The following is a 57,671-nucleotide window of genomic DNA, read 5'->3' on the forward strand; positions in this document are numbered from 1 at the left end:
AAAGACAAACGTCAGTATCTAATGTATTCGGCTATCAATGACTCACGTGTGCGTCCTGCACATTTAGCATTGAATCGAATTGTACTGCCGATTGATCATCCCTTTTGGCTAACGCACTATCCTCCATTGGGTTTTCGTTGTCGTTGTACTGTCATCGCGCTTACGGAGAAGCAGGCGATTAAATATGGCATTACACCTGATGATAAGTTGCCTCAGGTTGCCGAAGCTTTGGACTGGAGTTCACATCCTCTGCAATTTGGAGAATTGGAGGTATTGGTGGATCAGAAGATTTCTAAGTCATTACTTGATAAGGAGTATCTACTGGAGCAGAAAGAGGCAATTAAGGCTGAATGGACTGCATCTAAAAAGCTCACCAGTCTTTTAGCCCCGATGAATGATAGATCGAGAGATTTATTTAACACAGTGGCCAATACGGTTATTCCTTTAGATCCATCCATTAGACCAAGTGCGATTAAAACTTTCTTGGATTACGTGCAGGGAAATGATGCTGCAATCACGAACTACCTAAATGCGTCTGTGAGCTCGAAAGCGGACGATGTTTTAAAACATTGGCTCACACAGGACATGCAAGCCTTAAACGCCGTGGCGAGTAATTCAGCTGCAATCGTGACAGGTGGTGTGACCTTGCAGCATGTAGTCGCTTATGAAGTTGGGCAAACGATTCAATTTAATTCGCCATTACTGTTAGCTGAAAATGCTTCCGATGTGGTGTTGCAGGTTGAGAATTCGAAAGGCTTAGGCATTGATCTAAACGAATTGAATGTTGGTCATGGCGTATTAATGCCAATGGGTTTGTCATTTGAAGTGATTTCGATTGAAGCGCTGAATGGCAAGATGATTTACACACTTAAAGCATTGGTGAATTAATGACTGAAAAATGTGAATCGTGTCGACGTGGATTGAATGGAAGAAATGGTAATGGTTATTCGCCATGTAGCTGCGAGAAAAAAGTAGTTGTGATTGGTAGTCCATCGAGAGTGAATAATCTTGTACGAGCCATGTGTTGCGTTCTATCGCGACCACCTAAGAAACCATGATTAAAAATTAACTGAAGCCGCCTAAAGGGCGGTTTTTTAATGGAGCATGAAAAATGCCTGAACTTAATGAAGAGCAGGGCAAGTATCTATTCTCACTATCCGCCGTGGACATTGTTCCCCAGGTTGAAGGGGATAAGAAGCGAACCTTTAAAGGCACAGCTTACGGTGGTGGTCGTGTTGATGGTCACTGGTTTTGGGGTCGAAATGGTGTTGTTTTCGATCTTGAAGGAATTGAGATTCCAACGCCAACACCTTTACTAGAAGAGCACTTCAGTACCAGTCGTGTCGGTGTAGTGAAGGAAGTTGGTATCAATCAAAACATCACTGTGACTGGTGACTTTCTCCGCAATGCAAAAGCACGTGAAGTCGTGGATGACGCAGATGATGGTTATCCGTTTCAAATGTCCATGTTCATTGATCCTGGTTCTGTTGAGGAAGTGGGGCAAGGGGTAAACGTTGTTGTAAATGGACAAACCTTCACTGGACCAGTCGCAGTATTTCGAAATAACCGCATCCGCGAATTTACGATCTGTTCAACAGGTGCGGATCGAACAACCTCGGTAAATGCATTTTCAGCAAAACCCGGTACAACAAATCAACCTACAGAGGACACAGACGTGACCGAATTAGAAAAGGCGCAAGCCCGTATCCAAGAGCTTGAGACTAAAAACTCTGAGCTTGAAGCCCAAAACAAGCAGTTTGCTGCAGCCAAGCGTGAAGCAGAAATTACTGCTTTAGGTAAAGATCTGGGCAAAGAATTTAGTGCGGAAGATATTACCGAAATGAAAGCATTAGATGACTCTGCATTTGCATTCTCAGCTAAACAACTTCGTCAATTCTCAGCAGGTACTCAACCACCAGCTGGTCAACAACTGCAGCAACAAATTCCATCACACCTTACTCACTTGTTCAGTCACCAAGCTACAGGTGGTCAGGGTGGGCAAGGGCAAGATATCAATCAAGGCGCTGGTGATAAACACAAATTCACAGCTGGTGCACAAGCATTCGCAGAACAAAAGGGGAAATAATTCATGGTTACTCACTATGTACCGCCTATCTCGGTCACGTCAAAACGACTGATTCTGGATAATGAAAAGTTACGTCGTGCTAATGCAAAAGTGACGACTGCCACAGCATATAAATATGGCGACCTGTTAACGCTATCAGATACCAATGTACTGACTCATGCCACTGATGAAAAAACATGGGATGTGATTTGTGGTCAGGATGTATCTGCTGCAGAAGCCACCATCAAGGCTGCTGATGGAATCGAAATTCCAGTGTATTACGGTGGTGTATTTAGCGTTGAGGCTGTATCACTTGGTGGCACTTTACTTACCACAGCTCAATACGATGCAGCACGCGCCAAAGCAACCAAAAACAAAATCGAACTTTCTAAGGTGTAAATGAAATGCCACAAGCTTTTAATATTGAAGGTACCCCACTAGAACTGCTTGATGTGGGTGAGTTAGCACTAATCCACTCAAACTATCGCCCGATGGATACTTGGCTATTAGACCAACTATTTCCAAATCGTCCATTATTTACACGTGATGATGTACCTTTGGCTGAATTGTCAGCTGAACATGATCTAGCACCACTGGTTTCACCACAACAACCCGGTAAGCCATTTGACACCACTCAATCAGGTGAAGTACGCCATGTGAAACCGGCCTACTACAAGCCAAAAAATCAGGTTAGTCCGGCCGATACATTTGAAATCTCATTACTTGAGCGTTTACGCACTGCTGGTATTATCTCAACTGGCAATCAGCAGTTGTCTCTACAAGAGCAGATGGTTATTTCCCAGATTGCGGTGATGAAGCGCAACCATGATGCGATTGATAACTCAGTCCTAATGATGGCGATTGATCTTCTGAAAAATGGTAAATATGTCCTTCATTCAGATGACTATGAGTACAACCTAGTTGATTATCGCCGTGATGCCTCTCTGACATATACGCCGTTGACTAAGTGGAACGAAGCGGGTGCTAAACCGGTTTTAGATATCCGCACTATGCTTGAGCGTCAATTGGCAGCTGATGGCGGTGAAGCCAAAAAAGCAATCATGTCTGGCTTGGTATGGGCTGCATTATGGAATAACGAAGAATTCAAGAAAGAATTCATCACGCCGTACGCTGGTATTTCTGTTCCTGTTACACCAAGCTTTGGTGTCAAAGAGTCTGCGACCCTTAAGGGGACATTTGATGGAATCGAATTCTGGGTATATGACGCAACTTACCGCAATAAAGGTCAGGTGAAGCGCTTTATTCCAAAAGATTACTTCTCTTTGATTTCTGATACCAACGGCTCAGTGGCACATTGTAAGATCAAAAATATGTTGGCCAACGGTGTTGCTCAGCAATACTTTGACCGTCAATGGTATTGTGAAGATCCAAGCGGCATCATGTTGATGACAGAATCTGCTCCATTGGTCGTGCCTTCTAACAAAAATGGTGTAGTCGGTGGTACCGGCTTTATCACCCTATAAGGAGTAAGACATGCCGAAATACATCGCAAAACAATCCATCGGGCATTTTATGCCAGGTGATGAAATCAAAGGGCTTGAAGATAAACAACTTCAGGCCCTTTTAGTATCTGGAGCTATTGAAGAAGAAAAAGCTCCAGACCAACCTAAGGCTGATGGTACTGCTGAACGTTTAGCTGAACTTGAAAAGGAAAATGCTGAACAAGCAAGAACTATCAAGCTCATGACTGAAGAGAAAGCGAAGTCTGATCAGGAAAAAGATGGGCTTAAAACGAAAGTTGCTGAACTTGAAAAGGCTTTAGCCACAACTGAAGCTGCTTTAAAGAAAGCCACCACCGAAGCCAAGAAGGCTACTACTGATAAGTAAGGTGACCCATGTACGCGACTGAAGCAAATCTAGTTGCGCGGTTTGGTGGTGAGATTGATGAATTGAAGTTGATGCATGCAAGTGCATCAACTGCTGTTCAGGATGCCTTACAAGACGCATCAGAAGAAATTAATGGGTACATCGGTGGTCGCTATCCTTTACCTCTGCCAAATGTGCCGAGTAATTTAGAGCGAATGGCGTGTGACATTGCACGCTATCGTCTTTATTTCCAACAACCCACTGAAGAAGTGCGTAGGCGTTATGAGGAAGCAGTCAGCTTTTTAAAGCTGGTTGCAACTAATAAAGCACATTTGCAAATTCAGAATGTGGAAACCAGCCAGATCGTGGATGACCAACCCAAAAACAAACCATCTACAGCACCTATAGGCACGACTTATACAGGTGGTGTCTTTGGTGACGATGTCCTTGGAAAAATGCCGAGCATTAAGTGAGGTGACGCATGCCAGGCGCATTAATTGAAATTCGTGCCGATGGTGAATCAGCGGTCTCAAAAGCTCTAAGTTTGTATGCTGACGTTGAAGAGCGTCAGTCCAGACTTTATGAGCGCATGGGTGCAGCCTTGGTGGAGAATATCCGCGAACGCTGGTCTCGTGGAGAGGGTTTATACGGCAAGTGGCCATTATCCGTAAGGGTGATGCGCCAAGGCGGTACCACGCTTCGTGACACATCGCGACTAATGAACTCTATCACCAACAACAACATCAGCAATGGTTTTGAGGTTGGTACAGACGTTGAGTATGGTGCGATCCATCACTTTGGCGGTGAAGTCAAACATGAGGCACGTCAAAGCACGGTTTACTTCCGACAGAACCAAAAGACCGGTGTTGTCGGTAATCGTTTTGTACGTCAAACAAGATCTAACTTTGCTCAAGACGTGACCGTTGGTGCTTATACCGTGAAAATGCCTGCACGGGCTTGGTTGGGTTTAACTGTAGATGACGAGCAGGAACTCTTAAACATTGTTGAGGATGTTTTACTAGATGAGTGATGAAAATCTATATGCGGTACGAGATGAAATAGTAGCGCGCCTCGAGCAATTCATGGATGAGTGGGGTGTAAAGAAAATCTATACCCCTAAAAATCTAGGTGCGACGACTGAACTGTCTCAAATCACCCCCAACATCCAAGTCAATTTTCGCCGTACCAAAAGTGCAGGAGTGGTAAGCAAAGGCGATGCGCTAAAGCTGAAAGTGGTTTGGGAAGTGACAGCTTGTTGTAAGCATGCCGCATCACAGGTGACAGATGGTTCTAAAGCTTTTGATATGGCTGGTGATCTAACCATTAAGATCATCAAGAAATTGAGTGGCTGGGAACCTGAATCCAGTGCAGAACCACTGATTTATATCAATACAGAGGAAGACATTTCTAAAAGCTGTGTCTACTCAACAGTGGTTCTAGAGTCCGAGCTATTCATTCAAACCGAACCTGATTAAGGAACCTTATGAAAACGCAATACAAAGCCTTAAAGCCGATTGGCCCATGGGTGAAAGGTCAAATTGTGGGTGATCTACCACAAGAAAAAATTAAACAGCTTTTAGAAGATGGCGTGATTGAAGCAATCAAGCCTGAGGTAAAAGCAGAAGCTAAACCAAAAACAAAAGAGGTGCCTGCGAATGGCTAAGAAGTACATTTCATTGCGCGGTAAGTTCTCCCTTGCCCCGATTGTTGAAGGCGTTGTTGGTGCCATGCGTGAACTTGGCAACATTCCTGACTTTACGCTTGAAATCACGGCTGACAAGATCGAACATACCGAGTCAATGTCAGGTGATGATACGACCGATTTGGTGCTATACAACACCACTGCGGTTTCATTCAGTGGAACACTTGAGCAGGTTGATGCTGATAACCTGGCATATATCCTGTCGGGTAAAAATGTAGCTGTAGCGACCAAAACCGTAGCTGACCATGATTTAGGTGCAGTCACCAAAGGGCAAAAGATCAAACTAGATGGTTTTAATCTAACTGTACCAACAGTGACTGATGGAGCATCAACACCAGCTCCTATTGAATCAACGAAATATAAGCTAGATGCGGTTTATGGCACCATCGAGTTTCTTGATGATCTGCCAAAAGTTGTAATTGGTTATAAAACTGGCGCCGTGACACACACTACGATCGCATCTGATTTTGGTGCTGAATATGCATTGTTCTTTGAAGGCATTGATAAGATCAGCAAAGACAAAGTGTTCTTAGCTTTGCACCGTACAATTAAATCGCCAGATTCGAGCTTTGGCCTAATTCATGAAGAATTTGGTTCATACGAAATCAGCGGTGATGCCTTGGGTGATCTGACCAAAGATAAAGATGGTGCGCTTGGTTTGTATGGTTATTACACCCAAATCCCTAAAGCTGCATAAACACATACAGGCACTTAAACAGGATGCATTAAGCATCTTTTTTTTGTGCCTGTACTTTTTGAGATTTCATCATGAATGATTTTTTTATAGCTTCAAATCGGCCTGTCAAAGTTGGAGAGCTATCGGTGCACCAGCTGCAGATGCATAACTTTGATGAGTGGTCGGGTGCAGCGCAGGTCATTAAAGACTTTTTGAATAATCATCCAGATGGAACCACACAAATGATCTTTGATGCTCATTCGTTTGAATCGACTCAATTGATAGCCCATTGTTTGCAATACAGTATTGAACAGGTCATCGATCTATTTAAGAAAGAGGGCTCACTCAATGTCTTGTTATTGGATGCTGTCATTAAAGTGAATGACGAATTTTTTTCCGAGCCGAAACCTAAACACCGGGATGATGTAGATCCGCGTAAAAAGAGTAGTTGGTTTGATGTATTTCAGCTTCTCGTATCCAATGGCCACTCACATGAAAGCATCATGCAAATGAGCTACGGTTCATTCCGACAGTATCTTAAAGCGGCTCAAAAAGCTGAGCGTATGAAGATGCGTAATTTAGCGATTGCAACTCGGGCGCAGAACGCAATCAATAAGAAGTTCAATGAATTCATCAAGAGTCTTGAGAAAGAATAGTAACTTTCACATTGTGATGTGAATTTTAGCAGGTTATGATTTATCCAATTATAACGAGGGGTAAATTCATGAAAAAATTAATAATTACAGCTGCTTTGATGTCTGTTTTTACATTAGCAAATGCGAATTTAGCAGGGGCAAGCATTAACGGTAAACAAGTTCGCAAAGGTCAAAGCTATGGTGAAGTGGTTGCAGCTGCAGGCCAGCCAACATCGCATTATGACTACGTTAAAAACGTGGGTGGTAAAGACGTTTCAGTGCGTGAACTAAACTATGTAGATGGCAGCAAAACTTTCACTGTTGTAATTGAAGATGGCAAAGTAACTACTATTCGTAGTGGGCGTTGATAAGAACACTTAGATTTATATTGGTTGATAAAAAAGTTCGTCAAAAGTACTATGTCCAAGATTTTTAAAAACAAATAAGAGGGTGCAATGGGTAGCTATATTGAAGAGAATTTAGCAAGAGATGAAAAAATAATCATTAAGGCGCAAGTTACCTGGCTATCACAGTTTTGGTATCTATTATTTGGTGGGCTACTTATCCTATCTGCACTTGGTTCTAAAAGCGGGGTTCCTGTTTTTATTGGGTTAATCTTGATTGGAATTGCTGCGGTTCATGTTTTAACAACAGAATTAGCGCTTACTAATCGTCGAATCATTGCAAAATCAGGTTTGATTCGCAGAAACACAATTGAGCTAAAGGTAAATCGCGTTGAAAGTTTGGGTGTAAGTCAAGGCGTGCTTGGGCGAATTTTCAATTTCGGCTCTATTGTTGTGAAAGGCACTGGTGGATCTCATGCGCCAATCCCATACATTGCTCGCCCAATGGAGTTTAGACAACAGGTGAATAATTTCCTTGATGAGCTGGATGATAAAGATAAGCAAACTTCTTAAGTAAAAAGCACCTTAGGGTGCTTTTTAATGCCTAAATTTAACCACCTTCAGGTGGTTTTTTTATACCTGAAATTTGAGGTCTCAATGTCAAAGAATCTAACTTTCAAACTCATCATGGATGGTGATAACAAGGGGCTTGTTGCGGCTGCCAAGCAATCTGAACAAGTTGTATCTAAAGTTTTTGAGGCTATTAAACAAGAAGCAAACCAAACTCGATTGGCAACTAATAATGCTACACAGGGTATTGACCAGCTTGGCAAAGAATCTACCACAGCAGCGGTGGAGGTTAAAAAGCTTGATTCAGAGCTTGCAAATACCAATGTTGAATTAAGCAAAACAAATGCTGTGTCTAATGAAGCAACTAAGGGTATTAAGGGTCTAAAAACTGGATTTAGCTCGCTAGCAGGGGCAATGGCTGCATTAGGTATTGGCGTAAGTGCTTCAGAGCTTGCCAATCAAGCGGATGCTTATAAAAACTTAACGGCACGAATTCAAATTGCAGTTGGTGAGCATGGAAATATTCAAAAAGCCATGGATGATGTGATTGCTGTTTCACTTAAAACTAATGCAAATTTAGAGGCGACTGGTGGTCTATATGCTCGATTAACAAAAATTGGGCAGGAGATGAAGTGGCCGCAAGAGCAAGCTCTCGCACTAACCGAAGCAATTAATAAAGCTGTTGCTATTGGTGGTGGATCGGCAGCATCAAATGAGGCTGCAATTACACAGCTTAACCAAGCTTTAGGCTCAGGCGTTTTGCGCGGTGATGAATTCAACTCAATCATGGAGCAATCACCACGCTTAGCACAGGCAATGGCGGATGGTCTTGGTGTCACCACTGGTAAACTAAGGGAGATGGCTGGTGAGGGTAAACTAACTTCGGATATTGTAACCAAGGCGATTTTAAGCCAATCCAGCGCAATCACAAAAGAGTTTGATAAATTTCCAACAACTATTGGAAATTCTATAGAAAACCTTAAAACATCTTGGATGGTGTATTTAGGCGAGTTGGACAAAACTCATGGAATAAGCGAAAAAGCGGCAAACGCAATCAAATATTTGGCTGAAAACCTAGACCAAGTAGTGGGCACGCTAACACTTGCTGGGCAAGCATTTATTGCATATAAAGCATTAAATATAGCAAATGTATTCTTTGATAAAGCCGCAGGGGTTCGATCTGCATCGGCTGCTTTAACACAAGAAACCGCTGTGGTTATTGCCAACACGCAAGCTCAACTTGCAAATGCAGCCGCAACACGTGGCGCAGCAGCAGCCAAGACGCAACTTGCAACCAATTCGGCAACAGCGACCACATCAATAGCAACAACAAGTAGTTCAATTATGACGCTCGTGGGGCGTTTGGGTGCATTAGGTGTTGCGGTTACTGCGCTTGGTATTTTGGTGCCAACCGTAATTGAGCCTTTAGGCACAGCGATAGGTGAGGGCGCAGCCAATTTAATGGGTTATGGCGATGCTATTGAAAAGCTTGATCGCCAACTCGCAAATGAAGCTGCTCGGGCAAAAGTAGCCGCCGAAGTTAAAGCATCATTCGCAAAAGCCTCGGAAGATGCAGCGGCTAAAACTTATGGCTTAACAGTGGAGTCTAAAAAACTTGTCACAAATTTTGATGCTTTAATTAAAAAAGGTGAAGAGGCAATAGGCGCACTTGAGAAAGTTGCTGCCGCAATGCAGTTTAATTCAACTAAGGGGATCAATGATTCTGTAACAGCTTTAAACCTACTTAAAGAGCAGGGGAAAATAACTGCTGATGAGTTACAAGCGGCTTTAGGGCAAGCACTTACCGGCAAAGATTTACTGGTATTTCAAACCAATGCTAAGGCTGCCTTTGCTGGAACTGCACAAGAAGCCGCTAAATCCGCCGCAGTCATAGAAGCGGTTATGAAAGCTGCATTAGGGCGAACAGGTTTAGAAACTCAGCAACTCAAAGGCTCGTTTTCAAGCACTTTCCAATCTGCGAGCAATGACGTTCAAATAATTATTGATAACTTGGACACCTATAAGGCTCAGGGCGTTGATACAGGGCTGGCGTTGAGCGCAAATCTCAACAATGCAATCGACACAGCTCAGACGGGTGCTGAGCTTGATTATGCTAAAGGCAAACTTGTTGAATATGGGAAGCAGGGCTTAATTACTGGTGAGCAGGTAGCACTCGGTTTAAGCAAAATTGAACAAAAGATTGGTCAACTATCTGAAATTCTAAACCCAACACAAGCTGCTTTTAATGCCATGGGTGTTAAAACTCAAGAACAGTTAGATTCAGCAGCACATTCAGCACAGGCTAATTTTGAAGTGATTAGCAAAAGTGGTCAGGCAACTGCTGATGGCATTCAGCAAGCTTACAAGCTGATGCTTGATTCAACCATAGCGACTGGTGATAAGGCTAAAATTGCTGTTGCTCAGGCAAAAGCAGCAAGTCTTGGTCTACAAGTCCAACTCGACGCCACAGGCAAAGCCACCGTTACTAAACTGGGTGAGATCCAGCAAGCAGCAATCGAGACTCAGCGTACTGTCAGTCAAGTGAGCCAATCTACGGCACGAGAGCAACCTGAGATAAGCCCTGAGCAGCAGGCTACCAATGACCATTGGGATGATTTCAAGGCCAAGATGAAAGCGCGTACTGATGAGCTGAATGCCAAATCACAAGCACGTAGTTCAGGTGGTGGTAATGCTTCATTACTGTCGAATGGTGGTGATTCAACTCAGCAAATTCCATCAATGCCTGATGCCCCACTTATTGCGACTTCATTCGATATACAGGGAATTGAAAACATGCAACCGACTGAAAAGAAAGTGCTTGAATTGCAATCTGGTGGTAAAGCAGCAGAGCTACAAGGTACGCCTGAAGCCGTAGATAGTGTTGAAGAGATGCTTCGTGAATTTGAAATGCTTAAACGGAGTATGTAATGAAGTTAATTCGTAAAACTACAGGAGAAACCATCCAACTAGAGGATGGTTTTTTTTGGTCGGATGAAAACTGGTCTGAGATCGAGCAGAACCAGGAGTATGCCATTAGTGGTGCCTTGATTATCCAAGAGGGACGCAAGCAAGCAGGTCGACCAATCACCTTACAGCCAGCCAATAAAACGAAAGGTTGGATCAAACTGAGCGAACTGAACACGCTTCGTTTATGGCAAAACCTGCAGGAGCAATTCACGCTTCAGTTTGAGTGGCCACATGACCAGCGTGAGTTCAATGTGATTTGGAATCATAAAGACGGTGCACTGGAAAGCTCTACAGTCAAAGGCACCCCAGCAACATCACTTGATACTTATTTTAACGTCACCATGCGATTCATTGAGGTAAGCGATGACAATTGAAACCAATAATTTAAAGCTCCTTGAGTCAGAACGCATTCGTACAGATGCCGATGATGGCGGGGGTAAATACTCAGGCCGTGAAATTGTCGACGGTCAGAGTAATAACCTATTCAATGATATTTCAGAGATGGATCGAACCACGGGCCGTACTTCTATCCAAAAGATCTATGCTGCGGTGGATACTGCTGATACCGATGCTTTGATGGGTGCGACAGTATTCATCTCTCAGAATGCGCAAGATCCCAGTGTATCCGCCGTGTTATTCAGTACGGATAGCTGGACGGATGAGCGTAAAGAAGCGCAGAACCGCATTGAAAACTATAATGCCAAAGGCGCACAGATTGCCGGCACACCGTTGGACACGCATTGGAAAGGCATGAAGTCTCTACAAGTGGCCATGTTTCCGCAGGAGGCAGAGTCACCGATTGGGAAGTCAATTGTGCTGATTTCGAGTGAAGGTGAGCCTTTAGAATTAGAGCAATACCTACGTATTACTGAAGTATCGACACGAACTGCTTATGTGATGGTGGATGGCAAACAAGTTGAATATAAGATTGCCACTTATGGCCTTAGTGATGCATTGAAAGCCGATTTTGTGGGCTTGTCTGCAAAGCAATGGTATAGCGGTGAAAAAAGCACCACCATTATTCGTGACACGATTGTTGCGGATACTGGTAAGTACTATGCGAGTGCCAATCTAAAAGAAGCTGCTCAGGTTGGGGATTATTCTGTGGTCGCACAAGATGTGTATACGCAGTTGGTTCCATCCGCACAGACAGAAACTCCTATGGTGAATATCAATGCTGCAGGTGATTCTGTAGCCTTGGTTAAAGCTAAAGATGGAGTACTGGTCAAGACTTTCAGCAACGTCACCATTAGTACTGTTTCAAGTTTGTATATTGGCTCATCGATCATGCCGAAATCAGTCGAATTTAGCTTGTTTGGCTCAGCGATTACCGACGTCGGTGGGGAGCTGAAAAATACATCAGGTACATCCATTGGAACAATTAACTATCAGAATGGTTCCATCGTCTGGAATTCAAACGCAATCGAAGGAACAACGAATCTTGAGATTAGTTTTTTGCCTGCAGCAGCTGTAACAGCACCTGTTGAGTCGGAATCAATCTATGTGAATCAAGAGAATAGTGGTTTTACATGGTTGCGCAATCTTGTACCGCTGCCTTCACCTGGTACTCTGCAGGTATCGTTCTTGGTCCAGAATCAAGTCTATACACTTCGAGATAATGGCGCAGGGCAATTACGCGGTTCTGATTCGTCCTTTGGTTCAGGAAGCATCGATTACGATACGGGCACCATGTCATTAACGACAGGTGAACTCGCCGACGTTGGCAGTGCAATCCTGCTGACGTGGAGCAATATGATCACGGCTCAGGAGCGCTCAGGATTAACGATTAATAAAGCTTATGTCGAGATCCCTGTAAATGATTCGATTGTGGCAGGTAGTTTAGCTGTCAATTGGCTACTGAATGGTGTGGCCAAGTCTGCAACCGATAACGGTCAAGGACAATTTATAGGCGATGCCACAGGAACCATTGATTATGCGGATGGCATGGCCAAGCTGATGCCGATCTTGTTACCCAATGGTGGTACCACGTTCAATGTATCAGGTCAGAAAGGGTCTAAGTCTTCAGTTCAGGTGAATGCAGTACCGACCAGTGGCAGCATCTCATTTGAATTGGACAATGGTTCGGCGGAACTCATTCCTAAGTCTGTGAAGGTGCGTGTACCCGTCAAGTATATGAACTACTTAGGTGAGGTAGAGTTGCATGATATGCCGATTGATGCGACCACAGGGCGTTTAATCAATGGTGCAGGCCAGCAACAAGGGACGATCAACTATACATCTCGCACGATGAATATCACTCCAAGCACTACACTTGAAGCGATCGAACGCGAGAAGATTATGCAGCCATTTTATGGCAAATATAATACCAACCAAGAAGCAATTGCCGCTGGTATGCTGGGGATGACCATTAAGTATGAAAATACCAGTGAGACGTATACCTTAAGCCTAAATGAAGTAGCGACGGCTGTGACAGTGAGTGTGTCCTATCGAGATAGTTCAGTCGCTGCTTCTTGGTCAGACATAGTGATTGGATCTGTGTTAAAAACGGATTTAACCGAAGGCTTTGCTGAACAAATTCTTGCAGGTTCGGTACGATTCACGCTGGCCGATTCAACCTATGTTGATAAACTCGGCTCACTTTATCGCAATCCGTCGGTGACCACTGGTGTGGGGACTGTTTCGGGTCAAATTCATTATGGTAATGGTGCTATAGAGCTATCTGCATGGGATGTGGAAGGTGAAAATAACCCTATGCTTGAAACATTGGTCACTCAGCTTGAAAAGGTTCAGACCAATCAAGTGTCATACCGTGCACCAATGATCCCAATCCGGGCGCAGTCCTTAACTTTGTCCGCCACCAAGGTGGAAGGCGGTGTACTGAATATCACGCCTGATGGTTCGGGTACGATCGATACAGTGGACTGTGATGGTTTCTTTAACTTTGACCAAGGCTATGGCCAGTTTGTTTTTCGTCAAAAGGTTGAAGTGACCAGTACCAACCGTGCTGAAATTATGGCGCAGGATTGGTATGTGGCTGAGCTGGAATATACCAAGGATGGTAAGCAGTGGATTCACAAGCCCATCATGGTACTGCCTGAAACCATCAAATACAGCGCAGTCGGTTACAGCTATATCCCGATTGATGCTGAACTTCTGGGCTTATCTGCGGTACGTTTACCGATTGATGGTCGGGTGCCGATTTTCCGATCGGGTGAAATTGGGATCGTGAGTGCGAGCAAATCACAGGAATTGCCTGATTATATTGCTGGCCAAACCTATCCATTGAACGATGTACGGATCTCTTGGTGTGAACTTGAGGATGCTGATGGCATTAAGATTCCATTTGATATGTACACGGTGGACTATGACTACGGCAAAGTGACTTTAAACGGTGATTTTGCCTTAGGTAATTTAACTGGACCACTGACTGCAAAGTATCGCTATCAAGATATGGGTTTGGTGCGCGATGTTAAAATCAATGGGCAAATTACCTTCACTAAACCACTGACGCACAATTATGATCCAACCAATACGATCGTGGGCTCAGTGTTGGTGATTGGTGATATGAAAGCCAGATATACACGACTGTTTGTTCAAGGGACATGGAGCAGTGAGTGGAGTGATGAGCCCGTGGGTGAGCCTGTATCAGCTAATTATAACGATACTTTTTACCCCGTTGATGTCACGAACAAGGGCAGTATTCAAGAGCGCTGGTCACTGGTATTCACGAGCAACACGACATTTCGAATCATTGGTGAGATTTCGGGTTTTATAGGAACCGGAGAGACAAATTCTCACTGCTCCCCAATCAATCCCACCACGAATGCTCCATATTTCACTATAAAGAAGGAAGGTTGGGGTAGTGGATGGGCAAGTGGTAACGCACTTCGCTTTAACACCATTGCAGCCAATCATCCGATTTGGGTGATTCGTACGGTGAAGCAATCGGAACCTACCGTATTGTCTGATTCGTTTCAAATCATGCTACGTGGTGATATTGACCGCATTATTCAAAGCATAGCTGCTTAATTTTTAATTCAAATATGACCGCCTCGGCGGTCTTTTTTATGGGTAAAAGGCCATGGTAACAAATAAGACAGTGAAGTTTTTTACATCAGACAACAGTAATGCACCTCAATTGCAAAATGCTTCAGGCTCATTGATCACTTTGCTTGATGCTTGCTTAGTGACAGGTATTCAGGTGGGGGTTATTAACTCACTCTCTAGTACTGGACTTGAGGCAACTGCTATATTTGGATTACCTCATAACCTTAAAAAATATCAGGTCGTCAGAGTGAGTGGTGCAACACAGGCTGAATACAATGGCGACTTTAAAATTAAGCAAGTGGTCAATGCAACGACCATTAAGTTTGAATTGAATAATGTGGCGAGTGTTGCGAATGCCTCGGGTGCGATTAATTGCATGCTTGCACCATTAAATTGGGATAAGCCTTTCTCGAGTTCAACAGCATTAGGAGGAGGGCGTGCTGCATATCGTTCAAAAGATGAAACTTTGCCAAATCGCCCCTATTTACGTGTGGTTGATGAGCGTATCTCAAGCTACGGCATTAATTACGCCAAATATGCAAAAGTAGGTATCGTTGAGGAGATGACCGGGATTGATGTGATGCAAGGTGTACAAGCCCCTTATAATGCATCAGCCACAACACGAAACTGGAATCCAACGGGGAGTGGAGTCAATATAAAGAATGGTTGGGCCAAATGGTATTACTACACACTGGGAGAATACAACGTCGACTCAACGAGCTTAGTTGATTACGAGACAGAAAATAGATCTTGGATGGTGATTGGTACAGGGTCGGCATTTTATATTCTCAATGGTGTTGATAATCAAAAAAATATTTCTGATGAAGAAAAAGAGTTAGCATTTTGTTATGGGTTTGGAGCTTTTAACCCTATAGCAGATGATGATTTATTTACGCATTATTTATTAGCAAGTAATGCTTGGGAGATTGCCCAAGGTGCTCAATATCGAATGGAATCTTATACACGAGATGTGGTGCTTGGGTCTGAAGACTACGCTAACACAACATCAGGTCGTAGTGTTTTTTTGCAGAGAGGTTATAAAAAATCTGCGTACGCTCAAGCAACTTGTCGCAAGGTAACACTAGAACCTGGAACCAATACAGTAAGCGGGGGTTCTACTTCTTACGTAGTAAACTCTGATGTGTTTGGTGGTGTGGTTATTCAAACCCCTTTGGTACTTGAAGTCACAGCATCATCCCAAGCGCATCCACGTGGTTTTTTACCCCTGATTAAGACGATTCCCCATAAAGCCCATTACAACAACGTACAGTTAATAGAAGAGGGTGACTTAGTACTTCTAACAAAGCATGTCCGTGGGACAAATAGTATCCCGCTAGGCGTTGTGTTATTTGATCTAGGAGAGCAATAGTGGGTATCAAGATTGATCAAACGACCACAGTTCGATTTAAAGATAATATTGCTTTTAAGACTTTCGACTTTCAAACGATTCAAGGGCAGGTAACCGAAAAATCAGTGCCTATACCTTGTCGTGTTCGATTATTTGAAAGAAAGTCAGGTTTGTTATTTGCTGATGTCTTAACAGATGATCAGGGCCATTATCAATTCGGAAACTTAAGTAATGAGTGCTCATATTATATTGTGGCACATCATCCTAAACTTAAATTTAATGCAGTCATTCAAGATAATGTGGTGCCAAAATGATACAAATTTCAAAAAAAGCGGGAATTGTGGCACTTCAAGCCCATGCTGAATTTTTAGATCGTGGGGCTGGTGCTGCATATTTTGCGTATTACAGTGGTGCCAAACCTGCCAGCACGGAAGTGGCTGCAAACCCATCGAATTTACTTTGTGTACTGCCATTACCTGAGCCATGCATTAAACAGGTTCTGGTGGATGGTATAGAGCTATATGAAACCGAAGCAGCACTAGCCACAAAATCAGGTACAGCCGTATGGGCGCGCTTATATAATGGCGATGATGAAGCATATGCAGATTTTGGTATAGGAACTGCTGGTACTGACATTATGCTGAATAGTGTCAATATTGCACTTGGCTCAAGTCAAAAGATTGATAGCATTATCTTAAAACCATATTGATTTAGAGGTGGTTAATGTCTTACACACCACCTGACGCACATGACGTCATACTTAATTTTGAACAGCCTTCTACAGCAATAGACAGCCACAATTTGGCTTTAAATTTTAACGATTCCTTAGATCAGTTAAATTTTCTAAATGCTGAAATTGATACTCGTATTCAAGTACAACTGAGGGGCTCGAATACAGAGTTAGAAGTAAATAGTGGTACATTGCACAGTACTATTAACACTTCGATTAATGCGGATATTACTGGAACCAATCAGGACAATGTAGATAATCACGGCACAATCTTGGCAACAATTAACCCCTCTATTCAGTCTGATATTTTGGGTTTGAATGATATCAATCATATAGTGGGGGTATCTCTTGTCTCAAGGCTGAAATATCGGAAAGCCTTCACAAGATTAGGCCATGTAGAAATACCATGGACCAAGCCTATTTTAAGGGTGTCAAATGACACCTTTTTTTACGACCGTAGTTTAGTCATTAATCATGCTACAGAGCTGGGTTTTGAGCGTGGACTAACTTTATCTGAATCTATCTATAGTGCTTTTGACCAGGGCTTAAAGCTCAGTCGTAACCAAGGGGGGCGCTGGCAAGAAAATCTAAAGATTCGAATTGCGCGTGATTTGTATTTTGATGAATCAATTAAGCTTCGATTGAACCGTGAATTGTCGCATCAGGAGATGATCCGTAAACGCCGCAATATCTCGTTTTCACATCAAGTCGCGCATGTCTTTGAAAAGCGCTTCAGCTTTGATTGGGACAAAGGCTTAGAGCTGGTCACACAAGATGTAATCTCTTGGGATAAAGCCAAATCTATCCACTATCGCAAGCATCCGATTGAACCGTGGCCAGAGCCTGAAATTCCTCAGTATGAAGGTACAGGCGATCTTAATTTCGTATGCCTATGTCATGAAGTGGATTCGCATGATGTTGTTCTCAACTTCGGTGCTGATGATTGCATACCCGGCATACCGAATCGTAATTGGTGGTACATATTGAATAGTTTATCTGTGACGCGCCTAGACAATGGCGAGGAAATAAATGTACTGGATGGAAACTACAGTACAGATCGCAGTTGTTGGTGTTGGTCATATAGTTTGACTGTACCTGCATCCGAGATTGGCAAACTGGAACCGATCAATGGTCAACCTGTGATTTTAAGAATTATAGTGAATGGTACCGAGCATCAAATGTTGCTTGAGAACCGCAGACGTTCTCGTAAATTTACCCAAGATACTTATACATTGATTGGTCGCAGTCAAACGGCATTACTGGCAGCACCGACTGCGCCATTACGCTCATTCTTACAAGAGAATGAGCGCACCTCAGTCCAGTTGTGCCAAGCAGAGCTTGATCGCGTGTTTAGCGATACGGTACTGGATTGGCAGTTGATCGATGCATTGGGATGGATCGTTGAACGTGAATGCTTAAGCTATTCAAACTTAGCGCCAATCGATGCCATTAAGATGGTGGTTGAAAGTGGCGGTGGGTTTATTTATAGCGAAAAGGGTAGCAATATGCTGACCATTAAGTCGCTTTATAAAAAGACCTTTTGGGATGTGTTGTCGATCGCTGAATATGATCGTTTATTGCCTGATTCTGCAGTGGTGAGTCAATCGACCGATTATCAAATCTATCCGGATTACAATGGCATCACACTGACCAATGATCGTAAAGCATTAGTGGCTCAAGTGAAACGCACTGGAACCAGTGCCGATACCTTACTTCAGCCTGAAAACAATCCACTATTTAACCATGTCAGCATGGGGGCATATGGTAAAGCTAAGCTTGCTAAAGCGGGAATGGTTGAAACCCATACCTACAGTATGCCGATTTCACCTGAAGTAGGTGAATGTGTACCAGGAGAGGTGTTGGCATTTAATGCAGAATGGTGGGGCATTGTAGATAGTGTCAGTGTTTCGTTCAGTCATGCGGTGGTCAATCAAACTGTGAAAGTGGAGCGTGTGAATCGTGAGTAATGCATTACAGCGTTTAATTGATTTACTGCCTACAGCTGCAGAGTTTGTAGGAACCATTACCAGTGTGGATCATCCCAATTACAAAGTGTTGGTGGTGGGTGGATCAGGCTTAAATCTGGTCACCAGCTCAACCCGCTATAACTTAGGAGCATCTGTATTCGTATCTGATGGTGAGATTAAACGACTCGCACCATTGGGTGAAGTAATTCAAATAGAAGTTTAAGTTTTTAAAAAGTATATGGCGCTCATTGAGCGCTTTTTTATTGCCAAAAAATTAGGAGTGGTCTATGAATGACCCTTTAAGCATCAAGGGCCTACCATGGCTTTTTAAAATTATAGCTGCAGTGGTTGGGGCAATCTTTGCCCTGACATTATCAGGGGATATCGACACTGAAGGGCGCATTAAAATCACCATGGGTGTGATTATGAAGTTCACATTTAGTGTGGCTATTAGCCTCTATGGTGGTTCAGCATTCATTGAATATTATGGTTGGCATGTCTATTCACATATGACCCAAGGTTTTGTGATGTTAATCTTTGCAATTTTTGGAATGTTGTTAATTGGCATCTGGTATCAAGCAATCCAGCTGTTACGTGGTAAAACCATTGGTGAATTAATCTTTGAAATTCGATCAGCATTTAAAGCGATGTTTAAGTGAGTAAGTGAAAAATGAAACAGATATTTGATTTTTTAAGAAAGATCAGTGGTGGAACACTTACTCAAAAGCAAGTCGATGCTGCCAACCAAGTGATTGCAACAGCTACAGATTCTGCTGTGGCAGATATGTTGGGTATTGCGATCGACCAAATGGTGGTTAGTCTTTTTGGTGTGGATCTCATCTGTGGTTTTGAAGGAAAGCGACTTACTGCCTATGACGATGGGGTGGGAGTATGGACGATTGGATTCGGTACCACGGTTTATCCGAACGGCATCAAAGTCAAGAAAGGTGATACCTGTACTGAAGCACAAGCTAAGACATACATGGCACATGATTTAAAGAAGTTTGAATCTGCTGTAAATAATGCGGTGAAGGTGCCACTGAGCCAAAATCAGTTTGATGCACTGGTATCCCTTGCCTACAACATTGGAACTGGTGCATTTAGCAAATCGACTTTAGTTAAAAAGCTGAATGCCAATGATATTCACGCTGCAGCAGATCAGTTCGATGCATGGGTGAATGCGGGTGGTAAGCGCATGCATGGTCTTGTTAATCGTCGTGCTAAAGAAAAGGCTTTGTTTCTATCATGATCAAAGCGCTAATGCTGTGCATCCTGCTTTCAGGCTGCACAGCACATTCGATTTCGACAAAAGTACATGTCACTGTATGTGTGCAGTGTGTGCATTGAAAAAACCCTCAAGTGAGAGAATTTAAATATTATCGTCTCGTTAATGACGAGTAGTACTCGGATAAATAATCTGGCAGATTTAATACGATTTCTCTGTATAGCTCTATCAAATCTCCTGAGTCTACTTTAATTTTAACTTTAGGATAAGATTCAAGATAACCAATAACGGGGTTAGGTTCTGAAAAGACTTCATGTAATTCCCTCAAAATGTCTACACTTTCTTTTAATCTATGTAAGTGTTCTTTTTCATGAGGTATATTAATTTTAAAATTAAACTGGTAAGCCTTTAATAATCCGGCTAAATCATCAATATCATCTAAAATTTTATTCACTAAATTTTGATAATTGTTAGCAAACTCATCCCCATTATTTAAGCCGGTATAAAAAGGTTTTTGAGTTTTCATAAACAAAGTAAAAGCATCTATGTTTCTCTTCATACGTCTTGTTAGTGTAACGATTTCGTTTTGCTCTGAAGATATTTTTGAAAAAAAATGAGGCTCTTTCCAATCTGTATATAAATAAGCAGCTACGATTGCAGCCACTAAAGTAGTAACTCCACCAAAGTAGCTTCCTGTGGTGTTAAGCGCTGACTCCGCAGGTTTGTTTCCTGTTGAATATTGATAAAAAATCCAAAAAATAATAAGAAGAAAAATAAAAGAAATTATTAAACTAACTAGGATACTGAAAGCGAATGGCTTAATTCTACTCATAAAATTCCAACCAAAATTTGAGTGATACTTTTAACTAATATGTGAGAGCTTAACTTTTCGCATTATTTTCAACTTTGAGGGAGTCTATTATATTTGAGCAGTCAATGTCATTTATCATATTTTGTAAATCCAAATAACCAACCTCCAATCCTGAACAGTATGCGGAAAATGTATTTAAATCCATATTTCTCAATTGGTTATCAGATATTTCTGTTAGTTTTTCTTGATAATATTGTATATTTCTATTTATCATATTCATTGAGTTTGACGCGCGTCCATACTGTTTCAATTTTCGACATAAGTCATCGTAATTTATCTCAATCTCTTGAATTTTCTGCAAGATTTTTTCTCTCTCATTTTCATATGAATCTAAGCCGACCAAAGGTGTGGAAAGCTGTTCAGCAAGTGCATACTGAAATAAATTTGACTCTAAATGACTACAGCTTAGTCGGTATGCTGAAACAGCTTCACAAAATAACTCATATTGTTCCAGCACCTTAAGTCTAAACACGTTTGTAACTTCTTTATTATGCTGCTCCCTCCAGTCATTGAATAATTGAGTAGCTATGTAGGCTGCAATTAGTGCTGCTATTCCACCAAAAAAATTAGACGTCAAAGATATAGAGTCTTTTAAAATTGAAATTTTGTTTCCGTCAATATTATTTAAGGTATAAAAGATCAAGCCGAATAAGTAAATTGTAGAGATGGTGGCTGCAAGGAATATAGTTGATGCGAGTCTAGATATTTTCATGATGATTAATAAAGATTTTTTTGATCTTATAATTAACTAATTCTCAATAGTCAACATTCCATCCCAGCTAAAATAATCCCTTGTCAAACTCCCTCGACTCATCGACCAGCCCCGATTCGGCAATTTGCATGGTCCGATCGCAAGCTTCTTATCTCCAAACCTTTCCTTTACACCTTCCATTGCAAGCTGCAGCTTCTCATTTCGTTCTATGGATTCAACATCACTGAGTAGGTCGGGAATATAGGCTGCCTTGTTCTCAATACACGTTAAAATCACACCGCATTTTTTAAATTCAACACCTTCTTGAAACAGTTCATCCATTTGCTTCATCACAGCTTTATTCATCACTGCAGCAGAGTCGGTAGGTTCAGCAAAGCCAACGCTGATTGATTTCTTATAAAACGGTTTATTCTTATCAAATGGATTGGACTCAGCAAAAGCAATCACACAACCACATAAGCTTTTATCTTCACGTAGACGTTTAACTGCTGACTGCAGGTAATCACTCATTGCCTCAGACAAAGATTCTTTATCCGTTACACGTTGGCCAAACGACCTCGATGAGATGATTTGTTTTTTAGCGGGTGGGGCATGTTCAATTTCAATGCAAGAAATGCCTTGCAACTCAGCTACAGTCTTGGCCATAACAATTGAAAAGAGTTTTTTCATATTGCGTGGCTCGGTTCGGGTGAGATCCTGAACGGTATGCACACCCATAGCATGGAGTTTCTTACTGTGCTGTCGACCAACTCCCCAAACCTCAGAGACATCGATCAAACTAAAAAAGTAATCCTTATGTTTTGGGTCCATTGATACCAAATTGCAGACACCTGAAAAGCGTTTGGCTTTCTTGGCCATATGGTTGGCAATCTTGGCTTCAGTCTTACTACGACCAATTCCAACCGATACAGGCAAGCCGATCCACTTAGCAATACGTTCGCGCATGTCTTGAGCGTATTCAGTTAAATCGAATTTATGCTCATATGCGGTGAGATCTAAAAAGCATTCATCGATCGAATAAATCTCATGCTCTCCTGGTGCAACATATTCGGCAAGGATGCTGTGAAAGCGCTTAGACATTTCAGCATAGACTTTATAGTTACTCGAAAGCACTTCTACATTGTGCTTCTCAACAATGTCTTTGATTTGGAATAGGGGCACACCCATTTTAATACCAAGATCTTTAGCTTCCTGTGAACGTGCAACTGCACAACCATCATTGTTTGAAAGCACAATGACTGGTCTATTATTCAACTTTGGATTGAACACACGCTCACAACTGACATAACAATTGTTTACGTCAATTAAGGCATAGATCTTCTTTTCGCTTCTCATCTGAAGCTCTTTAGAACGCGGGTGACAACACCCCAAATAATGAACTCTTGCCCTTCACTGAAATGAATGTCGTCATAGTCTGGATTTTCAGCTTTTAGCCAACACACTCCATTTTCCTCACACATGAGACGCTTTACAGTGAACTCATTGTCGACCAGTGCAATCACAATGTCCCAATGCTTTGCTTCAAGACTACGGTCGACAATCAACTCATCCCCAATATCGATACCAATATTGATGAGTGATAGTGAATTAACACGCACGATAAACGTAGCAGCTGGATTCTTTATCAGGTGCTCATTAAGGTCTAGAGTCTTATCAACATGATCTTGAGCAGGGGAAGGGAAACCCGCTTGAACTCGCTCAGTGGCCAATGGAATAGCCATATGTGTGACGGGGTCAACTTGGCGTATGTGATCGATTTCAGGATCAGCTCTAGCCTTCTTGAGAAAGGCTTTAATTTCTAAAACAGACGAGTTTGGCACACGGATGAGCGTGGTCAATTCTGAGCGTTTTCGCCCTGCACCGGGTCTCACACCACCATGGTTTTTGATATCGTTCATAGCCAAACTTGATTTCTGTAACAGATTTCAAGATTGTAGATTTTGGTCAAAATAAATTCAAATTTAAAAGCTGTGGATAATCAATGCACCTTCAAATTAAATTAGGTTGAGCACCATTTTCGGATAAGCGGGATTTAGGGAAGGTGATGTACTCATCCTGCATCTCAAAGAAGAACTCATGTGCCTCTTTAAAGCTGCAATTCAGCCACTCTTCGCGGCATTCGTCAGGGATTACGATGATAGAGCGCTTCTCATCTTTGGGCTTATGGAATTGCTTCATGAAAGGGTGTTGGTCTGCATTGATGGTGAGCATACTCATCGATCGGATTTGCTCTCCATCGATTACTGCATTCTCGTATATGGCTGCCACGGTAAAAGGCATACCATCCTCACGTGCAATCCCATACCAGTGAGATTTACCGTCAACGTATTTTGGTTCAAAGATGGTTTCGACAGGAATTAAACCAAATTGAGACTTATGCCAAGCCTCCCTAAAACTGGGCTTCTCGGCGACCGTTTCTGTCCGAGCATTGTAGGTGAATTTGCCGAAGCTTTTCTCCTTTGCCCACTTAGGAATCATTCCAAAATTAACCAATCGCCATTCTAGCTTTCCGTCATTAGAAAAGATCAAAGGTGAGGGGAAGTTCGGAAAAATGTCTTCAGGGAACTCCAACTGATCAGGTTCAGGGAGATCTAGTAGAAATGCACGGTTCTTTCTGATCGCTTCAAAGTTTGCGCACATAGACTTATCCTAGTTTATTCTTTATGATCATCGCACAAATAATAACCCAACCAAGAATAAAAAATGATTTCAAAACAATTTAGGATCGTCAATGGAATACTCGCAGTCATTGGCATTGCTGCATTCATCTTTTTCCAGTATCAAATGAGACCTGACACGCTTGGTGGCTTCAAGGAAGGAACAGAAGAGTATTACGGCTATCAATACGCACGTGATAACAACCTAAAGAGTGCGGATCAATGCGATGATGAAAAGGATGATCCCGAGATGAATATTAATGAGGTATTTATTAAAGGGTGCAACGCGTATTTTAGGAAATGAGTATCTGACGCACTGTATTGATAAAAAGCCCTCTAAGTGAGGGCTTTGAATTTAATGAGTTGTGTAGTCTGAGTTAGAAGTATTTGCTAATGGATTAACAGGGTCTTTTTGGTAGATTAGAAAAATTATTTTGAGCCATACTATCAAATTCAATTAATTGATTAATGAGAGGGCTTGTCCAAAAGTTAAATGCAGAACTTAGTGAACTCAGTTTATCAGATATTTTTTGCTCGCAGAGAAAACGACTCTTAAATTCACGTTGGTTCCTTGCATTAAATGTTAAAAATAGTAGGCTAGATTTAATACTTAAAGAGTATATCAATTCCTCTTCAAAGTTCTTGTGTTGCTGTAAGAGTCTGATTTTAAACCCTTGTCTCTTAAGAAAAGAAACATTTTCTTTAAATTTAGATAGTAAAGTGGGATTAGAAATTAGAATATCAGAGTCAAACACAATATTAATAAATGTCCTCTTTTTCTGAGATGGTAAAACAGCCAAAGTTTTTTTGAGTTGATCTACGCTTTTCTCGCTTAAGTCAAGGATTATAACTCTACCTATTAGGTTTGATGACTTGATAAAGTGTTGCTCACATTGACCTTCAACAAAATAATATTCGAAAGAGTTATTCAAAACTTAATCTCCCATTAAAAGATCATCTAGGAGTCGAGTATCAGGCAATGTTCCTAATACATCATTTTTAATATAGTTAACTATTGAACGATCATTTTTCTTAAAGAATTGTTCTGCCCTAATAAATTGTGAGTCAAAACTATCATCCTTCCTTATAAACAAATAGCTATGAATTGGTAAATTCATATCTAATACGTCATAATTATGTGTTGTATAAAAAAATTGGCTATATCTATTCATCTTTTGAAGTATTAAATTCACAATATTTCTCTCAATTTCGGATTGGACATATGACATACCCTCATCCAAGAAGAAAGTGCATCCACGTTTATTTTTTGTGGACAATACGAGTGAAACAAAATTTGCTATTTTAATAGATTCATATGTGCCTAAAGAAAAAAAATGTTTATTTTGTAGAACTTGACCATCATTACTAATGTAGATTTGATTACCATTATAGAAATTTGCAAAAAAACCATTGTCATTTTGTTTCCCGTCTTGGTGCGCTTCCTGAACCGATAAAATACTTGGGTCAAACGTTTTTAGCACCGCTTCGAGTGTATCTTTAGTAAGGCTTGCCTTATTATTAAGCAAAACATCATCATTGTGATCGTTGTATAAAAAATTCCAATGATTCGTCAGGTTTAGACTTTGGAATTTAAAAACTTTTTCTAAATAATCTTTTTGGTTTGGCTTATCATTAATTGTGTCAATGAAGAATGTCTGTCTAGCTTTATGTTGTTTAAAAGGCATTTCATCTAATAAGCCACGAAGTGTTTCTACACTATCAATTTTTTTAATTTCGATTGCCTTATAACAGAAATTATAAGTAAGTTTTAAATGCTCAGGGTCATTATTATCTCTCGAAACTATAACTTTTAAGCGATGATAAAAATCATAAACTTTCTCACTATCCTCAACTTTTGAGCAATCAATAGTTTCAGGATCTGGGTTCCTATCAATGAATTCAACCTCAAATTCAAGGACATCATCATTTTCCCTAAAACCCTGGTAGAAAAATTTTGACAGTTCACCTTTAGAGATAAAGTTCCTAATAGCAACAAGAATTTTGGCGAATGATGTCTTTCCAGTAGCGTTTGCTCCAGAAAGAATTATTACTCTTTTGAATCGAATGTTCTCAAAATTCTCTAAGTACTCAAAAGGGACAGTTGAATCAACGATTCTTCTTGGATAGCTTAGATCTAGAGAGCAGTCTTTAAAACTGTACCAGTTCTTTAGTGAAATTTTAGTGATGATCAATTTAATATTTTCCATTTTTTGGAACTTATACACTATACCATGCTTAATAGATACAGTGAAAAAATAACAGATCAATTGAACATATTGTATATAGAATGGGGTCGCATAGAGCCATTGACTAGCTGTATCCATGAATCTCCAATACTGTCTAAACCAATGTTTAGAAGTGAAAGAACTAATGTGCCAAAATAATGAGAGAATTGAGATGTGAGGCTTTTGCCTTTAAAATCTATAACTTATTTATAGGCGCTATTGAATGATTTATAGCTTTATTATTTGAAACTAAGTGAATGGATTAATTTCCTAATTTCTTCTCAATGAAGCACTTCACCACAGCCTCAATAGCTGTATCACCAACTTGTTCAGCTTTCCTACTATCCGCACGTGGACCAATTTAAAATGCAGTCCTTCTTGAGTATGATCTCACTAAGCTAATTTTTTCTTTCCCTATCAGCTTTACACATAATTCCCAATCGATCACTGGCGCTGAATGTACTTTAATTGCTTTTGCTAGTTCATGAAGTGGTTGACTGGGTGCTCAGTCTGATACTTTCATAGTTGATGAGTTCCATCTACCAACCACAAAAATTAAGATGACATATAAGTAAAATCAAAACGAAAATTGCATGTGGACGTGTGGATAAGGGCAAAACTATAGCTTTTGGTCAGAGTTGTATTCACTTTGTTCTGTAGGATAGTTTTTCTCAATCACAATATATATTTTTAACACTTATCTGCTTATACTGTGCGAAGTTTTTAGCAACATTCTTTTTACACGTCATTTGTACTTTTGCAGTTGAGTACATGATTGTGTACATATTTTTAGAGTAGTTTATGGCAGTTGTAAAAAAGTCTGTAGATATCAATAATATACGAAACTTTAGCATTATTGCTCACATTGACCACGGGAAGTCAACGCTCGCTGACCGCTTTATTCAAACCTGTGGTGGTTTGCAAGATCGTGAAATGCAAGCACAAGTACTTGACTCCATGGAACTTGAACGTGAGCGTGGTATTACCATTAAAGCTGCGTCGGTTACTTTGTATTACACCCATCCAAATGGCCAAGAGTATCAATTGAACTTTATTGATACACCAGGGCACGTCGACTTTTCATATGAAGTGTCACGCTCATTGGCGGCTTGTGAAGGTGCATTGTTGGTTGTAGATGCAGCACAAGGCGTGGAAGCACAGTCAGTTGCGAACTGTTATACCGCAATTGAGCAAGGTCTCGAAGTTCTTCCCGTACTGAATAAAATAGACTTACCGCAGGCTGAACCTGAACGTGTGATTCAAGAAATTGAAGACATTATTGGTATTGAAGCGACTGAAGCGCCAACCTGTTCCGCAAAAACAGGTCTTGGGATTGATAGCGTTTTAGAAACCCTTGTTAATGTCATTCCTGCACCTACTGGTGATCGTAATGCGCCATTACAAGCTTTAATTATCGACTCTTGGTTTGATAACTACTTAGGTGTGGTTTCTTTGGTGCGCGTGAAAGAAGGTCGTGTGCGTAAGGGCGACAAGATGTTGATGAAATCAACAGGCCAAACGCACATTATTACTTCTGTGGGTATTTTCAATCCTAAACATACTGAGACAGACATCCTTGAAGCGGGTGAAGTTGGTTTCGTAATTGCAGGGATTAAAGACATTTTTGGTGCGCCAGTCGGTGATACGATTACCCTTGCCAACACACCAGAAGTCAAAACCTTACCGGGCTTTAAAAAAGTGAAGCCGCAGGTGTATGCAGGTTTGTTCCCAATTGATTCAAGTGAATTTGAACCGTTCCGTGAAGCTTTGCATAAACTTCAGATCAATGACTCGGCGTTATTTTTTGAACCTGAAAGCTCAGATGCTTTAGGTTTTGGTTTCCGTTGTGGCTTCTTAGGCATGCTACACATGGAAATCGTGCAAGAGCGTTTAGAACGTGAGTATGATTTAGACCTCATTTCATCTGCACCGACTGTGATTTATGAAGCGGTGATGAAGAATGGTGAGACGATTTATATCGATAGCCCATCTAAAATGCCAGATGGTTCAACGGTTGAAGACTTACGTGAGCCGATTGCTGAGTGCCATATCCTTGTACCGCAAGAGTATTTGGGTAATGTCATGACTTTATGTGTGGAACGCCGCGGTGTTCAAAAAGACATGAAGTTTATGGCGAACCAAGTTTCGATCACTTTTGAAATTCCAATGGCGGAAGTGGTGATGGACTTCTTTGATAAATTGAAGTCGTGTTCACGTGGTTTTGCATCGCTTGATTATAACTTTGTACGTTTTGAAAGTTCATCATTGGTAAAAGTCGATGTTCTAATCAATGGCGATAAAGTGGACGCCTTGGCAATGATTTGTCACCGTCAAGATGCACGTCACCGCGGTATTGCATTGGTTGAAAAAATGAAAGATTTGATTCCACGTCAAATGTTTGATGTGGCAATTCAAGCGGCCATTGGCGCACAAATTATTGCTCGTTCAACGGTAAAGGCAATGCGTAAAAACGTATTGGCGAAATGTTATGGTGGTGACGTTTCTCGTAAGAAGAAACTGCTATCGAAGCAAAAAGAAGGTAAGAAACGCATGAAGCAAGTGGGAAGTGTAGAAATCCCACAAGAAGCGTTCTTGGCTGTGTTGAAAGTAGAAAGATAAAAAGGTAGGAATATAAGCCCATGGATTTTGATTTTAATTTGATACTTGTTCCTGTCACACTGATTTTCTTTTTGGTGTGGTTGCTCGATAAGTTTGTATTTAAACAACGAGCGACAAAAGGCAAGGGAAATGAAAATTTTGTCATTACATGGGCTTATGATTTCTGGCCAGTCCTTGCGATTGTTCTATGCTTACGTTCATTCTTTTATGAACCTTTTAATATTCCTTCGGACTCGATGGTGCCGACATTAGAAACTGGTGACTTCATCTTGGTCAACAAGTTTGACTATGGTGTGCGCCTGCCGATTGTGAATAAAAAAGTGATTGATGTGGGTGAGCCTGAGCGTGGCGATGTGATAGTCTTCCGTTATCCACCGCAACCGACGATCAGCTATATCAAACGTGTGGTTGGTATTCCTGGCGATCACATTGTTTTTGATCATGGCCAATTAACCATTAATGGTCAAAAACTTGCTAAAGTGCCTGTTGAATTTAGCCGTGAAAAAGACAGTTTAGATACGCCTACTTCGATATATCATAAAGAAACCATTGGCAAGCATACCTTTACCATGCGTGAGTTAGAAGGTGTTAATGTTGCACGCCAAGCACCGTATATTAACTTTGTAGAAAATGGTAAATACTCTGCTGAAAATGGTTTATATTGGGAAGTGAAAGTAAAAGAAGGTGAGTACTTTGCGATGGGGGATAATCGCGACCAAAGTGCTGACAGTCGTTTCTGGGGAATGGTTCCTGAACAGAACCTAACAGGTCGTGCATTTTATATTTGGATGCATAAAGAGCCTGGCTTTAAGTTGCCGTCATTTAACCGTAACGGTAGCATTGACTAATATCGATTCGGAAAATAAAAAATGCGCAAGAATCAACAAGGGGCATCTTATATCGCCATTTTATTTGCAATCATGGGGTTTGCATTTATGGCGAAAGTGGCGATTGCAGTTTGGGCTCCTTATTTTGATGATCGGATGATCAATAGCCAAATTGAGGAAGTGTTTCAAAGCAGCCCGAAAAATATTCAGCCCGCGGAGTTTGAGAGTCAGCTTTCAAAGCGTTTGGATATGAATGGTATTCGTGATGTGAAGATTAAAGAAATTATGCAAGTCACCAATACCGAAGGGTTGCAGGTGAAAAAGGAGTATGAGGTAAGAAAACCATTCTTGCTGAATATAGATTTAGTATTAAAGTTCGAGAAAAGTTTTGATCAAAGCTCAGTCCAAGCTAAGTGAAGCCCGCTTAGCGAGCCGTATCGGTTATCAGTTCAAACAACCTGAATTACTTCAGCTTGCACTGACTCACCGATCGGTGAGCCACAAATACAACTATGAGCGCCTAGAGTTTCTAGGCGATTCTTTGTTAGGGATGATTATTGCAAATTATCTCTACAAAGCTTATCCAACTGAGAACGAAGGCCGTTTGACGCGTATGCGTGCAACCTTGGTTCGTCAGGAAGCTTTAGGTAAGATTGCAAATGATTTAAAACTGAGCCAGTCACTCATCTTAAGTACAGGTGAGTTAAAATCAGGTGGACATCATCGCGAGTCCATCCTTGCGGATACGGTTGAATCGATTATTGGTGCAATCTATGTGGATTGTAGTGATTTAACGGTGTTGGAGCCGATTGTGTTAAAATGGTACGAGCCATATTTAGACCATATCGAGCCAACCGATCAACTTAAAGATCCTAAATCTCGTTTACAAGAATATCTTCAGGCACGAAAAAAAGCTCTCCCAGTTTATGATGTGGTCGATATTCAAGGCGATGCACCCAATCAGCATTTCAAAGTGGAGTGTAAAGTGGATGGATTGTCTGTTGTAATGGGTGAGGGTACCAGTCGCCGTTTTGCTGAACAAGCTGCTGCGGCGGACATTTTAAAACTTTTGGAGCAGTAATCTGCCATGTCAAATTCTTCCGATCACATCGATGCTGATCACGAGTCGCAAAGCGACAGTAATGATTTAATTAGCCAATTTTTTAGCGAACAAGGCACAGAAATCCCAACGGATTTTCGTAGCGGCTTTGTGGCAATTGTCGGTCGTCCAAACGTAGGCAAATCTACGTTGATGAACCATTTGTTGGGTCAAAAATTATCGATTACTTCACGTAAACCACAAACCACACGTCATAAAATTGTGGGAATTGATTCACGTGCAAAATCTCAAGCGGTATTTGTTGATACACCAGGGATGCATAAAAAAGAAGTACGCGCCATCAATAAAATGATGAACCGTGCTGCGTCTTCTGCATTGCGTGATGTCAACTTGGTATTGTTTGTTCTAGATGCAGACAAGTGGACTCAAAACGATGAGCTCGTTTTGGAAAAACTCAAAAATGCTGAGATGCCTGTGATTCTTGTGATCAATAAAATTGATACACTTGAAAATAAAAACCATGCATTACCTTTAATTCAAGAACGTGCAAAATTAATGAATTTTGCTGAGATTGTTCCTGTTTCTGCACTACGTGGTGCAAACTTAGACCATCTGCGCGATACCATTGAAAAGTATTTACCTTTCCAGCCACCGATGTATTCATTGGATCAACTGACAGATCGTTCTGAACGTTTCTTGGCATCAGAAATTATCCGTGAAAAGATTATGCGTCAGTTGGGTGAAGAACTACCTTATGATTTAACCGTGCAAATTGAGTCGTTTAAGACTGAAGAAGCAACGGTGAATGAAAAAACAGGTCGTCCAAAACCAGCGTGTACATACATTGATGCAACGATTTTTGTAGACCGCCCAGGCCAGAAAGCAATTGTGATTGGTGAAAAAGGCGCTAAGCTTAAGAAAATCGGTATGGATGCCCGTATCGATATGGAAAAAATGTTTGAACAAAAGATCATGCTGACGCTTTGGGTTAAAGTGAAAGGCGGCTGGTCTGATGATGAACGTGCATTGAAAAGCTTAGGTTATAGCGATATCTAAGTTTTAAGAAAACAAATTTTTATAGGGATGGTGTTATGGTCAAAGTGTTCGCAGTAATGGCTTGTATGTTGTTTTTGCAAGGTTGTATACACAAGATCGTCACTGTTCCTGTAAAGATTGCGTATAAAACCACAAAAGGCGTGGTGAAAGGAACCGCAGCGGTGGTTGGTGCTGTTATCCCAGATGGGGATGATGAAGACAGCGAACAGAATGATAAAGATAAAAAAGATTAGTTAAGTCCTCATGCGCAATGAAGTACTGCATGGTTATTTAATTCACCACAGAAAATACCGTGAACGTAGTCATATTGTGCATTTATTTACCCAAGAGCATGGGCGAGTTGATGGCATTCTAAGGCAAACCCCGCCGCCACAATATCAGCCGATTTGTTTACAAGCTTCGGGTAAATCTGAACTCAAAAATTTTACAAAACTTGAAATTGTCAATCAGCCGATTTTTTTCTTCGGGGATGCTTTTTTTTCAGGTTTTTATCTCAATGAGATCCTGCTCAGGCTGTGTCCGCTCGAAGTACAAATGGAGCAAAGTTTTGCTCAATATGCACATACGCTAACGCAATTACAGCAACTGGCGCAGCAAGCCGATCCTAATCAATTTTTAAAACAAATTCTAAGACAGTTTGAGCATGAACTGCTGGAAGATTTGGGCTATGCCTTAGATTTTTCGACCGATGCGAATCAACTTGAAATTCAAGCATCACTCAACTATATATTCCAGTTGAATGAAGGCTTTATTCCTACTGCACAAGCTTCGCGAGCGACCTTAAACGGACAGCAAATTTTAAGCATGTGCCAATATGAAAAGGGTAGGGATTTTGGTTTGGAACAGTTACAATTACTGACCAAGTTGTATCGACAAATGATCAGTTCATTGTTGGGCGATCGCCCTTTAAAAAGTCGTCAGTTGTGGATTCAGAACACTCAAACTCAATCGTAATTAGGAAATGAATATGGCTGCATTACTTGGTGTAAATATTGACCACGTGGCAACTTTACGCCAAGCGCGTGGAACGTCTTATCCTGATCCAGTCAATGCAGCACTGATCTGTGAGCAAGCAGGGGCGGAAGGGATTACTTTGCATTTGCGTGAAGACCGTCGTCATATTCAGGCCGATGACGTGCGTCGTATGCGGCCAGTGCTTAAAACACGTATGAATTTGGAGTTGGCAGTCACAGATGAAATGATTGCATTTGCTAAAGAAATTAAACCGCATCATGTGTGTTTCGTTCCTGAAAAGCGCCAAGAAGTGACGACTGAAGGTGGTTTAGATGTAGTTGGACATTTTGACGACGTTAAAGCGGCAACTCAAGCCTTGTCCGAGATTGGCTGTGATGTGTCCTTGTTTATTGATGCTGACTTTGCACAAATTGATGCAGCGGTTGCTTGTGGTGCACCAACCATTGAAATTCATACAGGCGCTTATGCTGATGCAGAAACACCTGAAGCTCAGCAACATGAGCTTGAACGTATTGTCAAAGGTGCCGAATATGCAGCATCGAAAGGTTTAGTAGTCAATGCTGGGCATGGACTCAACCTTGAAAATGTGACCCCAATTGCACAAATTCCACAGATCCACGAATTAAACATCGGACATTCCCTAATTGCCGATGCTATTTTTGTGGGCTTGGAACAAGCCGTGCGTGAAATGAAAGCAGTGATTAAAGCTGCACGTTAATTTTAAAGTTTTTAAGATTTGAATATGTCGAATATCAATTATGATGAACTCATGAAGCCCGTCATGGATTTCTTGGGCTGTGAAACACCAAAAGCTTGGTTGACTGAAGCACTGAATAATCTTGATGTGCTGATGCAAGACCACGCGAATTGTGAGAAGAAAGCTGCAGGTACAGCGATGAACCTCATGTTTCGTTATAGCTTTTTTACAGATTTGCAAGTCAAGCTTGCACAACTGGTTCGTGAAGAAATGCTGCATTATGAGCAAGTGCTTGAATTTATGAAAAAGCGCGGGCTAGATTGGAGCAATCTGAGTGCTGGTCGTTATGCGGGTGGTTTACGTAAAGAAGTGCGGACTTATGAGCCTGAGGCTTTAATTGATATTTTAATCATTGGTGCCTTTGTAGAAGCACGTTCATGTGAGCGTTTTTACGCGTTAGCACCCTTGGTGGATGATGAGTTGGGTCGTTACTATCGCTACCTTTTGAAGTCTGAATCACGCCATTTTGAAGACTATTTGGCTTTGGCTTTAGAGGTTGTGCAAACGGGGAAATTGAAAAATCCGAAAGAGGATATTCAAGCCCGTATTGATCATATCCGTAATGTTGAAAAAGATCTGATTAGCACACCTGATGATGTGTTTCGTTTCCATAGTGGCGTGCCTATGCAAGCGACTTAGAAATAAAGTGGGTGAATGCCACAGTTTGTAGACTGTTCGAAAGTTGCAAATTCTCAGTGTAGATAATTCTGACTCATTAAAAGCCCAATCTTTATCGATTTGGCTTTTTAATTAGAGATGGGTAGATATGATGTATTGAGAGCTGTAATTTCTTTCAATAAAATCGCGAAATATGAGTCAGTGGCATGAGTTATTTGAGTAGGTGTGCTTAGAATTTTGACGATGATTTATTGTATTTTTTATATCTTCCACGTTCCACCATTGCACATCATGAAAAATGGTTACATCAGAAAGAGTATTTCGCAAAGTCTCAAAGACATGACTTAGTTGGTTGGAAAAATCTATTTTCTTAAAAAATATTTTTAATGATTGGCTGTGGTGGGTGAATAAAAATTAAAAATAAGCTGTCATTTTACTCATAATGATTACATCCAGTAGAAATATCTTTATAAGCAGGATCACTAAAACTAAGCTGGTATTCCCAATCTTTTTGCCCTTTCCATTTTTTCATTTCAGTTGCTGTGATCGGGAAGTGATCTGAACGAACATCCATATGTGTTTTAAATGTACTCATGATTTTTCTTGTGAATCATTTTTGGGTATTTTTAAGATAAGTTATTTTCCCAGAGTAGTTTTGTTGTAGCTTTTCGTTGAACTTAGTTCGGGGATTTACATCTTAAGCAGCGAAACTTTTAAGACGTAGAAAAGAAGAAAGCCCACAACATATAGTGTGGGCTTTCTTGAATTTGGCTCTCCAACCTGGGCTCGAACCAGGGACCTGCGGATTAACAGTCCGTCGCTCTACCGACTGAGCTATTGGAGAATCTGCATGCGATTATAAGGACATTTCATAGTGGGTCAAGTCTAAAATGTCATGTTGCTGTCATTTTTATATTGGATGCTTTTTATTTGAACAAAAAAATCATTTTCAAAAAAAATCGTATTGAAGTGCTTGCAATGTGGAAACGCCATTGATAGTCTAATTTTAACAACAGAGCGTTTAAGTGAAAACTTAAACAGTGTGGATTTATAACCAACTTGCCAGCACTAAAATGGCTAAACAGGAGAAAGCGAATGAATACGCTTACCATTTCCGATATTTTTGCAAACCTAGCTGATTATCAAGATCAGTATCTCTCTATTATTTCAAACCCAGAACAATACTATACCCCTGTAGAGTCAGCCTATATTGATGTTTGGCCTGTCGGTTGTAGAGACTTGTATTTGGGTGATTTATTACAACTTTGGTTTAGTGAGCGTTGGCTGGTCAACAGTCCTTGTCAGTTGCTTTCAACACAGTCGACCAGTACTCTTAAAAAGACTGTGCAGCGAGAACATGATCTGTATTTGTATCAGTTGTCAGGCAGTGCTTTATCAGGTAATAATCGTTCAAAAGTCTGGTCTGCTGCTGAAGGTAAAAGCTTAGACGTAAGTTTAGACAGCGCGTTTAAATACTATTGTATTTATAAAGGAGTTGAGCGTCCTGTTGCCTCAAAATTGCAGACGCTGAAGACGTTTAAAACCGCAATTTGATCTGTCATGCTGAAGTAAAGTTTGCTTTGGCGTAAAAAAGGCACTGAAATTTATCAGTGCCTTTCGTTTTTAGGGGCGAATAATCATACAGGTGGCTGTGGCATGGGCGTAGAGTTTACCGTCTTCATCTACAATTTTACCTTCAGAAATACCTAAGTTCTTACTGATGTTGATCACGCTGCCGATGGCAAGTAGTTCTTTGTCTCTTGGAATCGGTCGGCACATTTTAATATTTAGATCAATGGTGCCATAGCCAACACCTGCTTCAAGCATAGTATGTACAGCGCAACCTGTTACTGAGTCGAGTACTGTTGCTGCGAAACCACCATGCACGCCACCAAGCGGGTTTAAATGGCGATGATCGGCTTTTGCTTTAAAGCTAATTTTCCCTTCAGAAACTTCAAAAGGCTGCATGGGAATGGTTTCACTGATACTTGCAGGTGGAATTTTTCCTGCACACATGGCTTCTAAGAGTTGTAGTCCTGTCATTTCTTTGGGATTCATCTTGTTCATTCCTATATTTAGCTATTAGTTCCTTTTTGGAACTTGATGTCCAATTAAACAAAATTCAGTTTTTTCGTCAATATTTAGTATTGGATTGATCAGTACAAAATCAACGAAATCGTAATCACGGATTGAGCTCATGCTGTGAACATATTGTAGGGAAAAGATTTAGGATTATTCATTTTGATAATTTGAGTGTTGATAGAACGGAGCAGCCTAAACGTGAGCATTGTTTTAAAATGGTGCACAAAATTTATACACTCTTTTGTTTTTTACTTATATATAAGATAAACAAGGTTTTAGTCATTTTATACAGTCTTCACATGAAAAAGGAACTCACAATGAACGTGTCCTGTTTATGCGGTAAAACCAAGTTCCAAGCCGCACTCAAAAATCATGATGTGCATGCTTGCCATTGTTCTATGTGCCGCCAACAGTCGAGCGGGGTACTCATGAGTATTGATGTTGAACCCAGTAGTTTAAAGTTTGACAATCAAGAATATTTAAAATTATTTAAGTCGTCGGATTGGGGAGAGCGTGGTTTTTGTAGCGAATGTGGCACGTCGCTTTTTTGGCGAACACAGGACGGCAGTTATTGCAATATCAATGTATTTGCGATGGAAGAACAGCCAAAAGATTTAAAGCTTACAACAGAAATTTATATTGATAATAAGCCTGATTTTTACCAATTCAAGTATTCTACAGAGCAGCTCACGGAAGCTGATGTGATTGCTTTATTTTCACCAGATGATGCTAAATAATAAGGTATTTAGGTTGAATCACCTGAGTTTCACATTGATATTGCTGATAAATTTCATGAGCAAAACTCTCTAGATTTAATAAGATATATTCGATATATCTAAAGCAAGCTGTTGAATAAGGACGCTCAAACATGCTGCTTAAAATTTCCATTGCAATGTTGGCCTTTGCAGCCAATTCGGTGCTATGTCGTTTAGCGTTGGCTGAGCAGCAGATTGATCCGATGAGTTTTAGCTTGCTTCGGGTCTGTAGTGGTGCAATGGCGTTATTTCTACTGTATATGCTCTCTACTCATAAGGCCAAAATAGAGTGGAGTATAAAAAACGGATTTTTTCTTGCCTTATATATTGTGGCTTTTTCACTGGCCTATTTGCATATCGATGCGGGTGTAGGTGCATTACTCCTGTTTGGGACAGTGCAGTTAAGTATGGTCGGTTATGGCCTGTGTCATGGTGAAAAAATCAATTTGCGGCGCAGGTTGGGGCTGTCGATTGCAATTTTAGGTCTTTTGATTTTATTGCTGCCAGGGGCTTCGACACCTCCTTTGGGTTATGCTGCATTGATGGTGCTTTCAGGCATAGGTTGGGCAATGTATAGCATCGCAGGTAAAAATATGCATAATCCACTGGCCAGTAGCTTGGTAAATTTTGTAGTGGCGATTCCTTTTGTTGTCTTGGTCTACTTTGTTTTTTACACACAGAGTTTTATGCAGCCAAAAGGTATGTTGTTGGCACTCTTATCTGGTGGTTTAGCATCGAGTGGGGCATATGTACTTTGGTATGCCATAGTGAAGAAAATTGATCGGGTCACGGCCAGTAGCGTGCAATTGTCCGTGCCATGTTTGGCGATTCTGGGTGGCGCATTGTTTATTGGTGAAGCATTGAGCTTCCGAATCATCATTTCCGCGACGATTGTTCTGGCAGGCATTGCCTTGGTGATCTCGGCGTCATCTCGCAATAAAGACGTAAATACAATAGATTCTGCTGGTACTACACGGCTCTAAAATTGTTTGAATGGGCTTAAGAGCAAATTTTTCAGATTTTGATTAAAAATAAAAAAACCCGCGAAGTTCGCGGGTTTCTCTAATCTAACTTTAAAGGGTTAAATTATTTTTCAGCAGCAATTAAAGCAATCGCAGCATCTACGCCTTCGATTGAATCAGCCGCTTTCTTGATACGTGCAAGCGCATCTACAAGTACTTCGTCAGCAGTTGCATAAGAAATACGCATGAAACCGCCCAAACCGAATGCATCACCAGGAACTACAGCTACGCCAGTTTCTTCCAATAACCATTCAGAGAATTCTGTGCAAGATTTTAAGCCTTTCGCACGAATCAATGGACGGATGTTTGCATATGCATAGAATGCACCATCAGCAGGTAAGCAAGAAATACCGTTGATGTCGTTCAAACCGCTAACAACTAAGTCATGACGGCGTTTGAATGCTTCAATCATTGGCTCAAGAACATCTTGAGGGCCATTCAACGCAGCTTCAGCAGCAACTTGTGAAATAGAAGTTGGGTTTGAAGTTGATTGCGATTGGATTTTTTTCATTGCGCCAATCAATTTAGCAGGGCCCGCTGCATAGCCAATACGCCAGCCAGTCATTGCATACGCTTTAGACACACCGTTTAACACGATTGTGCGGTCATAAAGGTCTGGTGCAACTGTTGCGATATTGTAGAATTCGTCATCCCAACGGATTGGTTCGTACATATCGTCAGAAGCGATATAAACTTCTGGGTATTTACGAAGAACATCAGCCAAAGCTTCTAATTCAGCTTTAGTGTAGATCATACCTGTTGGGTTTGATGGACTGTTTAAAACCACTAAACGAGTTTTGTCTGTGATCGCAGCTTCAAGTTGAGAAGGTGTGATTTTGAAACGTTGTTCTTCACCACATTTTACAATAACAGGAACACCTTCAGCGATAATCACCATATCTGGGTAGCTTACCCAAAATGGTGCAGGGATGATCACTTCATCACCTTTGTTTAACAAAGCTAATGCTAAGTTAAAGAATGACTGCTTGCCGCCGCAAGAAACCAAAATTTGGTTTGCAGCATAATCAAGGTTATTGTCACGCTTGAATTTTGCAATAATCGCTTTTTTAAGGCCAGGCGTACCATCTACAGCGGTGTACTTTGTGAAACCGTTGTTAATCGCTGCAATTGCTGCATCTTTGATGTGTTGTGGGGTGTCGAAGTCAGGTTCACCTGCGCCCAAGCCAATAACGTTCTTGCCAGCCGCTTTTAATTCAGCAGCTTTGTTGGTAACAGCAAGAGTTGGGGACGGTTTGATGGCATTCACACGATCAGAGAGACGTACGTCCACGGCAGTATTCCTTCTTATAGGGTTTAAAAAATAAAAAGCACACTATCTTAGCTTAAAAAACTCAAGCAAGGCGTTTAAAAACACAGATTTTCTGCAAAAAACATAAAAAAAATTCAATTTTGAATTAATGATTTCAAAAATGTACAGAATTAGGAAGTTTCTCGCATCTTTATGAAAAAAACTTTAAAATAAGCGCAATTTGATGAGAGTGATGGTCATGAGTAAGCAACAGCCTACTTCAAAAAAACCTTTGGTGAATCTCCCATTCCCAATGCCAAATGCAGAACAAAGTGCTGACGATGTTGCACATAATCAGGTTCGTCCAAAACCTGAACAATATGCAGATCGTACTTGGATGCCACCACGTGGCACCCGTCGTTCAATGGGTAAACGTTGATTCGCCATTGAGATAAAAAAAGCGCCCTATTTAGGGCGCTTTTTTATTGATCATTCGGTGGATTCTAATTGCTAACCCGTCGATCATTTTCTGCATAGTAGGTTTTTTTGTGTTCATACATCGCAGTGTCGGCACGTTTAAGCATATCTTCAACCCGCTCATTTGGCTGGCTGGTGGCAGTGCCAACCGACACACTAATAGGTTGATGATTATTAAATTGGTTATCCACCATTAAGAGCTCATGTAAACTTTCAATACAATGGTTCAATGCAGCTTCATCGGCGGCAGGTAATAGCACCACGAACTCATCACCACCGATCCTTGAAGCAGAGTATTGGGTATTTTCAATTAACTGATTCAGGGTATTGCCCATGCGGCGTAATAAGCTATCACCTTGATCATGACCAAGGTTGTCATTGATAGCTTTTAAGCCATTCATATCTAGGAAAATACAAGACACAGGGCGCAGGTTATTGCGCTCAAGTCGGTTGATTTCGGTGCTGTAGAAAGAGCGGTTATAAAGTTTGGTTAAGACATCATGTTTGCCCAAGTACTCAAGATAATTCTCGGCTTTTTTACGCGCGGTAATATCGGTGAGTGCCAATTGAACCATACCCCAATCATCTTCGAAGCCTGGAAACACGGCAAAATGTAACAGCACATGGCGAATACTGCCATCGAGCGCGTAGTTGACCGCTTCGCAGTTATGTTGAATATTGCCATCCCATAGTTCGAGCAACTGATGTCGAAAGGTCTGTTGGGTTTCGTTCTGAAAGACTTTATGCAAATTTTTAAGTAAATGGTCTTTGTCACGTGCAGCAAACAAATCGAGTGTAGCTTGGTTGACATCGGTAACCATGATGTCTTTGAGACATTCATTAATAAAGTCATTGTGGACATCAAGGAAAGTTTTAAAGTCACTGATCCCCAAACGACGTAAATGATCTAAACGTGCTTTGACTCGGCTAAAGTCCTCGACCCAAAGTGAAGTAGGCGAATATTGAAAACGTGCTTCAGCAATTAAACGACTTTTTTCTTCTAAACGTTGTGCATTGGCATAAGGCGTGATGTCTTCCGTGGTGATCAAAACCAATGAAAGATCGTGTTCATGACCGGGAAGTACTGTTCCGCGCAGTCGAATGTCAAGGCGATGACCTGTAAGCGTATAGTTTACAGCAGTATTTTCAAATACGGTCTCACCATTCCAAAGTGCGACCAGCTCATTTAAATGAGTGCTTGACATATCTGCTTTAAAAATTTGCGCAAGGTTCGCAGTTAAATCTTCAAAACTTTGGGCTTCAAATTGTTTTAAGGTTTGCGGGTTGACATGCAGGACTTTAATTTTATGCGCACAACTTAAAATACGTGATTTGTCTTCCAACAGAAAAGACGCAATATCTTCAACACCTTCACTCCGCCAAAGATCGAATAGTTTTTGTACTTCACTAAAGTCTTCTAACCACATGGCAATGGGAGATAATTCAAAAATAGGAGAGTCCAATAATTGCATTTATATCTCGTTTTTATGTTGGAATTTAAAGCAGTATAAGCGCTAAAAAAACTTTTTAAAATAATGTGATAAAAAAAGTTATTTTTAAAATTTATGTGAGTTTATGGGGTATTTAGTCAAAAAATGCATATTGATTGCTTATGGAAAGTGCATAAGCTCCAATGGTTTTGAAGCTTAAAGAGTGTGTATGCTGATAGTGATAAGCGCTAAATACTTTGAGGTCGATAGCGAAAAGTTTGTGATTGTTGATATTGATGGTCGCGCCAAAATAAATTGATTACTAACAGGTTTGGAATCAATATCATGAAGAATAAATACATCAAAAAATTGCTTCGTTGTTGTTGGTAGATGCGCATGAAGTCTTGGCTGCTGATGGTTGTGTTGTCTGCTGTGACCGATAACACTAAAACTTCTGGGTAGATAAACTGGCGACTGTCAGTGTAATAACGGATACTGACTTTTTGTTGTTGAAAGTTTTTTAAGAGTGGGCAGCTCTTAAAGCGATCCATAAAATTACAGACCAGTCTTAGTGGTTGCTGCTGAGAAGGTTCATTCAACACAACATCTTCATAATGTGATTTATTTCGCCCAGAGCCCACAGTGTAGCCATTTAATAGAATTTGTCCCTCGACGTGTTGTGGGGTGGGTAGGTGGTTTGCAATACGTACAGCCGAATAGTCAGTAAATTTGCTGAGACTGGAAAGTGCAAAAACATTAATAATGAAGAAGGGCGCCGTCATGAATAAAATATTTAAGAGGAGGTTGTTCTTTTTTGGTTGTTCGTTCTTTGTCTTTTTGAGGAAGGATAAGCATACAAGGACGATAAAGTAGACTGGGGATAGATTTATAAAATTAAAATCTTGAAACTGAGGCAGTTGATAAAATGCAATCAGCATGACAACGGCAACCACTATGCTAAAAACGGCATGCTTGTTTCTTCTGGATTTTAAGGCTTTAAGCTGTCTATTTGTTCTCATGATTTTTTTAAATTTTTGAAAAGTATGATTATGATTCAGAGTGTAAGTGAACCTTTAAAAGTTAAAAAGAGAAAAGCAGGAACAATATCGTCACCTTTATTTTTGTAGTAGTTGGCGATTGGGGATAGGGAAGATTCTAATAACTCTATTATTTTTAACGAAAAAAGCCAATCTGATGGATTGGCTTTTTTGAGAAGACTGGATTTAACGTGAGGCTTTTCGCGCACGATGTTCGGGCTTCGGTGGTGCGATTTCTCGTGTGCCTTGCCAAACTTCAATGAAGTCTTGTTCATTGATATTATAAAGTTCCAACAGCGCTAGAATGGCACCACCAAAAAGCATGCGCCCCTCCGCGTTGGTCTCAAAATCAAATATTTTCCCTGACAGCGCATGTAAAATATCTTCAATTTCAAACACACGATCGCGACCATTACTGTCGGTTGGATACATGCGTGTGTTGAGAATAATTTTGGCTAAACTTTTTTCATTATCGGTTAAGGCCAAATGTTGAATCAGCATGTCATCATTTTGAGTGCTGAAAATCACGGCATCATTAAAAATGGTATGCAAAAACTTTTTATTTAGACGTGGTAGTGTCCTTTCCACAAATGGGCGAAATGATGCGGGGAAAATAACATTATGAGAAATGCCTTTAAACATAGGAGCAATTTCTTCAACTTTATACCCCGCAATACCGCAGCCTATAGAGGTTAGAAAGTAAGTCATTTTAGGATGATTTTTGGTATAGATTTTAAAGTCATCAATATAGTGTTGAATTTGCGAGAGCGGCATTTGTTGTAAGTGTTCGTTCATAGTGGGAATGGCATAACTTTGCCCTGACCAACCACGTCCGACGCCTTTGATTGCGCCAAAGTGTTCAAGTGCAGTTCGGGCAGCGCCATCCGCATGTTGACCTGCCATGTTACTACCAAACACAAATACGGTATGTTCATCTAGGTTTTTGACGATGCTTTCGTCATGATATTGGTAAGTCATAGGCTCTGATTTTTCGCTCTTCTTCACTTCATGTTGCCCTTGAAATACGGGGGGGTCAAGTGAAAAATCTTTGTAATATTTTCAGTAAATTACATTAAAAATCTAAAAGCGAGAATTGCTCGGGATTGAATCTGTTAAAATAGTCGGTTGAAGAAGCAAATCTTGGGATATGTCTGTGAGTGAGAAACAACCTTTTGATTTAGTCACCAATTACCAACCCGCAGGTGATCAGCCGCAAGCCATCGAAAAGCTTGTTGCTGGAATAGAAAAGGGCTATCACGACCAGTTGTTACTTGGGGTTACGGGTTCTGGTAAAACCTATACCATGGCCAACGTGATTGCGCGGACGCAACGTCCGACCATTGTCATGGCGCATAATAAAACCTTAGCCGCACAGCTTTATGGTGAGTTCAAATCTTTCTTTCCGAACAATGCCGTCGAATATTTTGTCAGTTATTATGACTATTACCAACCTGAAGCCTATGTGCCATCTTCAGATACATTTATTGAAAAAGATTCAGCGATCAATGACCACATTGACCAAATGCGTTTATCCGCGACGCGTTCGCTCTTAGAGCGTCGAGATGCAATTATTGTTGCTTCAGTTTCTGCTATTTATGGTTTGGGTGACCCTAATGCCTATATGAGCATGTTGCTACATATTGTACAGGGCGATCGTATCGCACGTGATGACATCATTCGACGTTTGGTGGAAATGCAATATAGCCGTAATGAGCTTGAGTTTTTACGTGGTACCTATCGTATCCGCGGTGAAATTATCGATATTTTCCCTGCGGAATCAGACCAGCATGCGATTCGAATCGAGTTGTTTGATGATGAAGTCGATTCGATTCGTTGGTTTGACCCACTGACAGGCAAACTGGTGCGGAAAGTTCCGCGTGTAACCATTTATCCAAAAAGTCACTATGTGACACCGAAAGATAATTTAGAGCGTGCCATCGGCACGATTCGTGAAGAGTTAAAAGAGCGCTTAGGTTTCTTTCGTGCACATGACAAATTGCTTGAAGCTCAGCGAATTGAGCAACGTACCCGTTATGATCTAGAAATGATGCAGCAGTTGGGCTATACCAACGGTATTGAAAACTATTCACGTCATTTGTCAGGTCGCCCTGCGGGCGAAGCACCACCGACCTTATTTGATTATGTTCCTGACGATGCTTTACTGATTATTGATGAGTCACACGTGACTGTGCCGCAAATTGGCGCGATGTATAAAGGTGACCGTTCGCGTAAAGAAAACTTGGTGAATTATGGTTTCCGTCTTCCTAGTGCTTTAGATAACCGCCCAATGCAGTTTGAAGAGTGGGAGCGGATTACCCCAGCAACAATTTATGTCAGTGCAACACCGGCCAAATACGAACTTGAAAAAGCCGAGCAAATAGCTGAGCAGGTGGTTCGTCCTACAGGGTTGATTGACCCCGAAATTGAAGTGCGTCCAGTATTGACTCAAGTTGATGATGTCTTGTCTGAGATCAATATCCGCAAAGATCTAGATGAGCGTGTTTTGGTAACCACCTTAACCAAACGTATGGCAGAAGATTTAAGCTCGTATTTGAAAGAGTATGGCGTCAAAGTTGCCTATCTGCACTCAGATATTGATACCGTTGAACGGGTGAAAATTATTCATGACTTACGTTCAGGTGTCTACGATGTTCTCGTCGGGATCAACTTACTACGTGAAGGCTTGGACATGCCTGAAGTGTCTTTGGTGGCTATCTTGGATGCGGACAAAGAAGGTTTCTTGCGTTCTGAGCGGTCTTTGATTCAAACCATTGGGCGTGCAGCACGTAATGTAAAAGGCAAAGCGATTTTATATGGTGATCGGATTACCGATTCGATGCAAAAAGCCATCGATGAAACAGCCCGTCGTCGTGAAAAACAAATGGCCTTTAATGAGCTGCATGGCATTATTCCGCGCAGTACCATTAGACAAAATAAAAAGGATATTGATACAGGCGAAGTGCTGACAGATGATCAAGTTGAAAGTGGTATTGCAGATCAACACCAAACGCTCAGTGCAGATGAGCAGCACTTGCTGTCTGATCCGAAACTTCTTGCCAAGCACTTAACCAAGCTGGAAAAGGAAATGTTAAAAGCTTCTAAAGAGCTACAGTTTGAGCAAGCTGCACGTCTGCGAGATGAAATTTTGCGCTTAAAAGCACAACTTCTAAGCTAAGTTGCATTTACATAACGCTACAGTAATTTGGGCAGAAAGCATTATTTTTTAAAGAGATGTTTATTTTTAGATCATAAATTCTGAAATATAAAAGGTACAGTTTATGTCTGCAAATCTTCCAAAGGCGGGTTTTACGCTTGCCAAAATTGCTGTAGGTGGTGCTATTTTAGTAGGGTTAGGCATGGCAACCATGGCTTATGCCCAGAGCAAACCCTTAGCCGTGGTGGATAAGGTTGAATTAGACCGTTATTTGGGTGTTTGGTACGAAATTGCACGTAAGCCCATGTACTTCCAAAATAAATGCGGAACTAATGTCTCGGCTACTTATACTCTGAATGAAAATGGCAATGTGACAGTAGATAACCGCTGTTATGCTCAAGATGGTAAGCTGATGCAGTCCATAGGTGAAGCATTTGTACAAAACCCACCTTTTAATAGTAAGTTGAAAGTGAGTTTTTTACCTGAGGCGGTGCGTTGGTTACCTGTGGCACGCGGGGATTATTGGATTTTAAAAATTGATGATGACTATGAAACGGTTTTAGTGGGTGAGCCACGCCGTAAATATATGTGGGTGCTTTCTCGCTCACCTCAACCAGACCAAAAAGTCATTAATGAATACTTAGAATATGCAAAGTCAGTGGGTTATGACTTGAATGATCTGATTCATACCAAACAATTGCAAAAATAAAATCTATTAAGCCTTGAAAGCCATGCTGAAGCATGGCTTTTTTAGTTTCATATACGTATTTTAAAACTTGAATAATAAAGCTTTATACAGTCGAACGCTTTATAATCGGCGCCTATTAAAATTGTGTAAATCAATGTGGAGTGAAGGATGTATAAAGGTGTTGCACTATCGGTTTTAGCATCCATCACTTTTGGGGTTTTGTATTTTTATACCTTTTTTTTAAAGCCCTTAGATAGTGAGCAAACTTTTGCTTGGCGTATGCTTTCGACCTTACCCTTTTTAACCGTATTCATGTGGTGGAGTGGTGATTTAAAACTCATTTCGGAGTTGTTTAAGCGTATGTTTAAACAACCTTGGATGATTGCTTGGTTATTGTTTAGTTCGGTTTTATGTACCACGCAGTTGTGGCTATTTTTATGGGGGCCCATGAATGGTCGTGGCCTACAGGTGTCGCTTGGCTATTTTTTGCTGCCTTTGGTCATGGTATTGGTTGGTTGCATCCTTTACAAGGAAAAACTATCCCGCTGGCAAATGGCCGCGGTAGCCTTTGCTGTGCTTGGGGTGGGACATGAAATTTGGCGTATTGGTAGCATGGCATGGGAAACGGTTTATATCGCTTTGGCTTATCCTTTGTATTTCTTCCTGCGCCGTGTTTGTAAAACGGATCATTTGGGTGGCTTCTGGTGGGATCTGTTTTTAATTTTACCTGTCGCATTTTATTTGGGCTTCGTGCATAGCGATAGTTTGGCTTTGATACAACAGTTTCCACACCTGATTTTGGCGGTCATTGGACTGGGTTTCTTAAGTGCAATGGGACTCGGAAGTTATATACTCGCGAGTCGTTATTTACCTTTTGTGATCTTTGGTTTGCTGAGTTATTTGGAGCCTGTTTTACTGGCGGGAGCATCAGTTGCCATGGGAGAGCGTATAGAGGCGGGTGAGTGGTTTACCTATATTCCAATTTGGTTCGCAGTCTTATTACTTATTATTGAAGGTGTGTTGCATTTATATAAACAGCAACAAAATAAAAAACAGCTTGAACGAAATATTGAGCATTTTGAAAAACAGCAAAATTCAGACTAATTTGATGATGTTCGGAGCTATCATTGCGCTGGAATTTGGGCGATAAGCAAGTTCCTGATTTGTTTATTGCCCTTTAAGAATAGTTGACTGTTTGATAAAACATCATATGTGTAACTGTTTATTTTTTATCTAAAAAAATATTTTTCTAATTTTTATACTGCAAAATCATAAGACTAAATGCAATCATTTCTTAAATTAATAATGAATATACGACAAAAAACATCATGCATTTACAGCTTTCGATTCAAACTTGGCGTTAAATCCTTTACAATTGTTGGGTTTTAAAATTTATGCTTAGATTAAATTAATTAGAGGACGTATCTGTGAGCAAAGAGACTATCATCGCCCTACACGCAGAACACCAAGGTCGCTGGAAAAACCGTGAAGAAATCGCGGAACAAATGATCGCTTTGATCGGTCAGCTTTACCGTGAAAAAAATATTGTGGTTTCAGTGTTTGGACGTTCTTTAGTTAACCGTTCAGTTATCCAAATTTTAAAAGCGCACCGTTTCACTCGTATGATGGACGTTGAGCTTTCAGTTGTACACACGTTCCCAATTCTTGAAGCGTTGGCTAAAATTGAAAATATCGGTACTGCTGAAATTGATCTAGGCAAATTAGCCGTTGCATTTAAAGAGCAAGGTGGCGATGTTGATGCATTTGTTGCAGCCGCTGTTAAATCTGTAGAAGGTCGTGCGACTTCAGTAGAAGGTCGTGACGTTGTCCTTTACGGTTTTGGTCGTATCGGTCGTATTCTTGCACGTTTAATGATTGGTCAGTCTGGTCTTGGTCGTAGTTTGAACCTAAAAGCGATTGTGGTTCGTAAGTCATCTGATGGTGATTTGGAAAAACGTGCGTCTTTATTACGCCGTGACTCAATCCATGGTCCATTCTCTGGTACGATTTCTGTTGATGAAGAAAACGAAGCAATCATTGCCAACGGTCAATTCATCAAAGTGATTTATGCGTCGAACCCAACTGAAGTTGATTATACCGATTATGGTATTAGCAATGCGTTAGTGATCGACAACACAGGTAAATGGCGTGATGCTGAAGGTCTTGCTCAACACCTTAAGTGCCCAGGTGCTGCACGTGTGATCTTGACTGCACCAGGTAAAGGCGACATGAAGAACGTTGTATTTGGTGTGAACCAAGCAGATATTCTTGATGAAGATACCATTATCTCTGCTGCAAGCTGTACAACCAACGCAATTACACCAACACTTAAAGTGTTGCATGACAAATACACAGTGTTGAATGGTCATGTTGAAACAGTTCACTCGTTTACAAACGACCAGAACTTAATCGACAACTACCATAAAGCAGACCGTCGTGGTCGTGCTGCAACGTTGAACATGGTAATTACTGAAACAGGTGCGGCTAAAGCGGTTGCTAAAGCACTTCCAGCACTTCAAGGTAAACTGACAGGTAACTCTGTACGTGTTCCAACACCAAACGTTTCACTTGCGATTTTGAACTTAACTTTAGATAAAGAAGTTGATCGTGATGAAGTGAACGAATACATTCGTAAAATTTCAATCAGCTCTAGCCTTCAAGGTCAGATCGGTTATACCAACTCGACTGAAGTTGTATCATCTGACTTTATCGGTTCACGTACAGCAGGTGTATTTGATGCGCAAGCAACAATCACTTCGGGTAACCGTTTAACTGCTTATGTTTGGTACGATAACGAAGTTGGTTATAGCTGCCAAGTTTTACGTATTGCAGAGCAAATGGGCGGCGTAAGCTATCCAAAAATTCCAGCTGAAACAAATGCATAATTTGTAATAGCGACTAAAAAGAGCCTCAATTGAGGCTCTTTTTTTTGCGCTGTTGTTGTGGATGAGGCCAATCAGGTGCGTTGGGGGTGACATAAGTATTGGCTTGAGTGCTAAGAGTTGCCAATGTTTAATCCCTACTAATTTACTTAGAATAATTAGAATACTGTGTAGAATAGGGTGATAAAAAATTATAGAGTCTGGTTGGTATACCGCCCTCAATGACTTTCTAGGCTGACAAAAGGATGATATTTGTCAGATAAAAAGAAAATAAAACAAAAGGAATTTGAATTTGCAAGTGAAGCATGTGCTAAGTGGATTGGCATTCATTGTGTTGGCATCTGTATGCGGTGTACTTATCGCTATTTGGACGTTTAAACACTTTAATATTTATATTCCCTTAGAAAATCAAAAAGTCAGTATTGATCTGCAAGAGCCTTTACAAGCCGAGGTTAAAATTCATGATGCCTTAGATGTGGATGTCACAGGGCGTGTCAATGCAGAAATTCCGATTCGTGAAAACCTGAATATTCCCCTGACCCAAACGCTGACTCCACGGGTGTATTTTGATAATCAGGTTCCGATTAAAACCACCATTCCAGTGCGTGAAACCTTGAAAATTAATCAGAATATGCCTGTAGATACCAAGGTACAGGTGAAAGTCATGGGACGAGATGTGACTTTACCTTTAAAAGGAAATATTCCCATTCAGTTGGATGTGCCGATTCATATCGATGTGCCACTTGAACAGCAAGTACACCTCAAATTTGATGCGCCTGTGAAAACAGTACTGAAAGAAAATCTACATATTCCAGTAAATACAGTGGTTAAGACCAATATTCCAATACAGGGGCATTTAAAGGTTCCCATTAAAACGGCATTGAAAGCGTCGGTGGATGTACAGAATACATTGCCAATTGAAATTAAGCAGGGGGAGTTGAAAATTCCACTCAATAGCTTGCAATTACTGCGTGAAAAACCTCAACCTCAAGAACACGTGAAGCCATAGGGGGGGAGTATGCGGATATTCCAGTCTGTGAAGCAGCTTGTATTGAGTTTTGTGTGCATTGTAATTTTGGTGGCTGTGCTGTTTTGGTTGTACCTGAATATTCAAGCCAATATGCAAGTGTCTGCGAGTGAAGCCCAAATTCAACTATCAGACTCCTTACCGACAAAAATCCAAGTGGGTAATTATTTAGAAACCCAATCCGTTGGGACTTTAGATACGCAACTGAAAATCGATCAGAAAATCAACCTACCTTTGACTGGGAAATATTTGGCAAATTTAGAGTTTGAAGTAGAAGTACCCGTTTCAGTATCTGTTGATTATCAAACCGAGGTACTCATTGATCAAAACATGCCGTTGGAGACAACTACAGATCTAATTTATCAAAATAAACTATTGCCTAAGTTCCCACTCACTTTAGATATTCCGATTAAGCTGGCTGTACCATTTCATTTAAAGCAGGACTATCAGATCCCAATCAAAATTATGTTTAATGGTTTGGTCTATTTTGAGTTTGATGAGCAAGTACGACTGCATGTGTTGCATCAGTTTGCACCACAGTTAAATTTGAATGACCCAATGACTATGCGAAAAATAGCAAGCTTCAATGCCACCATGTACAACATAGAGCGAAGTACGACGGCGAACTTGGAGATGAATATGACACTACCCCTGAAGAACATTCATCCATAAAACACCAAATCATTGGCGGTGTTTGAATGTGGAGATTAAAAGAGTGGCTTAAAGTGCAGCTTTAATCGAATCTTGAATACTGGTGGTCTTGTGTCCAATCAATTGTTCTAGGTCTTTACTGTTGCTGTACATCGCACCTTTGGCGGTCTGCACATCTGCATCCACAATCACATCAATCAAGTGTGATGGGAGGCTGGCTTGAATTAAGCATTGACGCAGGTCATCGGCAGACAAATTTTGATAGATAACTGACTTATGAGTTGCCTGACTGATGAATTGAGCCAAATCAGCTCTAGTAAAACTTTCTGAACCTGCTAGTTCATAGGTTTGATTATCATGGACAGTTGACGTTAAGACTCTCGCTGCAGCTTCAGCATAATCTATGCGTGATGCCGAGCTAATTCGACCGTCTTGAGCTGCGCCAAAAAGCGTCCCAATTTCAATGGTATGAGCAACACCTGCAAGGTAGTTTTCGCTATACCAGTTATTTCTTAAGAAGGTATAAGTGATTCCACTGTCTTGAATTAGTTTTTCGGTTTCACGGTGTTCTTGGGCTAAGCCGAGTGGGGACGTATCTGCACGAAGTAAGCTGGTATAAGCAAGATAAGGTACGCCTGCTACTTTAGCAGCATCAATCACTGCTTGGTGTTGAGGTGTACGGCGACCAATTTCATTGGCTGAAATGAGTAATAACTTATCTATTCCTAATAGAGCAGGAACTAATGTTTCAGGGCGGTCATAATCAAACTCACGCAGCTCAATCCCTTGCGCTTTGAAATGTTCAGCTTTATCTATATTACGAACCAGCGCAACAATATTCTGGGCAGCAGTTAACTGCAAAAGTTGCTCTATAACGAGGTTGCCGAGTTGTCCTGTTGCGCCTGTGATTGCAATTTTCATAATTTACCTAAGTTGGTTGTTTTCTATACTTGATGGTTGAATCTTAATCTGTTAACTTACTAAATGTAAGTACATACTAAAAAGTAAGTAATAAACCAAATGGAGAGAAATGATGCACACCTATGCGACAAGCAAATTGTTAGGTCAAGTTTTATCCACGGAGTGTCCATCTCGTGAAATTTTGGAGCATCTTACGAGTAAATGGTCGGTACTGGTGTTGCGCTGTTTAAGTGATGGCGTACATCGTTTTAGTGAGCTTAAGCAGCGTATAGAGGGAGTGAGTGAGAAAATGCTTTCTCAGACGCTCAAAACTCTTGAACATGATGGCTTTATTCTACGGACGGTTTATCCTGTGGTGCCGCCTAAAGTAGAGTACCAATTGACGATCTTGGGTTCCCAAGCCGCTGAGAAAACCATGTATTTGATTGGGTGGATTGAAAAAAGTTTGCCTGAAATTCTAGAAAGTAAAGAACGGGTGGCAGCTTTAAAATAAAAGATGACAAATATTGTGGATTGGTTGTGATAATCCTTAATTGCGCTTTAAGAGTAAATCCTTCAGGAGTGCGGAAGTGGATTATTGTTGATTCAAATTTCAGGCTGTGAAAAAGTCTTGTGATCAAACAATCTCCTCTTTTAGCGCGCTATTTTGATGTGAAAGTCCTTCTTGAAAATAAAAGTTGAGTAGGATTGAATAAAGTGAATCGAAGAGTGGCCTAACGACTAAATGGTCAGTACATTTAAATTAAAAAATGAATAAAATCAGGTGAAAAGTGTCGAAAATTTAGATTTTGGTATTTTTGTGACTAAATTTCATGTTTCGCTGAATAATTCTATTCGAGAAATTTTGTAAAATATGGCAGAATATGCGGTTTTAAAGTATTTAGAGGATTGGCAGCATGCGCTTTGTTGATGAAGCAGTCATTACCGTAGAGGCTGGCGACGGTGGCAATGGCGTAGCCAGTTTTCGCCGTGAAAAATTCGTACCTTTTGGTGGTCCAGACGGTGGTGATGGTGGTCGTGGTGGTAGCGTATTTATCGAAGCTGATGATAATACCAGTACCCTTGTAGACTTCCGTTATACGCGCCGCTTTCGTGCGGAGCGAGCTAAAAATGGTCGTGGCGCGAACTGCGCAGGCCGTGGTGGTGAAGACACAGTATTAAAGGTTCCTGTAGGTACAACCATTGTTGATACTGACTCAGGTGACATTATTGGCGACTTGGTTGAAAGTGGTCAGCGTGTTCTTGTCGCAGCGGGTGGTGATGGTGGTTTGGGTAATACTCACTTTAAATCATCGACGAACCGTTCGCCACGTAAGTGTACCCATGGTTTTAAAGGCGAATTCCGTGAAATTCGCTTAGAGCTAAAAGTACTGGCCGATGTTGGCTTACTGGGTATGCCAAACGCAGGTAAATCGACGTTTATTCGTGCCGTATCAGCAGCAAAACCTAAGGTTGCAGACTATCCGTTTACTACGATGGTTCCAAACCTTGGTGTGGTCGATGCAGACAGTCATCGTTCATTTGTAATGGCGGATATTCCTGGCTTGATTGAAGGGGCTTCTGAAGGTGCAGGTCTTGGTATTCGTTTCTTAAAGCACTTGGCGCGTACGCGTATTTTGCTTCACATTGTGGATGTTCAGCCGATTGATGGTTCTGATCCTGCATACAATGCAAAAGCGATCTTGGGTGAATTAGAGAAATTCTCTCCGACACTTTCAAAGTTACCTATCGTTCTAGTATTAAACAAAGTTGACCAACTTGCAGACGATACGCGTGATGAATGGTGTCAGCATATTTTAGATGAAATGCAGTGGGATGGTCCTGTATTTAAAACTTCAGGTTTGATGTCTGAAGGGACAAAACCAGTTGTGTATTACCTGATGGATCAAATTGAGCAACAACGTGAACGTGAGCTTGAAGATCCTGATTATGCAGCAGAAGTGAAAGCATTCCGTGAGCAGCTTGAAGCTGAAACACGCGAACAAACGATTGCCGCTAAAGAAGCATATCGTGAAATGCGTCGCCAACAACGTCTTGCAGGCCTGTTGGCTGATGATGATGAAGACGATGATGAAGATGACGGCGAAATGGAAGTGTTTTACGTACGTTAAGCTCGTAATGAGTAACTGAGGACAAGATGATAGAAGTGGTAGATGGGCAACGTAAGCTCGAAGCTTGTAAACGAATCGTTGTTAAAATCGGATCATCTTTACTCACAGCAAATGGGCAAGGTCTAGATATAGATGCAATTTCGCATTGGGCGAAACAAATTGCAGATCTACACAATGCCAGACATGAGATTATTCTGGTGTCGTCAGGAGCTGTGGCTGAAGGTATGGTTCGTATGAAGCTAGACAGCCGACCCACCGATCTACCCAGTCTTCAGGCGTGTGCTGCCATTGGTCAGATGGGCCTTATTCATACGTGGTCGAGTGTGCTTGAAAAACATCACATTCAGACTGCGCAAGTGTTATTAACCCATGATGACTTGGCAGACCGTCGTCGTTATTTGAACTCATGTGACGCATTACAGAACTTGATTGAATGGCATGTGATTCCTGTGATCAATGAAAATGACACGGTTTCGACCGATGAAATTCGCTTTGGTGACAATGACACGCTGGCTGCGATGGTTGCAGGTCAAGTCCATGCAGATTTGTTAATTATTTTGACAGACCAGCAGGGTATGTTCGACTCAGACCCACGTTCAAATCCAGATGCGAAATTGTTCCATACCGTGCGTGCTCTAGATGAGAGCTTGTTTGATATGGCTGGCGGTGGTGGTAAGTTTGGTCGTGGCGGTATGTTGACCAAAGTTCGTGCTGCACGCTTGGCTGCAAAGTCTGGCTGTCCAACGTTAATTGCCAGTGGTGAAAGCGACAATGTGCTTGAACGTTTGATGGATGGTGAAATGCTTGGGACATTGTTTATTACAGATAATGACCGCATTACCGCTCATCAACAGTGGTTGGCGGCTCACTTACAAACTGCGGGTCGTTTAGTGTTGGATGATGGTGCTGTCAAAGCCATTAAAGATAATCATCGTAGTTTACTTCCAGTTGGTGTGAAAGCTGTGGAAGGGCATTTTGAACGCGGTGACGTGGTTGAATGTGTTGATATCCAAGGTGGCCGTGTTGCGGTCGGGCGTGTCAACTTTAGTTCGCGTTCTGCGGAGTTGGTAAAGGGCTTGGCGTCAGATAAAGTTCACCAAGTTCTAGGTGAAGCACGTTCACTTGAGATGATCCATCGCAACCACATGGCAATCTACTGACTTAAACGCATCAAAAAAATCCCGCTTTCGAGCGGGATTTTTTTGTTTTAAAGCAAAAGTTATTTGATATAGCCTTTTTGAATAAGGGGCTTAAATAAGTAAAAGTGAATAGTGAGTGCCCATTGCATGATTGTATCTTTATAGAGATTCCAAAGCTTTAATCCAAAGAAGTTTAAGGCAAAAGCCAATAGAAAAGCCCCAAGCATATCTAAAGGAAAGTGCACACCAAGATAGACACGTGACCATGCAACCAGCCAAGCCATGACCAAGAGAAAAATTCCCAGTTTACGCTGCGCAGAGAAGAGATAAGAAAAGGCGATACTGCTAAAAATCAGCATATGGTCACTCGGGAAAGAGCCATTGGGTGCATGGTAAATGAGAGTGCGTCCGACCTCCATGACAAAAGGCCGTGGGTGATAATACACATGAGAAATACATTGGCTGATCAAAATGGCGATACTGGTAAAGATAAACGCCTTCAATATCTGTTTTTTAGTGTCATAGTTACCACGTAGCCAAAACCAAGCAAACAGTAAAATCATGCAATAGAGCAGGTCATTGGCGATGAATATGGCAAAATGAATGCTGGTATTACTGGCTTCAGGAGAAGCATTAATCCATGAAAAAAGCGATAAATTAAGTTCTGAAAGAGTCATGAAAGTGGATTGTGTTTATAAAGTATGGAAGAGAGTCATAATTTTGTCATATTGTTAAAATAAAAAAGACCACAAAAATGTAGTCTTTTTTACTAGTTCAATGTAATTGAATTAATTTACTTTCTGTTTTAGAAGTCAAATGACGTTTGAAGGTAGAAGGTACGTGGTTACCCTACATATTTTCCGCCTGTTGAGTCAGTAGAGCGTGTGAAATATTGTTTATCAAACACGTTTTTAACGCCACCGGCGATTTTTAAACCGTAAAATTGCTCACCAAAGTCATATGCTGTACGCACGGCAAAAGTGGAATAACCTGGAATATCACCTAATTTTCCATCAGTCGATTCGTCAGTTTGATAGGTATCACCCGAACCAGGAGAATGCTGCTTAGATTGCGCAAACATATCTGCATTGACGCTCCATTGATTCACTTTATAGCCTAAACCAACATTGGCTGTGTGGCGTGAGTAGAAAGGAAGGTCTTTGTCTTCAAAGTCGCCTGCTTCAGCCACAGCTTTGGTGAATGTGTAGTTGCTATAGAGTTTTAAGCCCTCAAGCGCATCGGTCAAATAAGCAAAGTCATAAGCTAGACCAAGTTCTACACCTTTGTGGCTGGTTGCGCCTAAGTCTGTCCAAATACCATTGTTCTGCGCATCACGTTCTAAAATTAACTCTTTTTTGAAGTCTAAATAAAACGCGGTTAATTCTGCATTTAAACCATTGCCTAAATACTTCGTTCCAATTTCATAGTTATTGGACTTTTCAGGGTGCAAGCCATCAGTTGTGCTTTGTGCAACCCCGCCTTCTAAACGTGCCAATTGGTTATATTGCTGTGGGCCGAATGAGACGCCCGCATTGGCAAAAATGTTCCAATTGTCTGTCGCTTTATACATGACCGATAGGCTGGGTAAAAACTCATCTGAATCAATTTTTGGAGAAACGGTATTAACTGCTACGCCTTGGTTATAGGCAGTAAAATTGTTATGCGTTTCAATTGATTCAAAACGTAGTCCTGGTGTGATGACCCAGTTACCTAAATCGAAGCGGTTATCTGCATAAATTGCATGTGCTTTAGTGCCACCTTCACTCGTGGTGCGTGCTTTAATTTCGGTCACAGGTGCATTCAATGCATATGTAGATGAGCGACCTGAGAACTCAGAACTATCTTCATCTAAATAACGATAGCCGATAGTAAATTCGCTATTTGAGTTACCTAATTGGTATGCACGAGACCAGCGCGGTTCAATGGCAAAAACTTTATAGTCGCGTGGAGAGGTATCCATACGCGAAGTGGTCGCACTAACATCTGTCTCTAAGTCGCTCGTGCGAAATGAGTCAATATAATAGGTCAGCAATTCAAAGTTGTTTTTTTCATCTTGATGTGTATAACGGAATGACACATCTGAGCGGCGGCCAGAGAAATAATTACGCGACTTATTTGATTGATAAGGGTTTTGTGCATATTTTTCGGCAGTTAAGCCTTCAGGCATTTCACCATAACCTTCATAGTGATGTAGGTTTAAGGCAATCGCATCAGCATCCGTAATTTGATAGGCCGTTTTTAACATGACATCATCAATGTCAGTTTTATTATTGGCTTCACGGTAGCCATCACCTTTTGTACCCGAATATAGCAGAGCAAGGCCTAAACCATTATCTAAGGTTCCGCCTACAAATAGGTTCGGGCTGTATTTAACTTGATCTGTACCCGAAGCATATTCGGTTGTTAGGCTGACATTACCTGCAAACTCTTGAGGAATCGCGCGAGTTGCAAAATTAATGATACCGCCAACGTTCTGCGGCCCAAAACGTACAGAGCCTGCACCACGAACCACATCTACAGATTCAATATTGCCTAATGATACTGGTGCTAGAGAAAGCTGAGGTTGTCCATAAGGCGCAAATGATAGAGGAACACCATCAAGCAA

At 41.1% G+C, this 57,671-nt stretch carries 62 protein-coding genes and 1 tRNA gene (2 of these 63 cut by a window edge); 46 read left to right on the top strand and 17 right to left on the bottom strand.

Going from position 1 to position 57,671, the window contains the following annotated elements:
- From MN200_RS06505 to MN200_RS06615, 23 genes are all read left to right on the top strand, one after another.
- A protein-coding gene (locus MN200_RS06505) for a phage minor head protein (protein WP_242760372.1) crosses the window boundary here: on the top strand, positions 1–888 show its 3' portion. Its footprint begins 318 nt before the window's first position; 888 of the gene's 1,206 nt are visible here — the last part of the coding sequence; its start codon lies beyond the left edge, outside the window; its stop codon occupies positions 886–888.
- Between the two features lie 223 nt (positions 889–1,111).
- Positions 1,112–2,086: a hypothetical protein gene (locus MN200_RS06510; RefSeq protein ID WP_242760374.1), complete on the top strand. Its 975-nt coding sequence runs from the start codon at positions 1,112–1,114 to the stop codon at positions 2,084–2,086.
- 3 nt (positions 2,087–2,089) lie between these two features.
- Complete coding sequence (locus MN200_RS06515; protein ID WP_242760376.1) at positions 2,090–2,464, top strand: hypothetical protein; 375 nt, start codon at positions 2,090–2,092, stop codon at positions 2,462–2,464.
- A 5-nt stretch (positions 2,465–2,469) separates the two neighbouring features.
- The gene (locus MN200_RS06520; RefSeq protein WP_159151737.1) at positions 2,470–3,549 is read left to right on the top strand and encodes a major capsid protein; all 1,080 of its coding nucleotides are present in this window, start codon (positions 2,470–2,472) and stop codon (positions 3,547–3,549) included.
- A gap of 10 nt (positions 3,550–3,559) precedes the next feature.
- Entirely contained in the window at positions 3,560–3,913 is a 354-nt protein-coding gene (locus tag MN200_RS06525; RefSeq protein WP_242760377.1) for a hypothetical protein, read from the top strand.
- A gap of 8 nt (positions 3,914–3,921) precedes the next feature.
- Entirely contained in the window at positions 3,922–4,365 is a 444-nt protein-coding gene (locus tag MN200_RS06530) for a DUF1320 domain-containing protein (RefSeq protein ID WP_242760378.1), read from the top strand.
- Between the two features lie 8 nt (positions 4,366–4,373).
- Positions 4,374–4,922 carry a phage virion morphogenesis protein gene (locus tag MN200_RS06535; RefSeq protein ID WP_242760379.1) on the top strand — a complete coding sequence of 183 codons (549 nt, stop codon included), beginning with the start codon at positions 4,374–4,376 and terminating at the stop codon, positions 4,920–4,922.
- A complete protein-coding gene (locus MN200_RS06540; RefSeq protein ID WP_125273684.1) occupies positions 4,915–5,367 on the top strand; it encodes a hypothetical protein in 453 nt (150 codons plus the stop codon). Before MN200_RS06535 ends, MN200_RS06540 begins: the two co-directional genes overlap by 8 nt.
- A gap of 8 nt (positions 5,368–5,375) precedes the next feature.
- On the top strand, positions 5,376–5,555 hold the full coding sequence (locus MN200_RS06545) for a hypothetical protein (protein WP_242760380.1): 180 nt from the start codon (positions 5,376–5,378) through the stop codon (positions 5,553–5,555).
- Complete coding sequence (locus MN200_RS06550; protein ID WP_234303742.1) at positions 5,548–6,291, top strand: hypothetical protein; 744 nt, start codon at positions 5,548–5,550, stop codon at positions 6,289–6,291. The genes MN200_RS06545 and MN200_RS06550 overlap by 8 nt, the downstream gene beginning before the upstream one ends.
- Before the next feature lie 125 nt (positions 6,292–6,416).
- Complete coding sequence (locus MN200_RS06555) at positions 6,417–6,926, top strand: hypothetical protein (protein ID WP_242760381.1); 510 nt, start codon at positions 6,417–6,419, stop codon at positions 6,924–6,926.
- Positions 6,927–6,994: 68 nt separating this feature from the next.
- A complete protein-coding gene (locus tag MN200_RS06560; RefSeq protein WP_078425815.1) occupies positions 6,995–7,273 on the top strand; it encodes a DUF2845 domain-containing protein in 279 nt (92 codons plus the stop codon).
- Positions 7,274–7,360: 87 nt separating this feature from the next.
- Complete coding sequence (locus tag MN200_RS06565; RefSeq protein ID WP_058869399.1) at positions 7,361–7,822, top strand: PH domain-containing protein; 462 nt, start codon at positions 7,361–7,363, stop codon at positions 7,820–7,822.
- A gap of 84 nt (positions 7,823–7,906) precedes the next feature.
- Positions 7,907–10,747 carry a tape measure protein gene (locus tag MN200_RS06570; protein WP_242760382.1) on the top strand — a complete coding sequence of 947 codons (2,841 nt, stop codon included), beginning with the start codon at positions 7,907–7,909 and terminating at the stop codon, positions 10,745–10,747.
- On the top strand, positions 10,747–11,160 hold the full coding sequence (locus MN200_RS06575; protein ID WP_242760383.1) for a hypothetical protein: 414 nt from the start codon (positions 10,747–10,749) through the stop codon (positions 11,158–11,160). The genes MN200_RS06570 and MN200_RS06575 overlap by 1 nt, the downstream gene beginning before the upstream one ends.
- Positions 11,150–14,776, top strand: a complete 3,627-nt coding sequence (locus MN200_RS06580) for a hypothetical protein (protein ID WP_242760385.1) — start codon at positions 11,150–11,152, stop codon at positions 14,774–14,776. The genes MN200_RS06575 and MN200_RS06580 overlap by 11 nt, the downstream gene beginning before the upstream one ends.
- A 70-nt stretch (positions 14,777–14,846) precedes the next feature.
- Complete coding sequence (locus tag MN200_RS06585) at positions 14,847–16,163, top strand: hypothetical protein (RefSeq protein WP_242760387.1); 1,317 nt, start codon at positions 14,847–14,849, stop codon at positions 16,161–16,163.
- Positions 16,163–16,456 (top strand): carboxypeptidase-like regulatory domain-containing protein, encoded by a 294-nt coding sequence (locus tag MN200_RS06590; protein ID WP_234303735.1) that lies wholly within the window; start codon positions 16,163–16,165, stop codon positions 16,454–16,456. Before MN200_RS06585 ends, MN200_RS06590 begins: the two co-directional genes overlap by 1 nt.
- Positions 16,453–16,851 (top strand): hypothetical protein, encoded by a 399-nt coding sequence (locus tag MN200_RS06595; RefSeq protein ID WP_234303734.1) that lies wholly within the window; start codon positions 16,453–16,455, stop codon positions 16,849–16,851. Before MN200_RS06590 ends, MN200_RS06595 begins: the two co-directional genes overlap by 4 nt.
- Before the next feature lie 14 nt (positions 16,852–16,865).
- Complete coding sequence (locus MN200_RS06600) at positions 16,866–18,839, top strand: hypothetical protein (protein ID WP_242760388.1); 1,974 nt, start codon at positions 16,866–16,868, stop codon at positions 18,837–18,839.
- Entirely contained in the window at positions 18,832–19,062 is a 231-nt protein-coding gene (locus tag MN200_RS06605) for a hypothetical protein (RefSeq protein ID WP_058869408.1), read from the top strand. Before MN200_RS06600 ends, MN200_RS06605 begins: the two co-directional genes overlap by 8 nt.
- 64 nt (positions 19,063–19,126) lie before the next feature.
- Positions 19,127–19,498: a hypothetical protein gene (locus MN200_RS06610; RefSeq protein WP_087010935.1), complete on the top strand. Its 372-nt coding sequence runs from the start codon at positions 19,127–19,129 to the stop codon at positions 19,496–19,498.
- 11 nt (positions 19,499–19,509) lie between these two features.
- Positions 19,510–20,088 carry a lysozyme gene (locus tag MN200_RS06615; RefSeq protein ID WP_242760389.1) on the top strand — a complete coding sequence of 193 codons (579 nt, stop codon included), beginning with the start codon at positions 19,510–19,512 and terminating at the stop codon, positions 20,086–20,088.
- 127 nt (positions 20,089–20,215) lie between these two features.
- Here MN200_RS06615 and MN200_RS06620 read toward each other — a convergent pair whose 3' ends face one another.
- The 5 genes from MN200_RS06620 to MN200_RS06640 form a co-directional block, all read right to left on the bottom strand.
- Positions 20,216–20,896 carry a hypothetical protein gene (locus MN200_RS06620; RefSeq protein WP_242760390.1) on the bottom strand — a complete coding sequence of 227 codons (681 nt, stop codon included), beginning with the start codon at positions 20,894–20,896 and terminating at the stop codon, positions 20,216–20,218.
- A gap of 49 nt (positions 20,897–20,945) precedes the next feature.
- Entirely contained in the window at positions 20,946–21,647 is a 702-nt protein-coding gene (locus MN200_RS06625; protein WP_242760391.1) for a hypothetical protein, read from the bottom strand.
- A gap of 36 nt (positions 21,648–21,683) precedes the next feature.
- Positions 21,684–22,982 carry a Y-family DNA polymerase gene (locus MN200_RS06630; RefSeq protein ID WP_242760392.1) on the bottom strand — a complete coding sequence of 433 codons (1,299 nt, stop codon included), beginning with the start codon at positions 22,980–22,982 and terminating at the stop codon, positions 21,684–21,686.
- Entirely contained in the window at positions 22,979–23,545 is a 567-nt protein-coding gene (gene umuD, locus MN200_RS06635; protein ID WP_242760393.1) for a translesion error-prone DNA polymerase V autoproteolytic subunit, read from the bottom strand. Before umuD ends, MN200_RS06630 begins: the two co-directional genes overlap by 4 nt.
- A gap of 91 nt (positions 23,546–23,636) precedes the next feature.
- Entirely contained in the window at positions 23,637–24,287 is a 651-nt protein-coding gene (locus tag MN200_RS06640; RefSeq protein WP_242760395.1) for an SOS response-associated peptidase family protein, read from the bottom strand.
- A gap of 63 nt (positions 24,288–24,350) precedes the next feature.
- Between MN200_RS06640 and MN200_RS06645 the strand changes: the two genes are divergently transcribed.
- Positions 24,351–24,608 (top strand): hypothetical protein, encoded by a 258-nt coding sequence (locus tag MN200_RS06645; protein ID WP_242760397.1) that lies wholly within the window; start codon positions 24,351–24,353, stop codon positions 24,606–24,608.
- Between the two features lie 94 nt (positions 24,609–24,702).
- On the opposite strand, the gene MN200_RS06650 is transcribed toward MN200_RS06645, so the two are convergent.
- On the bottom strand, positions 24,703–25,236 hold the full coding sequence (locus MN200_RS06650; RefSeq protein ID WP_242760399.1) for a hypothetical protein: 534 nt from the start codon (positions 25,234–25,236) through the stop codon (positions 24,703–24,705).
- 3 nt (positions 25,237–25,239) lie between these two features.
- Complete coding sequence (locus MN200_RS06655; protein ID WP_242760400.1) at positions 25,240–26,628, bottom strand: AAA family ATPase; 1,389 nt, start codon at positions 26,626–26,628, stop codon at positions 25,240–25,242.
- Between the two features lie 702 nt (positions 26,629–27,330).
- On the opposite strand from MN200_RS06655, the gene lepA reads away from it, so the two are divergent.
- From lepA to MN200_RS06700, 9 genes are read left to right on the top strand one after another with little or no spacing between them, the layout of a single operon-like run.
- Positions 27,331–29,148, top strand: a complete 1,818-nt coding sequence (gene lepA / locus MN200_RS06660) for a translation elongation factor 4 (RefSeq protein WP_004693672.1) — start codon at positions 27,331–27,333, stop codon at positions 29,146–29,148.
- A 20-nt stretch (positions 29,149–29,168) separates the two neighbouring features.
- Positions 29,169–29,996, top strand: a complete 828-nt coding sequence (gene lepB / locus MN200_RS06665) for a signal peptidase I (protein WP_242760401.1) — start codon at positions 29,169–29,171, stop codon at positions 29,994–29,996.
- Positions 29,997–30,017: 21 nt separating this feature from the next.
- Positions 30,018–30,392, top strand: a complete 375-nt coding sequence (locus MN200_RS06670) for a DUF4845 domain-containing protein (protein WP_004693667.1) — start codon at positions 30,018–30,020, stop codon at positions 30,390–30,392.
- Positions 30,364–31,056, top strand: coding sequence for a ribonuclease III (gene rnc, locus MN200_RS06675; protein WP_058869418.1), 693 nt, complete (start codon positions 30,364–30,366; stop codon positions 31,054–31,056). The genes MN200_RS06670 and rnc overlap by 29 nt, the downstream gene beginning before the upstream one ends.
- 6 nt (positions 31,057–31,062) lie before the next feature.
- Complete coding sequence (era, locus tag MN200_RS06680) at positions 31,063–32,091, top strand: GTPase Era (RefSeq protein WP_004693663.1); 1,029 nt, start codon at positions 31,063–31,065, stop codon at positions 32,089–32,091.
- Between the two features lie 35 nt (positions 32,092–32,126).
- Positions 32,127–32,324 carry an NF038104 family lipoprotein gene (locus tag MN200_RS06685; protein ID WP_004693662.1) on the top strand — a complete coding sequence of 66 codons (198 nt, stop codon included), beginning with the start codon at positions 32,127–32,129 and terminating at the stop codon, positions 32,322–32,324.
- 10 nt (positions 32,325–32,334) lie between these two features.
- Positions 32,335–33,045 (top strand): DNA repair protein RecO, encoded by a 711-nt coding sequence (gene recO, locus MN200_RS06690; RefSeq protein WP_004980401.1) that lies wholly within the window; start codon positions 32,335–32,337, stop codon positions 33,043–33,045.
- A 13-nt stretch (positions 33,046–33,058) separates the two neighbouring features.
- On the top strand, positions 33,059–33,784 hold the full coding sequence (pdxJ, locus tag MN200_RS06695) for a pyridoxine 5'-phosphate synthase (RefSeq protein WP_242760402.1): 726 nt from the start codon (positions 33,059–33,061) through the stop codon (positions 33,782–33,784).
- 24 nt (positions 33,785–33,808) lie between these two features.
- Positions 33,809–34,462: a tRNA-(ms[2]io[6]A)-hydroxylase gene (locus MN200_RS06700; protein WP_242760403.1), complete on the top strand. Its 654-nt coding sequence runs from the start codon at positions 33,809–33,811 to the stop codon at positions 34,460–34,462.
- 412 nt (positions 34,463–34,874) lie between these two features.
- Here the strand turns inward: MN200_RS06700 and MN200_RS06705 are convergent, their stop codons facing one another.
- Positions 34,875–35,036 carry a hypothetical protein gene (locus MN200_RS06705; RefSeq protein WP_242760404.1) on the bottom strand — a complete coding sequence of 54 codons (162 nt, stop codon included), beginning with the start codon at positions 35,034–35,036 and terminating at the stop codon, positions 34,875–34,877.
- A 173-nt stretch (positions 35,037–35,209) separates the two neighbouring features.
- Positions 35,210–35,285, bottom strand: a tRNA-Asn gene (locus MN200_RS06710).
- 251 nt (positions 35,286–35,536) lie between these two features.
- On the opposite strand from MN200_RS06710, the gene MN200_RS06715 reads away from it, so the two are divergent.
- Positions 35,537–35,995: a hypothetical protein gene (locus MN200_RS06715; RefSeq protein WP_242760405.1), complete on the top strand. Its 459-nt coding sequence runs from the start codon at positions 35,537–35,539 to the stop codon at positions 35,993–35,995.
- A gap of 69 nt (positions 35,996–36,064) precedes the next feature.
- On the opposite strand, the gene MN200_RS06720 is transcribed toward MN200_RS06715, so the two are convergent.
- Positions 36,065–36,499 (bottom strand): PaaI family thioesterase, encoded by a 435-nt coding sequence (locus MN200_RS06720; RefSeq protein ID WP_242760407.1) that lies wholly within the window; start codon positions 36,497–36,499, stop codon positions 36,065–36,067.
- A 341-nt stretch (positions 36,500–36,840) separates the two neighbouring features.
- Between MN200_RS06720 and MN200_RS06725 the strand changes: the two genes are divergently transcribed.
- Positions 36,841–37,260 carry a GFA family protein gene (locus MN200_RS06725; protein WP_148826274.1) on the top strand — a complete coding sequence of 140 codons (420 nt, stop codon included), beginning with the start codon at positions 36,841–36,843 and terminating at the stop codon, positions 37,258–37,260.
- A 131-nt stretch (positions 37,261–37,391) separates the two neighbouring features.
- Positions 37,392–38,261, top strand: a complete 870-nt coding sequence (locus tag MN200_RS06730; RefSeq protein WP_242760408.1) for a DMT family transporter — start codon at positions 37,392–37,394, stop codon at positions 38,259–38,261.
- Between the two features lie 103 nt (positions 38,262–38,364).
- Here the strand turns inward: MN200_RS06730 and MN200_RS06735 are convergent, their stop codons facing one another.
- Positions 38,365–39,591, bottom strand: a complete 1,227-nt coding sequence (locus tag MN200_RS06735) for a pyridoxal phosphate-dependent aminotransferase (RefSeq protein ID WP_242760409.1) — start codon at positions 39,589–39,591, stop codon at positions 38,365–38,367.
- Positions 39,592–39,808: 217 nt separating this feature from the next.
- On the opposite strand from MN200_RS06735, the gene MN200_RS06740 reads away from it, so the two are divergent.
- The gene (locus MN200_RS06740) at positions 39,809–39,988 is read left to right on the top strand and encodes a hypothetical protein (protein ID WP_004693646.1); all 180 of its coding nucleotides are present in this window, start codon (positions 39,809–39,811) and stop codon (positions 39,986–39,988) included.
- A gap of 64 nt (positions 39,989–40,052) precedes the next feature.
- Here the strand turns inward: MN200_RS06740 and MN200_RS06745 are convergent, their stop codons facing one another.
- The 3 genes from MN200_RS06745 to MN200_RS06755 all read right to left on the bottom strand — a co-directional run bounded on the left by MN200_RS06745 (position 40,053) and on the right by MN200_RS06755 (position 43,471).
- Positions 40,053–41,498 carry a sensor domain-containing diguanylate cyclase gene (locus tag MN200_RS06745; RefSeq protein WP_242760410.1) on the bottom strand — a complete coding sequence of 482 codons (1,446 nt, stop codon included), beginning with the start codon at positions 41,496–41,498 and terminating at the stop codon, positions 40,053–40,055.
- A 206-nt stretch (positions 41,499–41,704) separates the two neighbouring features.
- Positions 41,705–42,238 carry a hypothetical protein gene (locus MN200_RS06750; protein WP_242760411.1) on the bottom strand — a complete coding sequence of 178 codons (534 nt, stop codon included), beginning with the start codon at positions 42,236–42,238 and terminating at the stop codon, positions 41,705–41,707.
- Between the two features lie 441 nt (positions 42,239–42,679).
- A complete protein-coding gene (locus MN200_RS06755) occupies positions 42,680–43,471 on the bottom strand; it encodes a hypothetical protein (protein WP_178895987.1) in 792 nt (263 codons plus the stop codon).
- Positions 43,472–43,646: 175 nt separating this feature from the next.
- Here MN200_RS06755 and uvrB point away from each other — a divergent pair, with 175 nt between their 5' ends.
- The 6 genes from uvrB (at position 43,647) to MN200_RS06785 (ending at position 50,916) form a co-directional block, all read left to right on the top strand.
- Complete coding sequence (gene uvrB, locus MN200_RS06760) at positions 43,647–45,668, top strand: excinuclease ABC subunit UvrB (RefSeq protein WP_234303715.1); 2,022 nt, start codon at positions 43,647–43,649, stop codon at positions 45,666–45,668.
- A 103-nt stretch (positions 45,669–45,771) separates the two neighbouring features.
- Positions 45,772–46,356, top strand: coding sequence for a lipocalin family protein (locus MN200_RS06765; protein ID WP_234303714.1), 585 nt, complete (start codon positions 45,772–45,774; stop codon positions 46,354–46,356).
- Between the two features lie 147 nt (positions 46,357–46,503).
- The gene (gene rarD / locus MN200_RS06770) at positions 46,504–47,439 is read left to right on the top strand and encodes an EamA family transporter RarD (protein WP_234303713.1); all 936 of its coding nucleotides are present in this window, start codon (positions 46,504–46,506) and stop codon (positions 47,437–47,439) included.
- Between the two features lie 323 nt (positions 47,440–47,762).
- Positions 47,763–49,220, top strand: a complete 1,458-nt coding sequence (locus MN200_RS06775; protein WP_242760412.1) for a glyceraldehyde-3-phosphate dehydrogenase — start codon at positions 47,763–47,765, stop codon at positions 49,218–49,220.
- A 289-nt stretch (positions 49,221–49,509) separates the two neighbouring features.
- Positions 49,510–50,226, top strand: coding sequence for an MFS transporter (locus MN200_RS06780; RefSeq protein WP_183175925.1), 717 nt, complete (start codon positions 49,510–49,512; stop codon positions 50,224–50,226).
- A 9-nt stretch (positions 50,227–50,235) separates the two neighbouring features.
- On the top strand, positions 50,236–50,916 hold the full coding sequence (locus MN200_RS06785; protein ID WP_242760413.1) for a hypothetical protein: 681 nt from the start codon (positions 50,236–50,238) through the stop codon (positions 50,914–50,916).
- 48 nt (positions 50,917–50,964) lie between these two features.
- Here MN200_RS06785 and MN200_RS06790 read toward each other — a convergent pair whose 3' ends face one another.
- Positions 50,965–51,816: an SDR family oxidoreductase gene (locus tag MN200_RS06790; protein WP_058869436.1), complete on the bottom strand. Its 852-nt coding sequence runs from the start codon at positions 51,814–51,816 to the stop codon at positions 50,965–50,967.
- A 112-nt stretch (positions 51,817–51,928) separates the two neighbouring features.
- Between MN200_RS06790 and MN200_RS06795 the strand changes: the two genes are divergently transcribed.
- The 3 genes from MN200_RS06795 (at position 51,929) to proB (ending at position 55,087) form a co-directional block, all read left to right on the top strand.
- Complete coding sequence (locus tag MN200_RS06795; RefSeq protein ID WP_004980366.1) at positions 51,929–52,309, top strand: helix-turn-helix domain-containing protein; 381 nt, start codon at positions 51,929–51,931, stop codon at positions 52,307–52,309.
- Between the two features lie 403 nt (positions 52,310–52,712).
- Positions 52,713–53,927, top strand: coding sequence for an Obg family GTPase CgtA (gene cgtA, locus MN200_RS06800; protein ID WP_004980365.1), 1,215 nt, complete (start codon positions 52,713–52,715; stop codon positions 53,925–53,927).
- 26 nt (positions 53,928–53,953) lie between these two features.
- Positions 53,954–55,087, top strand: a complete 1,134-nt coding sequence (gene proB, locus MN200_RS06805) for a glutamate 5-kinase (protein ID WP_078388997.1) — start codon at positions 53,954–53,956, stop codon at positions 55,085–55,087.
- A 59-nt stretch (positions 55,088–55,146) separates the two neighbouring features.
- Here the strand turns inward: proB and MN200_RS06810 are convergent, their stop codons facing one another.
- Positions 55,147–55,743 carry a phosphatase PAP2 family protein gene (locus MN200_RS06810; RefSeq protein ID WP_062034592.1) on the bottom strand — a complete coding sequence of 199 codons (597 nt, stop codon included), beginning with the start codon at positions 55,741–55,743 and terminating at the stop codon, positions 55,147–55,149.
- A 167-nt stretch (positions 55,744–55,910) separates the two neighbouring features.
- Positions 55,911–57,671, bottom strand: partial view of a TonB-dependent siderophore receptor gene (locus MN200_RS06815; RefSeq protein WP_242760414.1) — the 3' portion only. Its footprint extends 318 nt past the window's final position; only the last 1,761 of its 2,079 coding nucleotides appear in the window; its start codon lies off the right edge, out of view — the gene reads right to left on this strand; it ends in the stop codon at positions 55,911–55,913.

Origin of the sequence: Acinetobacter sp. LUNF3 (assembly GCF_022699605.1) — a bacterium.
Classification (GTDB): Bacteria; Pseudomonadota; Gammaproteobacteria; order Pseudomonadales; family Moraxellaceae; genus Acinetobacter; species Acinetobacter johnsonii.

Bases quoted from the DNA above. Each gene is read 5' to 3' on its own strand.
- cgtA (WP_004980365.1), top strand. From the start codon at position 52,713: ATGCGCTTTGTTGATGAAGCAGTCATTACCGTAGAGGCTGGCGACGGT.
- MN200_RS06655 (WP_242760400.1), bottom strand. From the start codon at position 26,628: ATGGATACAGCTAGTCAATGGCTCTATGCGACCCCATTCTATATACAA.
- proB (WP_078388997.1), top strand. From the start codon at position 53,954: ATGATAGAAGTGGTAGATGGGCAACGTAAGCTCGAAGCTTGTAAACGA.
- MN200_RS06575 (WP_242760383.1), top strand. From the start codon at position 10,747: ATGAAGTTAATTCGTAAAACTACAGGAGAAACCATCCAACTAGAGGAT.
- MN200_RS06620 (WP_242760390.1), bottom strand. From the start codon at position 20,896: ATGAGTAGAATTAAGCCATTCGCTTTCAGTATCCTAGTTAGTTTAATA.
- lepB (WP_242760401.1), top strand. From the start codon at position 29,169: ATGGATTTTGATTTTAATTTGATACTTGTTCCTGTCACACTGATTTTC.
- MN200_RS06795 (WP_004980366.1), top strand. From the start codon at position 51,929: ATGCACACCTATGCGACAAGCAAATTGTTAGGTCAAGTTTTATCCACG.
- pdxJ (WP_242760402.1), top strand. From the start codon at position 33,059: ATGGCTGCATTACTTGGTGTAAATATTGACCACGTGGCAACTTTACGC.
- MN200_RS06610 (WP_087010935.1), top strand. From the start codon at position 19,127: ATGAATGACCCTTTAAGCATCAAGGGCCTACCATGGCTTTTTAAAATT.
- MN200_RS06720 (WP_242760407.1), bottom strand. From the start codon at position 36,499: ATGAATCCCAAAGAAATGACAGGACTACAACTCTTAGAAGCCATGTGT.
- MN200_RS06615 (WP_242760389.1), top strand. From the start codon at position 19,510: ATGAAACAGATATTTGATTTTTTAAGAAAGATCAGTGGTGGAACACTT.
- MN200_RS06725 (WP_148826274.1), top strand. From the start codon at position 36,841: ATGAACGTGTCCTGTTTATGCGGTAAAACCAAGTTCCAAGCCGCACTC.
- MN200_RS06730 (WP_242760408.1), top strand. From the start codon at position 37,392: ATGCTGCTTAAAATTTCCATTGCAATGTTGGCCTTTGCAGCCAATTCG.
- MN200_RS06765 (WP_234303714.1), top strand. From the start codon at position 45,772: ATGTCTGCAAATCTTCCAAAGGCGGGTTTTACGCTTGCCAAAATTGCT.
- MN200_RS06790 (WP_058869436.1), bottom strand. From the start codon at position 51,816: ATGAAAATTGCAATCACAGGCGCAACAGGACAACTCGGCAACCTCGTT.
- MN200_RS06700 (WP_242760403.1), top strand. From the start codon at position 33,809: ATGTCGAATATCAATTATGATGAACTCATGAAGCCCGTCATGGATTTC.
- MN200_RS06670 (WP_004693667.1), top strand. From the start codon at position 30,018: ATGCGCAAGAATCAACAAGGGGCATCTTATATCGCCATTTTATTTGCA.
- MN200_RS06530 (WP_242760378.1), top strand. From the start codon at position 3,922: ATGTACGCGACTGAAGCAAATCTAGTTGCGCGGTTTGGTGGTGAGATT.
- MN200_RS06515 (WP_242760376.1), top strand. From the start codon at position 2,090: ATGGTTACTCACTATGTACCGCCTATCTCGGTCACGTCAAAACGACTG.
- MN200_RS06565 (WP_058869399.1), top strand. From the start codon at position 7,361: ATGGGTAGCTATATTGAAGAGAATTTAGCAAGAGATGAAAAAATAATC.
- MN200_RS06595 (WP_234303734.1), top strand. From the start codon at position 16,453: ATGATACAAATTTCAAAAAAAGCGGGAATTGTGGCACTTCAAGCCCAT.
- MN200_RS06545 (WP_242760380.1), top strand. From the start codon at position 5,376: ATGAAAACGCAATACAAAGCCTTAAAGCCGATTGGCCCATGGGTGAAA.
- MN200_RS06540 (WP_125273684.1), top strand. From the start codon at position 4,915: ATGAGTGATGAAAATCTATATGCGGTACGAGATGAAATAGTAGCGCGC.
- MN200_RS06525 (WP_242760377.1), top strand. From the start codon at position 3,560: ATGCCGAAATACATCGCAAAACAATCCATCGGGCATTTTATGCCAGGT.
- MN200_RS06625 (WP_242760391.1), bottom strand. From the start codon at position 21,647: ATGAAAATATCTAGACTCGCATCAACTATATTCCTTGCAGCCACCATC.
- MN200_RS06715 (WP_242760405.1), top strand. From the start codon at position 35,537: ATGAATACGCTTACCATTTCCGATATTTTTGCAAACCTAGCTGATTAT.
- MN200_RS06510 (WP_242760374.1), top strand. From the start codon at position 1,112: ATGCCTGAACTTAATGAAGAGCAGGGCAAGTATCTATTCTCACTATCC.
- MN200_RS06560 (WP_078425815.1), top strand. From the start codon at position 6,995: ATGAAAAAATTAATAATTACAGCTGCTTTGATGTCTGTTTTTACATTA.
- rarD (WP_234303713.1), top strand. From the start codon at position 46,504: ATGTATAAAGGTGTTGCACTATCGGTTTTAGCATCCATCACTTTTGGG.
- MN200_RS06580 (WP_242760385.1), top strand. From the start codon at position 11,150: ATGACAATTGAAACCAATAATTTAAAGCTCCTTGAGTCAGAACGCATT.
- MN200_RS06740 (WP_004693646.1), top strand. From the start codon at position 39,809: ATGAGTAAGCAACAGCCTACTTCAAAAAAACCTTTGGTGAATCTCCCA.
- MN200_RS06600 (WP_242760388.1), top strand. From the start codon at position 16,866: ATGTCTTACACACCACCTGACGCACATGACGTCATACTTAATTTTGAA.
- era (WP_004693663.1), top strand. From the start codon at position 31,063: ATGTCAAATTCTTCCGATCACATCGATGCTGATCACGAGTCGCAAAGC.
- MN200_RS06570 (WP_242760382.1), top strand. From the start codon at position 7,907: ATGTCAAAGAATCTAACTTTCAAACTCATCATGGATGGTGATAACAAG.
- MN200_RS06640 (WP_242760395.1), bottom strand. From the start codon at position 24,287: ATGTGCGCAAACTTTGAAGCGATCAGAAAGAACCGTGCATTTCTACTA.
- MN200_RS06785 (WP_242760413.1), top strand. From the start codon at position 50,236: ATGCGGATATTCCAGTCTGTGAAGCAGCTTGTATTGAGTTTTGTGTGC.
- MN200_RS06550 (WP_234303742.1), top strand. From the start codon at position 5,548: ATGGCTAAGAAGTACATTTCATTGCGCGGTAAGTTCTCCCTTGCCCCG.
- MN200_RS06755 (WP_178895987.1), bottom strand. From the start codon at position 43,471: ATGACTTACCAATATCATGACGAAAGCATCGTCAAAAACCTAGATGAA.
- MN200_RS06520 (WP_159151737.1), top strand. From the start codon at position 2,470: ATGCCACAAGCTTTTAATATTGAAGGTACCCCACTAGAACTGCTTGAT.
- MN200_RS06645 (WP_242760397.1), top strand. From the start codon at position 24,351: ATGATTTCAAAACAATTTAGGATCGTCAATGGAATACTCGCAGTCATT.
- MN200_RS06535 (WP_242760379.1), top strand. From the start codon at position 4,374: ATGCCAGGCGCATTAATTGAAATTCGTGCCGATGGTGAATCAGCGGTC.
- lepA (WP_004693672.1), top strand. From the start codon at position 27,331: ATGGCAGTTGTAAAAAAGTCTGTAGATATCAATAATATACGAAACTTT.
- MN200_RS06810 (WP_062034592.1), bottom strand. From the start codon at position 55,743: ATGACTCTTTCAGAACTTAATTTATCGCTTTTTTCATGGATTAATGCT.
- MN200_RS06745 (WP_242760410.1), bottom strand. From the start codon at position 41,498: ATGCAATTATTGGACTCTCCTATTTTTGAATTATCTCCCATTGCCATG.
- MN200_RS06685 (WP_004693662.1), top strand. From the start codon at position 32,127: ATGGTCAAAGTGTTCGCAGTAATGGCTTGTATGTTGTTTTTGCAAGGT.
- MN200_RS06750 (WP_242760411.1), bottom strand. From the start codon at position 42,238: ATGACGGCGCCCTTCTTCATTATTAATGTTTTTGCACTTTCCAGTCTC.
- umuD (WP_242760393.1), bottom strand. From the start codon at position 23,545: ATGAACGATATCAAAAACCATGGTGGTGTGAGACCCGGTGCAGGGCGA.
- MN200_RS06630 (WP_242760392.1), bottom strand. From the start codon at position 22,982: ATGAGAAGCGAAAAGAAGATCTATGCCTTAATTGACGTAAACAATTGT.
- MN200_RS06705 (WP_242760404.1), bottom strand. From the start codon at position 35,036: ATGAGTACATTTAAAACACATATGGATGTTCGTTCAGATCACTTCCCG.
- recO (WP_004980401.1), top strand. From the start codon at position 32,335: ATGCGCAATGAAGTACTGCATGGTTATTTAATTCACCACAGAAAATAC.